This is a genomic window from Corynebacterium endometrii, from assembly GCF_004795735.1.
GTDB lineage: Bacteria > Actinomycetota > Actinomycetes > Mycobacteriales > Mycobacteriaceae > Corynebacterium > Corynebacterium endometrii.
Map to the genome: position 1 here is coordinate 1,148,120 of NZ_CP039247.1, position 57,671 is coordinate 1,205,790.

42 protein-coding genes, 1 tRNA gene, 3 rRNA genes and 4 pseudogenes (2 of these 50 running past the window's edge) are annotated in these 57,671 nt (G+C 56.8%); 34 read left to right on the forward strand and 16 right to left on the reverse strand.

Annotated elements, in window-relative coordinates; translation table 11 throughout:
• From CENDO_RS05160 to CENDO_RS05175, 4 genes are all read left to right on the forward strand, one after another.
• On the forward strand, positions 1–1,980 hold the 3' portion of the coding sequence (locus CENDO_RS05160) for an ATP-dependent DNA helicase RecG (protein ID WP_136141083.1). 111 nt of this gene lie to the left of the window's left edge; the window shows 1,980 of its 2,091 coding nt (coding positions 112–2,091); the start codon falls outside the window, past its left edge; its stop codon occupies positions 1,978–1,980.
• An 82-nt stretch (positions 1,981–2,062) separates the two neighbouring features.
• Positions 2,063–2,629, forward strand: coding sequence for a 16S rRNA (guanine(966)-N(2))-methyltransferase RsmD (rsmD, locus tag CENDO_RS05165; protein ID WP_136141084.1), 567 nt, complete (start codon positions 2,063–2,065; stop codon positions 2,627–2,629).
• Between the two features lie 20 nt (positions 2,630–2,649).
• Entirely contained in the window at positions 2,650–3,126 is a 477-nt protein-coding gene (gene coaD, locus CENDO_RS05170; RefSeq protein WP_136141085.1) for a pantetheine-phosphate adenylyltransferase, read from the forward strand.
• On the forward strand, positions 3,123–3,863 hold the full coding sequence (locus CENDO_RS05175) for a sulfite exporter TauE/SafE family protein (protein WP_136141086.1): 741 nt from the start codon (positions 3,123–3,125) through the stop codon (positions 3,861–3,863). The genes coaD and CENDO_RS05175 overlap by 4 nt, the downstream gene beginning before the upstream one ends.
• 89 nt (positions 3,864–3,952) lie before the next feature.
• On the opposite strand, the gene CENDO_RS05180 is transcribed toward CENDO_RS05175, so the two are convergent.
• The 6 genes and pseudogenes from CENDO_RS05180 to CENDO_RS05205 all read right to left on the reverse strand — a co-directional run.
• Positions 3,953–4,723 carry an amino acid ABC transporter ATP-binding protein gene (locus tag CENDO_RS05180; RefSeq protein WP_136141087.1) on the reverse strand — a complete coding sequence of 257 codons (771 nt, stop codon included), beginning with the start codon at positions 4,721–4,723 and terminating at the stop codon, positions 3,953–3,955.
• Positions 4,713–5,648 (reverse strand): amino acid ABC transporter permease, encoded by a 936-nt coding sequence (locus tag CENDO_RS05185; RefSeq protein WP_136141088.1) that lies wholly within the window; start codon positions 5,646–5,648, stop codon positions 4,713–4,715. The genes CENDO_RS05180 and CENDO_RS05185 overlap by 11 nt, the downstream gene beginning before the upstream one ends.
• Positions 5,648–6,529: an ABC transporter substrate-binding protein gene (locus CENDO_RS05190; protein WP_136141089.1), complete on the reverse strand. Its 882-nt coding sequence runs from the start codon at positions 6,527–6,529 to the stop codon at positions 5,648–5,650. Before CENDO_RS05190 ends, CENDO_RS05185 begins: the two co-directional genes overlap by 1 nt.
• A gap of 3 nt (positions 6,530–6,532) precedes the next feature.
• The gene (locus CENDO_RS05195) at positions 6,533–7,378 is read right to left on the reverse strand and encodes a DUF368 domain-containing protein (protein WP_136141090.1); all 846 of its coding nucleotides are present in this window, start codon (positions 7,376–7,378) and stop codon (positions 6,533–6,535) included.
• Between the two features lie 446 nt (positions 7,379–7,824).
• Complete coding sequence (locus CENDO_RS05200) at positions 7,825–8,133, reverse strand: hypothetical protein (protein WP_136141091.1); 309 nt, start codon at positions 8,131–8,133, stop codon at positions 7,825–7,827.
• Positions 8,134–8,418: 285 nt separating this feature from the next.
• Positions 8,419–9,039, reverse strand: a pseudogene (locus CENDO_RS05205) (IS3 family transposase); the annotation flags it as partial.
• A 58-nt stretch (positions 9,040–9,097) separates the two neighbouring features.
• Between CENDO_RS05205 and CENDO_RS11290 the strand changes: the two are divergent.
• Positions 9,098–9,790, forward strand: a pseudogene (locus CENDO_RS11290) (transposase); the annotation flags it as partial.
• A 290-nt stretch (positions 9,791–10,080) separates the two neighbouring features.
• On the opposite strand, the pseudogene CENDO_RS05220 reads toward CENDO_RS11290, so the two are convergent.
• Together CENDO_RS05220 and CENDO_RS05230 are read right to left on the reverse strand one after the other, a co-directional pair.
• Positions 10,081–10,392, reverse strand: a pseudogene (locus CENDO_RS05220) (integrase core domain-containing protein); the annotation flags it as partial.
• A gap of 195 nt (positions 10,393–10,587) precedes the next feature.
• The gene (locus CENDO_RS05230) at positions 10,588–10,785 is read right to left on the reverse strand and encodes a transposase (protein ID WP_136141095.1); all 198 of its coding nucleotides are present in this window, start codon (positions 10,783–10,785) and stop codon (positions 10,588–10,590) included.
• 63 nt (positions 10,786–10,848) lie between these two features.
• Here CENDO_RS05230 and CENDO_RS05235 point away from each other — a divergent pair.
• Positions 10,849–11,601, forward strand: a pseudogene (locus tag CENDO_RS05235) (IS3 family transposase); the annotation flags it as partial.
• A 141-nt stretch (positions 11,602–11,742) separates the two neighbouring features.
• Here CENDO_RS05235 and CENDO_RS05240 read toward each other — a convergent pair.
• Positions 11,743–11,819 (reverse strand) — tRNA-Leu (locus CENDO_RS05240).
• Between the two features lie 103 nt (positions 11,820–11,922).
• Here CENDO_RS05240 and polA point away from each other — a divergent pair.
• Positions 11,923–14,568 carry a DNA polymerase I gene (gene polA / locus CENDO_RS05245; protein WP_136141096.1) on the forward strand — a complete coding sequence of 882 codons (2,646 nt, stop codon included), beginning with the start codon at positions 11,923–11,925 and terminating at the stop codon, positions 14,566–14,568.
• 87 nt (positions 14,569–14,655) lie between these two features.
• Here the strand turns inward: polA and CENDO_RS05250 are convergent, their stop codons facing one another.
• Both CENDO_RS05250 and CENDO_RS05255 read right to left on the reverse strand, forming a co-directional pair.
• Positions 14,656–15,141, reverse strand: coding sequence for an RDD family protein (locus tag CENDO_RS05250; protein ID WP_136141097.1), 486 nt, complete (start codon positions 15,139–15,141; stop codon positions 14,656–14,658).
• 11 nt (positions 15,142–15,152) lie between these two features.
• Positions 15,153–15,932: a class I SAM-dependent methyltransferase gene (locus CENDO_RS05255; protein WP_136141098.1), complete on the reverse strand. Its 780-nt coding sequence runs from the start codon at positions 15,930–15,932 to the stop codon at positions 15,153–15,155.
• Positions 15,933–16,179: 247 nt separating this feature from the next.
• Here CENDO_RS05255 and rpsA point away from each other — a divergent pair, with 247 nt between their 5' ends.
• The 4 genes from rpsA to coaE all read left to right on the forward strand — a co-directional run bounded on the left by rpsA (position 16,180) and on the right by coaE (position 21,773).
• A complete protein-coding gene (gene rpsA, locus CENDO_RS05260) occupies positions 16,180–17,640 on the forward strand; it encodes a 30S ribosomal protein S1 (RefSeq protein WP_136141099.1) in 1,461 nt (486 codons plus the stop codon).
• Positions 17,641–18,093: 453 nt separating this feature from the next.
• Positions 18,094–20,178 (forward strand): glucose PTS transporter subunit IIA, encoded by a 2,085-nt coding sequence (locus CENDO_RS05265; RefSeq protein ID WP_136141100.1) that lies wholly within the window; start codon positions 18,094–18,096, stop codon positions 20,176–20,178.
• Between the two features lie 123 nt (positions 20,179–20,301).
• Positions 20,302–21,132, forward strand: coding sequence for a PRD domain-containing protein (locus tag CENDO_RS05270; RefSeq protein WP_136141101.1), 831 nt, complete (start codon positions 20,302–20,304; stop codon positions 21,130–21,132).
• 47 nt (positions 21,133–21,179) lie between these two features.
• A complete protein-coding gene (coaE, locus tag CENDO_RS05275; RefSeq protein WP_136141102.1) occupies positions 21,180–21,773 on the forward strand; it encodes a dephospho-CoA kinase in 594 nt (197 codons plus the stop codon).
• 63 nt (positions 21,774–21,836) lie between these two features.
• Here the strand turns inward: coaE and CENDO_RS05280 are convergent, their stop codons facing one another.
• Positions 21,837–23,207, reverse strand: coding sequence for a glycoside hydrolase family 183 protein (locus CENDO_RS05280; RefSeq protein ID WP_136141103.1), 1,371 nt, complete (start codon positions 23,205–23,207; stop codon positions 21,837–21,839).
• 87 nt (positions 23,208–23,294) lie between these two features.
• On the opposite strand from CENDO_RS05280, the gene uvrB reads away from it, so the two are divergent.
• Entirely contained in the window at positions 23,295–25,397 is a 2,103-nt protein-coding gene (gene uvrB / locus CENDO_RS05285; RefSeq protein WP_136141104.1) for an excinuclease ABC subunit UvrB, read from the forward strand.
• Positions 25,398–25,564: 167 nt separating this feature from the next.
• Positions 25,565–26,005, forward strand: coding sequence for a universal stress protein (locus CENDO_RS05290; RefSeq protein ID WP_136142157.1), 441 nt, complete (start codon positions 25,565–25,567; stop codon positions 26,003–26,005).
• 115 nt (positions 26,006–26,120) lie between these two features.
• Here the strand turns inward: CENDO_RS05290 and CENDO_RS05295 are convergent, their stop codons facing one another.
• The 4 genes from CENDO_RS05295 to CENDO_RS05310 all read right to left on the reverse strand — a co-directional run bounded on the left by CENDO_RS05295 (position 26,121) and on the right by CENDO_RS05310 (position 31,329).
• Positions 26,121–27,185 carry an App1 family protein phosphatidate phosphatase gene (locus CENDO_RS05295; protein WP_136141105.1) on the reverse strand — a complete coding sequence of 355 codons (1,065 nt, stop codon included), beginning with the start codon at positions 27,183–27,185 and terminating at the stop codon, positions 26,121–26,123.
• Positions 27,186–27,195: 10 nt separating this feature from the next.
• Positions 27,196–29,448 carry a HelD family protein gene (locus CENDO_RS05300; protein WP_487249633.1) on the reverse strand — a complete coding sequence of 751 codons (2,253 nt, stop codon included), beginning with the start codon at positions 29,446–29,448 and terminating at the stop codon, positions 27,196–27,198.
• Positions 29,449–29,566: 118 nt separating this feature from the next.
• Complete coding sequence (locus CENDO_RS05305; RefSeq protein WP_136141106.1) at positions 29,567–30,598, reverse strand: DoxX family protein; 1,032 nt, start codon at positions 30,596–30,598, stop codon at positions 29,567–29,569.
• A gap of 128 nt (positions 30,599–30,726) precedes the next feature.
• Entirely contained in the window at positions 30,727–31,329 is a 603-nt protein-coding gene (locus CENDO_RS05310) for an MBL fold metallo-hydrolase (RefSeq protein ID WP_136141107.1), read from the reverse strand.
• A gap of 86 nt (positions 31,330–31,415) precedes the next feature.
• On the opposite strand from CENDO_RS05310, the gene uvrA reads away from it, so the two are divergent.
• From uvrA to rrf, 21 genes are all read left to right on the forward strand, one after another.
• On the forward strand, positions 31,416–34,256 hold the full coding sequence (uvrA, locus tag CENDO_RS05315; protein WP_136141108.1) for an excinuclease ABC subunit UvrA: 2,841 nt from the start codon (positions 31,416–31,418) through the stop codon (positions 34,254–34,256).
• Between the two features lie 351 nt (positions 34,257–34,607).
• Complete coding sequence (gene infC / locus CENDO_RS05320; RefSeq protein ID WP_136141109.1) at positions 34,608–35,129, forward strand: translation initiation factor IF-3; 522 nt, start codon at positions 34,608–34,610, stop codon at positions 35,127–35,129.
• Between the two features lie 37 nt (positions 35,130–35,166).
• Positions 35,167–35,361 carry a 50S ribosomal protein L35 gene (gene rpmI, locus CENDO_RS05325; RefSeq protein WP_136141110.1) on the forward strand — a complete coding sequence of 65 codons (195 nt, stop codon included), beginning with the start codon at positions 35,167–35,169 and terminating at the stop codon, positions 35,359–35,361.
• A 53-nt stretch (positions 35,362–35,414) separates the two neighbouring features.
• Entirely contained in the window at positions 35,415–35,798 is a 384-nt protein-coding gene (rplT, locus tag CENDO_RS05330) for a 50S ribosomal protein L20 (protein WP_005323264.1), read from the forward strand.
• Between the two features lie 119 nt (positions 35,799–35,917).
• Positions 35,918–36,724 (forward strand): TrmH family RNA methyltransferase, encoded by an 807-nt coding sequence (locus CENDO_RS05335; protein WP_136141111.1) that lies wholly within the window; start codon positions 35,918–35,920, stop codon positions 36,722–36,724.
• Between the two features lie 74 nt (positions 36,725–36,798).
• Positions 36,799–37,893 carry a phenylalanine--tRNA ligase subunit alpha gene (gene pheS, locus CENDO_RS05340; RefSeq protein WP_210726576.1) on the forward strand — a complete coding sequence of 365 codons (1,095 nt, stop codon included), beginning with the start codon at positions 36,799–36,801 and terminating at the stop codon, positions 37,891–37,893.
• Positions 37,894–37,929: 36 nt separating this feature from the next.
• A complete protein-coding gene (pheT, locus tag CENDO_RS05345; RefSeq protein WP_136141113.1) occupies positions 37,930–40,437 on the forward strand; it encodes a phenylalanine--tRNA ligase subunit beta in 2,508 nt (835 codons plus the stop codon).
• Between the two features lie 165 nt (positions 40,438–40,602).
• Positions 40,603–41,073, forward strand: coding sequence for a hypothetical protein (locus CENDO_RS05350; protein WP_136141114.1), 471 nt, complete (start codon positions 40,603–40,605; stop codon positions 41,071–41,073).
• Between the two features lie 81 nt (positions 41,074–41,154).
• On the forward strand, positions 41,155–42,198 hold the full coding sequence (gene argC, locus CENDO_RS05355) for an N-acetyl-gamma-glutamyl-phosphate reductase (protein ID WP_136141115.1): 1,044 nt from the start codon (positions 41,155–41,157) through the stop codon (positions 42,196–42,198).
• A 52-nt stretch (positions 42,199–42,250) separates the two neighbouring features.
• On the forward strand, positions 42,251–43,411 hold the full coding sequence (argJ, locus tag CENDO_RS05360) for a bifunctional glutamate N-acetyltransferase/amino-acid acetyltransferase ArgJ (protein ID WP_136141116.1): 1,161 nt from the start codon (positions 42,251–42,253) through the stop codon (positions 43,409–43,411).
• Between the two features lie 51 nt (positions 43,412–43,462).
• Complete coding sequence (argB, locus tag CENDO_RS05365; RefSeq protein WP_136141117.1) at positions 43,463–44,407, forward strand: acetylglutamate kinase; 945 nt, start codon at positions 43,463–43,465, stop codon at positions 44,405–44,407.
• A complete protein-coding gene (locus CENDO_RS05370; protein WP_136141118.1) occupies positions 44,404–45,582 on the forward strand; it encodes an acetylornithine transaminase in 1,179 nt (392 codons plus the stop codon). Before argB ends, CENDO_RS05370 begins: the two co-directional genes overlap by 4 nt.
• Positions 45,583–45,612: 30 nt before the next feature.
• Positions 45,613–46,563 (forward strand): ornithine carbamoyltransferase, encoded by a 951-nt coding sequence (gene argF / locus CENDO_RS05375; protein ID WP_136141119.1) that lies wholly within the window; start codon positions 45,613–45,615, stop codon positions 46,561–46,563.
• Positions 46,564–47,052 (forward strand): arginine repressor, encoded by a 489-nt coding sequence (locus CENDO_RS05380; RefSeq protein ID WP_136141120.1) that lies wholly within the window; start codon positions 46,564–46,566, stop codon positions 47,050–47,052.
• 178 nt (positions 47,053–47,230) lie between these two features.
• The gene (locus CENDO_RS05385) at positions 47,231–48,451 is read left to right on the forward strand and encodes an argininosuccinate synthase (protein WP_136141121.1); all 1,221 of its coding nucleotides are present in this window, start codon (positions 47,231–47,233) and stop codon (positions 48,449–48,451) included.
• Positions 48,452–48,454: 3 nt separating this feature from the next.
• Positions 48,455–49,885, forward strand: a complete 1,431-nt coding sequence (gene argH, locus CENDO_RS05390; protein ID WP_136141122.1) for an argininosuccinate lyase — start codon at positions 48,455–48,457, stop codon at positions 49,883–49,885.
• Positions 49,886–50,221: 336 nt separating this feature from the next.
• Positions 50,222–50,410: a Trm112 family protein gene (locus CENDO_RS05395; RefSeq protein WP_136141123.1), complete on the forward strand. Its 189-nt coding sequence runs from the start codon at positions 50,222–50,224 to the stop codon at positions 50,408–50,410.
• A 69-nt stretch (positions 50,411–50,479) separates the two neighbouring features.
• The gene (gene tyrS / locus CENDO_RS05400) at positions 50,480–51,751 is read left to right on the forward strand and encodes a tyrosine--tRNA ligase (protein ID WP_136141124.1); all 1,272 of its coding nucleotides are present in this window, start codon (positions 50,480–50,482) and stop codon (positions 51,749–51,751) included.
• Between the two features lie 652 nt (positions 51,752–52,403).
• Positions 52,404–53,925 (forward strand): 16S ribosomal RNA (locus CENDO_RS05405).
• Between the two features lie 462 nt (positions 53,926–54,387).
• Positions 54,388–57,457 (forward strand): 23S ribosomal RNA (locus CENDO_RS05410).
• A 112-nt stretch (positions 57,458–57,569) separates the two neighbouring features.
• Positions 57,570–57,671 (forward strand): 5S ribosomal RNA (gene rrf, locus CENDO_RS05415); it runs 16 nt beyond the window's last position.
• The 16S, 23S and 5S rRNA genes sit together here, the layout of an rRNA operon.

A 57,671-nucleotide genomic window follows, 5' to 3' on the forward strand; every position in this document is an offset into this window, starting at 1 on the left:
TTTCCGCGCGATTACGTCCGCCATGGCCGCGACGTTGGCTGGGGTGGTGCCCAAGAAGGCGATATCGTCACCATCACCGCGACCATAGTTAATGCCTCGGTCAGGCCAATCAAACAGGGGCAAATGCTGACGGTCTACCTAGACCAGGGCATCAGCGCAAGCTTTTTCCGGGCGAAATGGCAGATAGGTCAGCTCAAACCCGGTGTGCGTGTAATGATGAGCGGCAAACTCAAATACTTTCGCGGGCAGCCTCAATTAAGCCACCCTGATTACATGGTGCTTGATACACCCGGTGCAGAAAGCAAGGCATCCACCGGTTCTCTGCGGAATTTGTCAAAGTTTGGTGACATCTACGAGTTACTGACGGATAGGGACTGGATCCCAATTTACCCAGCGACCGCCAAGGTTACGTCCTGGATGATTATGGGGGCTATTCACCAGGTATTAGCGCAGATGCCGGAGGTGGAAGAACCCATCCCGGGAGTCATGCCTTTGGTGGCACCCTTGACGTTTGATGCGGCGCTGCGCCAAATACATGAACCCGGACCGGACGGGCCCCACGGCGCTATAAGCCGCATGAAATATAACGAGGCCTTGGAGATAGGTCTGGTGATGGCTCTTCGCAAGCGCGATACTCTCCACCACAAGGCCCCGCCGCTCAAGCCGGATGAGACCGGTTACGTCCAGCAGTTGTTGCAGGACCTACCGTTTGACCTGACGGCGGGCCAGCGACGGGTGATGGGAGAAATCAGTTTAGACCTGGCTGACTCCGTGCCCATGTCACGCCTGCTGCAAGGCGAGGTGGGCTCGGGCAAAACCATGGTGGCCGTTGCGGCCATGCTCCAGGCTGTGGATGCGGGCAAACAGGCTGCTATTTTGGCTCCTACTGAGGTTTTGGCCTCTCAGCACGCAACTTCGATTGCGCGGTTGGTACCAGCTGGGGTCAACGTGGTGCTCCTGACCGGCTCTATGAAGACCGCAGAGAAACGGCAGGCCTTGCTGGACATTATTTCTGGTGAGGCCCATATCATTATCGGAACCCATGCCATCATTCAGGAAAGCGTTGAGTTTTTCGACTTGGGATTCGTGGTGGTAGACGAGCAGCATCGCTTCGGGGTAGAGCAGCGCGAATCCTTGCGAGCAAAGGCCCGTGAAGGTTTTATCCCTCACGTGTTGGTGATGACCGCCACCCCCATTCCACGCACGATTGCCATGACCGTTTTCGGGGATTTGGCCGTTTCAACCTTAAAGGAACTACCCGGTGGCCGAAAGCCGATTCAATCTGCGGTAGTCCCAGAGTTCAAACCGGATTGGGTGACTAGGGCTCTGGCCCGCATCGTAGAAGAAGTTGCCAAGGGCCATCAAGCTTTCATCGTGTGCCCTCGCATCGACGGCGAGGGCGGGGTCTTGGATATGGAGGAAAAGCTGAGTCGCGGGCCACTGCGCGGCTTATCCGTAGGAATCCTGCATGGACGCATGCAGGATAAGGACGAGGTGATGGCGGAGTTCGCCGCGGGCCGGTTCGATGTGCTCATCGCGACTACGGTGATCGAAGTGGGCGTTGATGTCCCCAACGCTACGGTTATGCTCATACGCGAGGCCGAGTCTTTCGGCGTGAGCCAGCTGCACCAGCTGCGCGGCCGAGTGGGCCGTGGCGGCCTGCCTTCAGTATGCCTATTCCACACGCTTGCCGAGCCGGGGCATCCTAGCGTGGAGTACCTGCACAAAATCGCGGCGACGAACTCTGGCTTTGAACTGGCGGAATTGGACCTGCAACAGCGGCACGAGGGTGACATTTTAGGCGTGAATCAATCAGGATCGAGGCGCAGCCTCAAGCTCCTCGATTTGCGTAAGGACCAGGACATTATTGCTCTTGCCCATTCGGACGCGCAGGAATTGGTGGAGGCTGACGCGGAATCCGCGGCGGCCTTGATCACCGGGCTGACGGACGAAGAGCAACAGTTCCTGGATAAGAACTAGCGTGCGCTAGTGTGTTAAACAATCAGGAGCAAACCCAGTTTAAGTGCTGCCTTAGGCTAAAACGCTTGGAGAAGGAGAGTATATGACCAGGATTATTGCCGGAGAGGCGCGCGGCCGAACCATTAAGGTTCCCGCTGAAGGCACCCGCCCTACCGCAGACCGTGCTCGTGAAGGCTTGTTTTCTTCTCTCGCCGTTCGTTGGGGGTTTGCGGATGTCCGATGCCTGGACTTGTTTGCGGGCTCGGGCGCGCTGGGGCTCGAAGCCGCAAGTCGCGGTGCCGAGGAAGTGGTCCTAGTGGAAAACAATCCAGCGGCATGCAAAGTCATCCAGCACAACATGGGGGTGGTTAAGCACCCACAGGTTACCCTGCGTGAGTCTAGCGCCAAGTCCTACCTGCAGGGCGCACCGAGGGGTTACTTCGATATGGTGCTCGCCGACCCACCGTACGAGTTCGACGAAATCGCTGAACTCGTAGAGCTCATCGAGCCCGTGCTAGCCGACGATGCAATAGTGGTCATCGAACGCCACACCGACTCCCCGCAGACCGAATGGCCTGAGGGGTTTCAAGCCACTGGCCAGAAGCTGAAGAAGCGCACTTTCGGGATAGCACGCTTCGATATGGCCATTTTTCGACGCGAATCCGAGTAGATCGGAGTAAGGTAGCCGCCGTGACTAAAGCAGTATGCCCCGGATCCTTCGATCCCGTAACCAACGGACACCTTGACATCTTCAATCGTGCAGCAGAGCTCTTCGATGATCTCACCGTCTTGGTTACCGGAAACCCAAGCAAGAAAACCTCCGGGCTGTTTAGCATTGAAGAACGCGTTGAGCTCATTCGGGAAGTCGTAGACCCTTCCATCAAAGTGGACTGGTGGGGTGGCCTCCTAGTTGATTACACCACCGCACACGGGGTAAGTACCCTGGTCAAGGGCCTGCGCTCTTCTTTGGATTACGAATACGAGTTACCTATGGCGCAGATCAATAGGCGCCTATCCGGCGTTGACACAGTTTTCCTGCTTACCGATGAAAAGTTTGGCTACATTTCTTCCAGCCTATGCAAGGAGGTAGCCAGCTACGGGGGCGATGTATCTGGCCTGCTCCCAGACCCGGTAGCTAAGGCTGTAGTGGAGCGGTACAAGAAATGATTATGGCGCTAGCCGTTCTAGTAGTCATTGCCATTGGCGCTTGCACCCAACGGATCTCGGGAATGGGATTGGGGCTGCTTGGCGGTCCGGTGCTGATGATCATGTTGGGCCCGGTAGAGGGCATTATGGTCGTCAACGTCCTCGCTGTCATCAACGCGGCCGCAACAACGATGACCGTTCGCGACCATGTGGATTGGAAGAAATTCGCCCAGATTGCGCCAGTGATGATCTTCGGCTCCATCCCAGCGGCGTTCCTGCTTTCCTCCATGGATGCCGCGCCCGTCATGGTTCTGGCCGGTGGGGCTATCTTAGTCGCTCTAGCGCTGGTGACTTTCGGTAGAAAGTTTGTGCCTCCCATGGAAGGCACGGGACCGGCGATTTCAGCCGGTATCCTGGGAGGTTTTACCAACACTCTGGCCGGGGTGGCAGGGCCGGTCATCACCGTCTACGCCCAGGCCGCGCGCTGGCCACACCAGGTCTACGCGGCAACGCTGCAACCCATCTTCATGGTGGGTGGCATAATCTCGGTTCTAACCAAGCTTTTCGTGGGTGCCGGGCAATTTAGCAATGTCTCGTGGCTTATCTGGCCCGCCGGCATCATCGGTATGGCGATCGGCATCCCATTGGGTGTATATCTTTCGAAGCGTATTCCTCGCAATATCGCGCACAAGATGGCGCTCATCGTCGCTGCCTTCGGCGCGGCCTACGCAATGCTGCGTGGAATAGTCCAGCTATGATTTAGCTCGAATACCTTAAGATAGGGCAGTGGCCCCTCGGGAAAAGAGATCCTGAGGGGCCACTTGCGATGCAGAATAGGCTGCAGTTGCTACAGCAGGGAGGATAAGAATTCCTGCGTGCGTTTTTCACGGGGATTATCCAACACCTCTGCGGGGCTGCCGGATTCAACAACCCGTCCGCCATCCATGAAGAAGACCTTGTCCGCTACCTCACGTGCAAAACCCATCTCGTGGGTGACTACCAGCATGGTCATTCCGTCGTCGGCAAGCTCACGCATTACGCGAAGCACTTCTCCAACCAGCTCAGGGTCCAGCGCTGACGTAGGCTCATCGAAGAGCATCAACTTGGGGTCCATCGCCACGGCGCGCGCGATTGCGACGCGTTGCTGCTGACCGCCGGAGAGCTGCACTGGGTACGCATCCGCTTTATGGGCCAAGCCCACCTTCTCGAGGAGTTCGAAAGCGCGCTGCTTCGCCTGATCCGCCGGAATCTTCTTCACGTGTACCGGCGCCTCGATGATGTTCTCCAGCACGGTCTTGTGGCTAAACAGGTTGAAGGATTGGAAGACCATGCCGATATCGGAACGCTGCGCGGCCGCTTGCTTCTCAGAAATCTCGTAGAGGATTCCATCGCGCTCACGGTAACCAATCAAGTCGCCATCGATGTACAAACGGCCGGCTGTAATTTTCTCTAGGTGGTTGCAGCAGCGGAGGAAAGTTGATTTGCCAGAACCGGATGGCCCTATCAGACACGCAACTTCACCCTGGGCTACCTCAATGTCAATGCCCTTGAGCACGTCGAGGCGTCCAAAGGACTTGTAGACCTGTTGGGCCTGAATCATAGGCTTTTTAGCGTCCATTTTTCTTAACCTCCGGAATGACGTTGATGTTGTGGGGAAGGTTGCCTTCGGCATCTGCAAGGGTGGCAAGCTGCCGGGAAGTCAGCTCGCGGGTGGCACCGCGGTCGAAGTACTTCTCGAGGTAGTGCTGTCCGATCATCAAAATGGAAGTTACTACTAGGTACCACGTGGCCGCGACGAGGAGGAGGGGAATCGGCTCGAAGAGGGCCGCAGAAATATCAGTGGAACGGCCAAAGAGCTCATTGGTGTAAGGAATTGCCACGACCAAAGATGAGGTCTTGAGCAGCGAGATGAACTCATTGCCGGTCGGTGGAACGATGATGCGCATAGCCTGCGGCATCACGGTACGGCGCATGGTTTGCCACCAGCTCATGCCCAATGCCTTGGCGGCCTCCTGCTGGCCCTCCGGGACTGCGGAAATGCCGGAACGGACAATCTCAGCCATGTAGGCGGCCTCGTTGAGGCCAAGGCCTAAGACAGCGAGCATGAAGGTGTTGGTGAGCACCTTTTCTAGGGATATCTCCGTAAAGCCTAAGTTGATTGACTGGTAGATTGCAGAAAGCAGGCCCCAGAATACGAGCTGAACGTAGATGGGCGTGCCGCGGAAGATCCACAGGAAAACCCAGGAGATACCGCGAAGCACAGGGTTAGGGGTCATGCGCATTACCGCGATTAATGCGCCGCCAACAACGCCGATAAACATTGCCAAGATGGTGATGGCCAGGGTATGAAGCGCGGCGATGGCGATTCGGGTGTCAAATAGGTACTGGAAGTACGTTCCCCACCCAAAGGCCTCGTTCTGAGCCGAGCTAATAATGAACCATAACGCGAGGGCCAGTACAACGACTGCAAAGACCCAACGCCATGGGTGGCGCAACGGGCGCGCCTCGATCTTCTCCGGGACCTCCGGGTTCTTGGTGGTCATTAAATAGGCCTTTCGTTAATCATTGCTTCTTCTACCAGTCCGTCAGTGATTCCCCATTGCTCGAGAATTTCCTGGTAGTAGCCCTCATCGATGAGATACTGCAGGGCAGCGGCCGCCGCGGGGCCGAGATTTGAATCCTTAGGCACAGCCATGCCGTACGGTGCCGCATCGAAGATTTCTCCAACTAATTCCATCTCGCCATTGGAGCGCTCAACGGCCCAAGCGGTGACGGGGGAGTCAGCCGATAAAGCCTGTGCGCGCCCCATCAGCAGGGCTAGCGCGGCGTTATCGGAGGTGTCATAGGACAAAACGGTGAGGTCACCGCCGCATGCTTCTTCCTTGGGGCGAACGTCGTCCGTGTCTGAGATGGTGGTGCGCTGTACCGCAACGGTCAACCCGCAAGGATTACTAGGGTCTACCTCAATGTCAGATTCGGTGCGTTTGGCCCATTGGATTCCGGCATAGAGGTAGTTGACGAAGTCAAAATTCGCGCGGCGTTCCTCGTTATCGGTAAAACCCGAAGCACCCATATCTAGTTGTCCTGACTGTACAGCCGGGAGGATCATTGAGAAGTCCTGCTCGACGGCCTTGAACTCCAACCCCATGACGGAGGCCATGGCGTGGGCCAAATCCATTTCCACGCCGATTATGTTTCCCTGATGGTCTTTCAACTGAAAGGGAGCAAAAGGTGGATTTGTGCCGACTGTTAGCACACCATCCTCGTCGTTGACCATCGCGGCGATCTCAGGCACAGCTTCCGGTGCGATTTGCTGCCAGCCTTCAGGGGTAGATTCCTCCACGTTGGTTACGCAGCCGCTTAGCATCGCCGTGGTGCTTAGCGCTGCTATTGCGCTAACGCGGGCTTTCCTGGCTTTCTTCATGGATTAAGTGGTCACTTTCTCTTCCTGGGCAGGTTCGTAGGAGTGTGCCTTGCGGTAATCGACGTAGATAAACACGCCGACTATCGCCACGCCGATTACAAACATGCCTACGATTGCGCCGATGCTCGCATCCTGACTTTCTCCCAGGGGCCATAGGGAACGCAGGGAGCCAAGCATAAAGCCGGCCATCGCTGCTAGCGTTACGTTGCGGTGGGTGTCCAAAAGCCAGTTGAGGACTTTGACAAAAGCCGCGAGTCCGCACAGCGCTCCGGCAGCGAAGACCACTATGACCGTAAGATCGCGGTCCGAAACTGCGCCGATGATTGGCTCGTATAGGCCCATGGTAAGCAGGATTAGTGAACCGGAAATCCCCGGCAGGATAAGAGCACACACGGCAATTGCAGCCGCGCCGAAGACGATAGGTAGCGATGGGTCCTGCACTGGTCCGGATTGCAGGCCAGTAACGATGAAGATCGCTACCGCCGCAATAAGGAACGACAGGATGTTCGCGGGCTTGGCACGGTCTTTGGCGCTTATCATCATCACCGGGACGATGATGGATATCGTGACCATTCCCATGAATAGGGCACTGGAGAGTGAGACATGGTTCTCCACGAAGTTACTGAGAACGGTGGACAGGCCGAAGACGGCTGCGAACATGCCTACCGCAACGGTGGCTAGGAAGCCCCATTCCACCTCTTTGAACTTGAGCTTGAAGAGGCTGTTGGCGTTGTGGAGGGCCCGTTCGTAGATGCCAACGATGAGGGCCACCGTGCCACCGGAAATTCCTGGGACCAACTCCGCTGAACCAATGAGAGCACCGCGAAGTGCGTTTAAAACGATCTGCATAGAGTGAATCTAACCTGAATTGATTGTTGACAAAGAGAGCGACGTACCTGCATGGAGGTTAATGTGCTGTTCGCGGATTCCAGTGAAGGACTAGTTTGCTTACCCTGCTCGGAACGGCGCTTTCGTTATGCATAATTTACACGAGGCGGCAATAGTATGAAGGCGGGGCGTTCAACTTCTATTGCGAGCTGTCATCAACTCTACATGTACAAATGGCGCGTTTTCCAATCAAAAGGCCCCGGTGGCTTATGGGATGCACTTCGGGAATGTATACGCGAAGACTGGGATTATGCATTGGGTTGTGTGCTCGCCCACTCGCGGAGCAATAGGACTTGTTGATCACTGCAAGCCGCTAGCGGCCCGCGGTTATGGAAAAAGCCACCCGCGGGAGCGGATGGCCTCGATGGCGTAGAGCCGCGAAAATATTGCTCGCGGGTGTTAAGTGCCTACTTAAGCGGAAGGAGTTTGGCGATTTCGCCGTAGATGCCGCCTACGACAATGAGTGCGCCTAGCCCGATGGCAGCATCTAGCAGCACGGCCAGGAAGCGGTTGAAGTGAACATTGTCAGTTGCGTCCTCCGTTGTGCTGCTGAGGAACTCGATGTATGAGGAGCTTTCCAGATCGATTCCCTTCTCGCCCTTGGCTGAAGACTGCGTGCCCGTTCCGGATGGGGCCGGGGCTTCCTGTGCGTAAGCGGTTGCTGGTGCCAGGGCTACTGCGGTAGCGGTCAAGGCGGCTACGACTTTACGGCGCATTAAAAATCTCCTGTTGTACGTGAACGTGCTTCTGCGGGATATGGTACACCCGAAATATACGAGTAAACCCGCTAGTTCTGGGAAGAACCTAGCGGGTTTGTTAGTGCCCCTGGTGAGGCTCGAACTCAGATCTACAAGCGCCTGTTAACCCTCTGAACTGCGCGTTAACCGGGACTCTGTACCGAGTTATGGCATTTCTATGGCGTTTTCTACAAGGGTGTTCTCTAGGTCTATGGCTGACATTTCAGCGGATGAAGCGTCCTGGGTTTCGTTCCGCTTCTTTTACTACCCCATACTGACGGGCTGGGTGAGATAGTACTCGATTTCTACTTCCTGCGGGGTGGCGTAGTCCAATGCTTGATGAAGTCGCTTAGTGTTCCACCAATGCACCCACCGCAAGGTCGCCAATTCAACTTCTCCGACCGACGTCCACGGGCCCTGGGCATGAATCAGTTCAGCTTTGTAGAGACCGTTGACTGTTTCGGCTAGTGCATTGTCGTAAGAATCTCCTACCGTTCCCACACTCGGGCGGATTTTTGACTCAGCTAGCGCAGTGGAATACTTCAGTGACACATACTGGCTGCCCCGATCGCTGTGGTGAATTAGCTGGTTTCCATGGATTCGTCCTGCAGTCGTTAACGCATGCTCCAAAGCCTCCATCGGCAGCGCGTCGGTGCGCATCGTCGAGCGTGTAGCGACACCAACAATTTTTCGGCTAAATACATCCACGACAAACGCGGTATAGGCGAATCCTGACAGGGTGCGAACGTAGGTAATGTCGGCAACCCAAAGCCTGCCCGGCGCTTGTGCACGGAAGTTTCGGCGCACAAGGTCCGGGCGATGATCCGGTGCCTTTGAGTTAATCGTTGTCACAGGGGTTCGTCCACGTCGGCGGGACCTGACCCCTTGATGGTGGACACGCTGAAACCAGCATTTCGCTGGGGAAGTGAGGTACCTTTCTACTATGCCACGCAAGACCTACACCGAGCAGTTCAAGCGTGACGCAGTCTCGTTGTACGAGTCGACCCCCGGAGCCACGCTCAACGCCATTGCCTCCGACCTCGGGGTCAACCGCAACTCTCTGCGCACCTGGCTCGACGCCTTCGGCACCGGCACCAAAACCAACGCCAACGGTGAAAAAGTCGCCAGCCCCATCGCCGCAACCAACAGCGAACGCACCCCTGCTGAAGGACTCTCCGATGCCGAGCGCATCCGCGTGCTGGAACGCGAGAACGCCAAGCTCCGGGAAGAACGAGAGAACCTGCGCAAGGCGGCCAAATATTTCGCTTAAAGAGACGAACTGGTGAACCGCTTCCGATTCGTTGACGACCACCGAGGCCTCTATCAGGTCAAGCGGTTATGTGAGGTCCTAAAGATCAACCGGTCCTCGTACTACACATGGAAATCTGCTGCTCCCCGTCGTCGGCGACGCTTCGTCGCCGATGCGGTGCTGGGAGCGAGGATCAAGGCCGTGTTCACGGCCGAGAACGGCTGCTACGGGGCGAAACGCGTGACTGCGGCCATCAACGCCAGCGACGATAACTCCGTCAGCGGCGTTGCTGCGCAGCGGGTCAATCACAAGCGCACGGCCCGGTTGATGCGGCAGATGGGTCTGTTCGGCTACACGAAAAGACGCCGGGTGAAGACCACCGTGTCATAGCGTGGGGAGTGCCCCACTCGCGTAACGTACGAGTTATCTGTTAGTCGATTTTTTTACCCTTAGATAGGTACTTGTCCACATAGTTGAAAATACCCCAAGAGACCAAGCCAATTGCGAGCAAAGTGAGTACCGCCAACATATCTTCTCCATCCTGTCGTTAGAGGTTTTAGGTCTGTCACGAAACATAACATACTTTCGAGGATTCAGCCGCGTTGGTAGTGAATTTCACCCCTTACGAGGCCGAAATCATCCGTTAGCTCGCGATACTCATTCATTCCGCGCCTACCTTAATTCGGACGGTATTGGAAGTGGGGTTGCCCGCAAATCGTGGACACGTAGTTAAGCGGCTTTAGTATTGGCCGCGGTAGTTGGGGTCTTTTTTGGGTGGTCTGGTTTTCGAAGGTAACGGGTGGGATCATCCCGATGGCCGAGTGTCGGCGCCGCCGGTTGTAGACCACTTCAATCCAATAGGCCACCGCCTTGCATGCCTGGTCCCTGGTGACCCACGTTGACCGGTCATAGAACTCGGTCTTGAGCGTGGACCAAAACGACTGGATCATCGCGTTATCAAAGCACACCCCTGTACGGCCCACAGATTGGGAAATCCTAAACCGGCCTGGGTTGGTGAGAGGGCATGATTTAACGCAGGAGGAACATTATGGCTATCAGCCCCTACGACCATGAGACCCGTCAGCGGGCGGTGCGCTTGTACTTCGAAGAGCTCGCTGACGGCGCTTCATCCAAGGCAGCTGCACTACGCGCTGTCGAAGCTGTCATCGGCATCAAAACATCCACTATCGGCAACTGGGCTGGGCCTTGTCACGCATGGCCTTCGTGCGCGCACGCTTTCCGGTGCCGTACTTCTTGACCCAAGAATGAAGCGAGGCACGGTTGATACCGAGCTCTGTTGATGCCGCGATCAGCGAGAGGTCCTCATTGCTTTCATAGAGGGCCACAGCATCGCGTTTGAACTGTTCGGAGTACCTGGACATGGTGGTAGATTACCTTTCTTCCCAGCCCGGCTGGGATGGATATCAGGTGTCCACCAAAAAGGGGTCAGGTCCGTTCACTCCACCAATTACGGTGTCTATGGTGTTCGTAAGATGTGGCACGCACTTCGACGAGAAGGCATCGATATTGGCCGTGAACAAACAGCTCGGCTAATGCGACTAGCTGGACTTTCTGGCAAAGGAAAAGGAAAATCTCCGATCACCACCGGCAAACCCAACAGTCCGGATCTAAGGCCAGACTTGGTATGTCGTGATTTCAAGGCGAGCGCACCGTGCCGGTTGTGGGTGGCAGACATTACGTATGTACGTACCCAGAAAGGGTTCGTGTACACCGCGTTTGTTACTGACGTATTCTTCAGGCGCATTGTTGGGTGGGCATTGTCGGATTCCATGCGCACCGAAGCCTTGCCGTTGCAGGCATTGAATCAAGCGATTGTGTGCGCGAAGGAAACCACCGGGCTGTTTCACCATTCTGATCATGGTTCACAGTACGTCAGTATCGTCTACAACGAGAGGCTTGCTGAGTATGGAATTGCTGCTTCTACTGGAACCGTTGGTGATTCCTATGACAATGCTTTGGCGGAGAATGTCAATGGCTCGTACAAGAATGAGCTGATTCACACTCGAAAGTGGTCTGATGTTGTTGAAGTGGAACTCGCGACGTTTGAATGGGTGAATTGGTGGAATGAGACCAGGCTCCATCAAGGACTTGAGTACCGCACACCGAGAGAGGTTGAGTCAGAGTTTTGGAAGAACAACCCAGCCCAAGAAATAATAAAAATTAAGGCAGATGCCTAGGAACAAAACCCGGGGCACTTCACCTCCCCAGCGACACACTGAAGAGACACGCTTTTGATTACTTAACCCGAATGCGTCCCTCGAAGCATAAGAAACGGTCCTTCACCTGCATTTCTGCCGGTAAAGGACCATTTTTTCTTGTGGTGCCCCTGGTGAGACTCGAACTCACACTGGACGGGTTTTGAATCCGTTGCCTCTGCCAATTGGGCTACAGGGGCGCTGGAGAAAGATATTAGCGCACAGGCCTTCTAAAAACTAATCGGCACCCTAAACCACCCCAGGAGCACACACTATGTCTACTTTTGCTTACACTTGGAAACCGTGACTTCTACTAAACCTCGCTTGCTGCTTATTGACGGACATTCCATGGCTTTCCGCGCTTTCTATGCACTACCTGCGGAAAACTTCTCGACATCGGGTGGTCAACACACTAACGCGGTGTATGGCTTCCTATCCATGCTGTCTAACATCGTGGCTGAAGAGAAGCCAGACTCCATTGCGGTTGCCTTCGATGTGGGGCGCAAGACCTTCCGCACGGAGATGTTCCCTGAATACAAAGCCCAGCGTGAGGCGGCGCCGGAAGAGTTTAGGGGGCAGGTAGACCTGGTTTGCGAGGTATTAACCACCCTGGGAATCACCACGCTCTCTCGTGAGAATTTCGAGGCCGATGACATTTTGGCCACGCTGGCCACGCAGGCCACGGACTATGAGACTCTCATCGTCACAGGCGACCGTGACTACTTGCAGCTGGTCAATGATTCCACGACGGTGCTGTATCCAATGAAGGGCGTATCAACGCTTCACCGTTTTACCCCTGAGGCTGTGGAAGAAAAGTACGGATTGACTCCGGAGCAGTATCCCGATTTTGCGGCATTGCGTGGCGATCCATCGGACAACCTTCCCAACATTCCCGGCGTTGGCGAAAAGACCGCTACCAAATGGATTCAGCAATACGGGACCCTGCAGGCGCTTTTGGATAACGCGGACGAAGTCAAGGGCAAGGTCGGTGAGAAGCTTCGCGCCCGGATCGAGCAGGTGAAACTCAACCGCGAGCTGACCCAGATGATTCGTGACATGGATCTTGAGGTGGGGCCGGATGATCTGGCCTTCAAGGGGGCAGCCGTTGCCGAGGTAGCCGAGCAGTTCGATTCCCTAGAGTTTGGCGGGAACCTGCGGGAGCGAGTATTGGCTGCCATCCCCAATGATGGCGGTTCGGTGGACAATGAGGTTGCTACTGAGGAAGCTCAAGTGTCTGTGGATTCCCTGGATGACACATCGTTGGCAGAGTGGCTCGAAGGCAAAAGCGGGGTAGCGGTCTATATCCAGGGTGATGGGCGGCCCGCGCGCGGTGATGCTCGCGCTATAGCGTTGGTGGATTCGGATCGCAGTGGAATTCAAATCGAACTGAGTGAAATCTCAGCAGAGGACGATAAGGTTCTGGCGGAGTGGTTATCCTCTGATGTTCCGAAGTATTTCCATGAGGCCAAGGCCGCCTTCCATATGCTCGCCGGTCGCGGCATTGAACTGCGAGGCATCGCGCATGACACCGCTATTGCCGCCTACCTGTTGCGACCGGGCCAGCGCACCTATGAACTCGGGGACGTCTACCAGCGTCACCTGAAGAAGTCTTTGGGGCAGGCCGGGGACCAGCTGACGCTCCTGGAGGATAATTCCCTGGTCGATCAGGCCGCCGCGATTGCCGAACTTGCAGTCCGCCTTACTAAGGAACTCCAGGCAATCGATTCTTATGAGCTGTATACGGACATGGAATTGCCGCTGGTCACCATCTTGGCCAAGATGGAAGCCACGGGCATCTCGGTTGACGTGGATACTCTGGAAGTACAGCTTGAGGCCTTTATTTCGCAGGTTGATGAGCAGCAGGCCGCGGCCCGTGAAATTGCGGGGGACAACTCACTCAATTTGAACTCCCCGAAGCAGCTCCAGACGGTTTTGTTCGACACCCTCGATCTGCCTAAGACCAAGAAGACTAAGACCGGTTATTCCACCGCGGCTAAGGAAATCGAGCAACTGGCGGTTAACCACCCTCATCCATTCCTCGACCACTTGTTGGCGCACCGCGAGTACCAGAAGATGAAGACCACCTTGGAGGGCTTGATCAAAACCGTCCAGCCGGACGGCCGTATCCATACCACCTTTAACCAGACGGTTGCGTCCACCGGTCGCCTATCATCCACGGAGCCGAATCTGCAGAATATCCCGGTTCGCACGGAGGCCGGCCGCAGGATCCGGTCTGCGTTCAAAGTGGGGGAGGGCTTTGCAACCTTAGTGACCGCGGATTACTCCCAGATCGAGATGCGCGTGATGGCCCACCTGTCCCAAGATCCAGGCCTGATCGAGGCTTACCGCAACGGTGAGGACCTCCATAACTACGTGGGCTCTAAGGTCTTTGAGGTTCCGGTAAATGAGGTAACCCCGGAGCTGCGGCGCCGGGTTAAGGCCATGTCTTATGGTTTGGTCTACGGCCTTTCGGCGTTTGGTCTTGGCCAGCAACTGGGAATCCCCGCCGGTGAGGCTAAGGGGATCATGGAAGCCTACTTTGACCGCTTCGGTGGGGTGAAGCGCTACCTGGATACTGTGGTCGATAAGGCCCGCAAGGACGGTTACACCTCAACGGTATTCGGCCGGCGCCGCTACCTTCCGGAGCTAAATTCCGATAATCGCGTGGCCCGTGAAAACGCGGAGCGGGCTGCGCTTAACGCTCCTATCCAGGGCACCGCCGCGGACATCATCAAGGTTGCGATGATTCGCGTGGATAAGGCGATGGAAGGCCTCGAGTCCCGCGTGCTGCTGCAGGTCCACGATGAACTGGTGGTGGAGGTAGCCCCTGGCGAAGAAGCTCAGGTGAAAGAGATTGTCGAGCGGGAAATGGATTCAGCCATTGAGCTCAACGTGCCGCTGGAGGTATCGGCCGGTTCCGGTAAGGATTGGGACGCCGCCGCCCACTAACCGTGTTGGCACCCCGGGGCCTCCGCAGGTGGTGAAGCTGACGGCAAACGCTGTTATGGGAACGCAAAGGTCAAAAGTGAGAGGGGGTTAGCTTTTGGGAACCTTCCTCCACGGATTCTGGCGCTGGCCGTTGAGGAGGACCGGTTCCACAAAGGCGCCGGCGAAGGAGTCGAATAGCGATCGCCCTTGCAGCAGGGTGCTTAGCCCCACGATGATGAGCACTATCTCGCCGGCGTATGCGAGGGCGTCGATATTAATTGCGCTTAAGCCTCCTAATAAAAGGTAGGAATTGCGCAGGGCTACCCGCCCTAGCGAAGGCCGGGCGTGGATGACCTCGAGGCGGAGGGAATACTTTCCCAGGGACGATGCCCACTTGTGCTCCACAACGAGCCGGTAGAGGAACATGCCTATGGTGAATCCGAGCACCGGCACTGCCGCGTTGGTGGACCAGTTAATGTCGAGACCAATTAGTTCGAGTATCCACAGAATCAACATGACTATGGCGGCTACGGCGAAGCCGTCGATATACCACGCAACGGTCCGCAGGCCCGTTAACTTTGCTCTTTCAACCATGGTCAACCACCTTATAGCAATCGCTCAATATCGTTGCTCCTTCTAGTGCAGCAGAATATCGCCGTGCCGGGGAAAACCTCCCCGCGCTTCGGGGACCATTGGCCCCAGGTGCGCTCGAGGTCCGCTGGCCACTCGGGTTCGATTAGATTATCGATGATGAAATTGCCACGGACCTGCAACGCACGGATCCAGTCACCCATCGTACGGTGAAACTCGGCGTAGCTAATTCGGCCTTCATCGTCGTGTTCCATGTAGGCGCGATCGAAATAACTGACCTCCGCCGTGAGGCTTTCGGGATCGTCTGGGAAAATCCACCGCATAGGATGATTGACGGAGAAGACGAAGCGGCCGCCAGGGATGATGACGCGGGAGACCTCGGCCAAAGCCGCGTCGAGGTCCGCGATGAAGGGAAAAGCACCAAAGGCGGAAAACGCTATATCGAACGAGCCGTCCTTAAAAGGTAGACGGAGGGCATCCGCTTGCACGAGGGGAAGGGGGTTTCCATCTTCATTGGAAGCGGCCCGCCGAAGCATGGCCGCTGAAATATCGCAGCCCACGGCAAGTTCGGCACGCCCCGAAACCCATCGGGTGCAAGAAGCGGAACCGCACCCGATCTCCACAACACGCTTGCCGTCCAACTCGCCTAGTAGGCGCGCGTCTTCCTCGCTGAGCATTTCGGGGCACCAGTAGAAATCGGCCAAGTATTCGGGGTGCGCGGCGTGGTAGCGGGCCGCATCCTGGTCCCAGAACGCGCGATTGGCGTCCGAGATGAGGCGGTGTAAATCAGGCATGAGGAATATTTCTCTCTTTTCTTCGCTCTCGGATTGCCCTCTAAGCTGGGAATATGTATGCTTGGGAAGGCGTGTCTGTGCCTGTCCGGACTAACTTGCTGCAATAGGAGAGCATCTTAGCCGGTCGGGTGGGATCGAAATCCATTCTAGACGTGAGCCGTTCACGCAGCTCACACCGGATTTTCGAGAGACATGTAACTGTCCATTTACGACCTCCTATTTTCTTTTTTCGGAGCATTTTTAACATATGTCTTCTAACATCCCACAGGTAGCAATTAACGATATTGGTACCGCTGAGGACTTCCTCGCAGCTGTTGACGCAACCATCAAGTACTTCAACGATGGTGACATCGTCGAGGGCACCGTGGTCAAGGTTGACCACGACGAGGTTCTGCTCGACATTGGATACAAGACCGAAGGTGTCATTCCATCCCGCGAGCTTTCCATCAAGCATGACGTTGACCCTGATGAGGTAGTCGAGGTTGGCGATCAGATCGACGCTCTTGTTCTTACCAAGGAGGACAAGGAAGGCCGTCTGATCCTTTCCAAGAAGCGTGCGCAGTACGAGCGTGCATGGGGCGCCATCGAGGAGCTTCAGGCAAAGGAAGAGCCTGTTACCGGTACCGTTATCGAGGTTGTCAAGGGTGGTCTCATCCTGGACATCGGTCTGCGTGGCTTCCTGCCTGCTTCCCTCGTTGAGATGCGTCGCGTCCGTGACCTGGAGCCATACATTGGCCAGGAGCTGGAGGCAAAGATCATCGAGCTCGACAAGCAGCGTAACAACGTTGTTCTGTCCCGCCGTGCATTCCTCGAGCAGACCCAGTCTGAGGTTCGCTCTGAGTTCCTGCACCAGCTGCAGAAGGGTCAGGTCCGCAAGGGCGTTGTATCCTCCATCGTCAACTTCGGTGCATTCGTGGACCTTGGTGGCGTAGACGGCCTGGTTCACGTCTCCGAGCTGTCCTGGAAGCACATCGATCACCCATCTGAGGTTGTCACCGTTGGCGACGAGGTAACCGTAGAGGTTCTGGACGTGGATCTGGACCGCGAGCGCGTTTCCCTGTCCCTGAAGGCCACCCAGGAAGATCCATGGCGCGTATTCGCACGCACCCACGCTGTGGGCCAGATCGTGCCTGGCAAGGTCACCAAGCTCGTCCCATTCGGCGCATTTGTTCGCGTCGAGGAGGGCATCGAGGGCCTGGTTCACATCTCCGAGTTGGCTCAGCGCCACGTCGAGGTTCCAGACCAGGTTGTCAACGTTGGCGAAGAGGTAATGGTCAAGGTCATCGATATCGACCTCGAGCGTCGCCGTATCTCCCTGTCTGTTAAGCAGGCCGACGAGGACTACACCGAAGAGTTCGATCCATCCAAGTACGGCATGGCTGACTCCTACGATGAGCAGGGTAACTACGTCTTCCCTGAGGGCTTCGACGCAGAGACCAACGAGTGGCTCGAGGGCTACGATGAGCAGCGTCAGGAGTGGGAGGCACGCTACGCTGAGTCCGAGCGTCGCTTCAACCTGCACACCGCTCAGATCGAGCGCCACCGCGCTGCGGCCGCTGAGGCTGCAGAGTCCGGCGAGTCTTCCTCCAACTACTCCTCCGAGTCCAACGATGCAGCTCCGGCATCCGAGGGTTCGGCAGAGTCCGCAGGCTCCCTGGCTTCCGACGAGCAGCTCGCTGCCCTGCGCGACAAGCTGGCAGGCAACTAATTCTCAGCCCCGCTTAGCCGCGGTTAGGCAGTGAATATAAGGGGTCTGGCCTCGCCGAAAGGCGAAGGTCAGGCCCCTTTTCGATGTTTTAAACCAATGGGGTTTGTCTCGGTCCGGCGTTGTGGCCTGAGCGCTCAATAAACCTTGTGCCCGCATCGATGCCCGCGGTTGCTTCTGCCCGAGGGACCGGTTGAACGCTCGGGGTTTGGTTATGTGATGGCCCTTGCCTGAAAACTCTTGTGTGACCGGTCATGGGGGAGTAACGTTAGTAGACGATATAACCAGCTGGGCCTCGAAGGCCCAGCCATCAGGGTTGTTACTCTCTTACTTGAGGCAAGACCTGAGGGGTTCGCTTTGTCGGCCCCTCAGGTCTTTATTCGTTTTCACACTAGGGAGAAGGGCCTCGGCCCAGCGACTTTAGATGGCGACTAGATACCCGCGAAGGAGTGAGACATGTCAACGCAAACGCAGCAAACCGCCGAGGAAATCTTGGCCGGGATTGGCGGTGCTGACAACATCACCTCATTTACCCATTGTGCAACTCGCCTACGCTTCGAGCTGAAAGACGTAAGCAAGGTGGACAAGGCAGGCCTCGAGTCCATAAAGAAAGTTATGGGCGCCGTCCCTCAGGGTGGGCGCAATTATCAGGTCGTCATCGGCGGCGACGTGGCATCCGTCTACGATGACATCAACGCGCTGCCCGCGATGAAAAACGCTGGCGTCAAAAGCAACGAAGACGTCAAGGCCGAGGCCCGCGCTAAGTCGAAGGGCAAGCTGCCGTGGCTGGACACCTTCTTTGAATACCTCTCAGATTCGTTCCGCCCAATCCTGGGCGTCCTGTTGGGCGCATCACTCATCATTGCATTTACTGCGGTGATGGAGGCCGTGGGGGTTGTTGACACCCGTGACCCTAACAAAGCGGCCACGTGGGTGTTCATCGACGCTATGTGGCGCTCCGTATTCTTCTTCCTGCCGGTAATGGTGGCCTACAACGCCGGTAAGAAACTGCGCATCGATCCGTGGGTTCCTGGCGCCATCATGCTGGCCCTGATGACCCCAGAGTTTACCGGTCTTAAGGAAAACACAGGTGCCGTATGTAGCACCAATTCCTTCGGCTCGGAGCTTTGCTCCATCGAGCTATGGGGGATCAACATGCAGTTGCCTGATTACGGCGGCAACGTCTTCGTTCCGCTCATCATGGCGGCCGTGGCTGCACTCTTCTACAAGGGATTCCAGAGGATTATCCCGTCTGCGGTCCATATGGTTTTCGTGCCATTTTTGACCCTCGTGTTCATGATTCCTATCACCGCATTCATCATTGGCCCATTCGGCGTGTGGATGGGCTCCATTATCGGTGTCGGGCTGGCGTGGCTGAATTCCAATGCGCCGTTCATCTTCGCCATCATCATTCCAATGCTCTACCCGTTCCTCGTACCGCTGGGCCTGCACTGGCCGCTCAATGCCTTGATGCTGGTCAATATCCAAACCTTAGGTTATGACTTCATCCAAGGACCTATGGGTGCTTGGAATTTTGCCTGCTTCGGCGCCACCGCCGGTGTCCTGTTCCTGTCCCTGCGTGATCGCGATCCGGAGATGCGCCAGACCTCTGCCTCGGCCCTGGCAGCCGGCTTGTTCGGCGGTATCTCTGAGCCTTCGCTTTACGGCATCCACCTTCGCTTTAAGAAGATTTACCCCCGCATGCTTGTGGGATGCTTCGCCGGTGGCCTCACTATCGCGGTTTTGGGCACGGCGTCCGAGGGCGTCCAGACCTCTGCATTCGTCTTCACCTCTCTGCTGACCATCCCAGTCTTTAGCCCGGTTGTGACCTACGCCATCGCGATCGCCGTGGCGTTCTTCGTGGCGATGGGCCTAATCATCTTCTTCGATTACCGAACCGAGGAAGAAAAGGAACAAGCTCGTGCGCGCGCCCGAGAATTCGCGGCTCAGAATTCGGATTCCCGCGCTGAAGCCGAGTCCGCGCAGCCAGCTCCCACCAGCGGCAACGATGCCGCACGGCCCGCAGCGGCGGTTGCCACTGGAGCCACTGCAGTGGCCACCGCTACAAAGCCGCGGACGGACTTGGATACGGAGCTCTTGGTGGCACCAATTAGCGGAACGGCTGTGGAACTCAAGCAAGTCGATGACGCTGCTTTCTCCTCCGGCGCACTGGGCGAGGGCGTGGGAATCGTTCCGAGCGAATCCATCGTGGTTTCCCCGGTAGCCGGCGTGATCGCCACGGCAATGAAATCCGGCCATGCATACGGCATCAAAACCGATGACGGTGTGGAAGTACTGGTCCACATCGGCATCAACACGGTCAAGATGAAGGGCGAGGGCTTCGATATGGCCGTCGCCAAGGGGGATCGCGTAGAGGTTGGCCAGCCGCTGGCCACCGTTGACTTCAACAAGGTCAAGGATGCCGGCTATGACAGCACGGTCATCATGACAGTGACCAATACGCGCAAATTCACCAGCGTTGAATGCACCTACACCGGTGAGGTTCAAGCCGGAGATCGCGTAATCAGCATTACCAAGTAAGCACGCACGCTTAGCGCGTGTTGCCGCAAGCACCTGGCCCGCTCTACTAGACCATGAATGCCTAGGGGAGCGGGCCGCTAGCGTAACGCGTCAGTTACTTTTTATGGCGTAAAGTACGCACTAATGAAAATTCTTCGCGTATTCAACAACAACGTGGTCCTAGCCCGGGATGGCCGGCGTGAGGTCATTGTCACCGGCCGGGGCGTGGGCTTTAAGGCTCAGCAGGGCCAGGACGTCGACCCATCCCGGGTAGCCAAGGTGTTCGTCGCTGAGGATGGCCGCGACCCAGATCACTCTGCTGAAATGCTGGCCAACGTCCCCGGCTTCTACATCCGGTTGGTCATCGATGCTATGAGAGCGGCGGAGCTGCCGGAAGACAGCGCGAACAAACTGACTTTGGTTGTTGCTATCGCCGACCATATTTCCATGGCCGTGCGCCGCCAGGCCGAAGGTATTAGCATCGCCTATCCGCTGATGGCGGAAGTCCGTCACCTGTACGCGCAGGACTATCGCATTGCGCGAAGGCTGCTGGAAGCCATCAATGCGGGGTTGAAGGAACCGTTGGCCGAGGAGGAGTCCGTAGCTTTGACTCTTCACTTGGTCAATGCGGGTTTTACCTCGGGGGACTTGTCCTATACGTACCAGATGACCGGCCTAATTCAGCAGATGCTTGACGTGATTGGTCAGCACTACGGATGTGAGCTGCCTTCTGAGGACGTATCAGTGGCCCGTTTTATCACGCACCTGCGCTACCTGTTTGTGCGCATTCAGAAGCATAAGCAGCTCTCCGAGGAACACTCCGCCGTGGGTGACGCAATCCTGCACGCCTATCCTGAGGCGGCGGTGTGCGCACAGCGTTTAAGCAGCATTATTGAACTGCGGCTAGACGAGCCGCTGACTAAGGATGAGGAAGCGTACCTCACCATGCACGTGGCGCGGCTAGCCCCACGGTGAAGCCAAGGCTAGGCCGCGTTCGCGGGCAGGCTAGTACTCTGGTGGGCATGAAACTTATTGGTCTTACGGGCGGCATCGGCAGCGGCAAGTCAACGGTTGCCGCGCTTATGGCTGCGCAAGGATTTACCATCATCGATGCAGATCGCATCGCCCGCGATATCGTCGAACCGGGGATGCCCGCTTTGGCCGAGCTCGCCCGGGCCTTCGGCGAAGACATCCTGAACGAGGACGGCACGCTCAACCGGGGTCTGCTGGCGCAGCGCGCTTTTAGCGATGAAAAGCGCACTCAACTGCTCAACGGGATCATGCATCCGCGTATTGATGAAGAAACTCAGCGACGGTTCGAGTCAGCCCGCGCCAATGGGGAACAAGTAGTTATCTACGATATGCCGCTGCTGGTAGACAAGGGCCTGCATGAAGGCATGGACCAGACGGTAGTGGTGGATGTCGATGTGGAAACCCGCGTCAAGCGCCTTGTCGAACATCGCGGACTAGATGAGGAGGATGCTCGCCGCCGCATAGCGGCGCAAATCGATGATGATGCGCGCCTGGCGGTCGCTGACATCATCATTGACAATAACGGCTCGCTGGAAGACCTGAAGCCACAGGTGAAGTCACTGGTCGACAAGCTGCGAAGGTAACGGCGCTGAACTCCTGGACTTCGGCGCTAATGCCTCGACTGATACCATCTGGTGCGGTGAGAACTAGTTAGTCCCTCCTTCGTCGGAGGGGAATTCAGCCACCTTTACTATCTCTTCAATTACTATCCCGTCATCGGTGAGGTTGTGTTCAACCACGCGGTCTAGGTCGGATCGCATCAGCATGACGTTGTAGCCAGAGTATGCCGTTGCCACGTAATAGAGGTGTTGATCGTCCTGGTTCGGCAGCAGGAATCCGCCGTAGAGGTCTGGCACGGTCTCTTGACTTATCAGCAGGGACGGTTCAGACCATGGGCCGGTGAGCGTCTCCGAGGTTCGTAGAACAAGTCCTTGGCCTCGAAGCCGGTACAGCGCGACGTATTCGTTCAGGTAGGAGGAGTACGCAACGGATAACTCTGAGACGGGGGCGTTAATGACCGGCTCTGCCTGGCTCGCATCGTTGACCCAGGCGTGACCGTTCCAGAACTCAAACGCGGACTCCCTTGGGAAGTCAGTCTTGAGTGCGCGGCCAAGAACCGCGGGCCCGGAGCGGCCGTTGCGAGTGCTGAAACGATAGACGTAGCGGCTATCTTTTACGTCTTCGACATACGCGGACATCTGCAGGTTCTCATTGCCCGGGCGATACTCAGCCCCCTCCGGCAGAGTGATTCCTGTGGAGGAATTGGGGCGGATGGATTCCTCGACGCGCTCCCATGTGACCCCGTCATCGGTAGAGCGCATAGTGGCGGCATAGTTGGTGGACCATTCCCCCGGTTCGCCCCAGTGGCGGACGGACATGTAGTCCATATAGTGCACGCCGTCCACCACGATAGCGGTGGTGGGGATGGCGGTTACCTCTGTGCGCGATTCGTTAGGGGCATGGCGGGCTTCGATAAACTGCCTCGCCGTGCCGGATGGGGTGTATCCGTTGCCGGTTAGGGCGGTGCGCACGTTGAGGCCATCCCCGTAGTTGAGGTCATCGGTGCGCAAGATGACGTTCGAGCGCCAACCTCCATTACCCGAGCATGAAAAAGTATCCCCGAATACTAAGTTGGTGCTACGGATACCGCTGGCGTCTTCCGATTCGTAGGCGAAACCCAGATCGGTTGCGGTCACACCCCACTTTTTATCCGTGCGGTCAGGGGAGCCAGGGCCGGTAAGCAGCTGCAGGAACTGGGTGGGGCTCTCAGGCGTGGACTTGTATTTGACGATTCCCTTCTGCGTCACGGTGGCCGGGGCGATAGGTTCCGTGGCCGAAGAACGCGCGTAAGTCTTGCTCGAACCAGAGCTGCCCAGTTGGATAGCTTGGGGATGTGCTGGGGGCTTCTGCCAGTCCAAGCCCTGGCACTGCTGGATCTGGGCGCTAGCCGTGACTGCCGTCGGCGCGCTGAGCACGGCAAGGGCGGATACAAGTCCAAGGAGGCGGCATCGTTTCATGCGCCTTATCATATGCAGATGTGCGCCGGATTTACCATAAACGTTGCATTATCGCGGTTAGTCTTTGGGACACGTAGACTGGCAGGCATGGCTTTCGCTGCTGAACATCCCGTCCTTGCCGTATCCGAACACCGCCCTGTGGGCGAAATTGAGCGTCGCTCAAAAGAATTCGAGGTCATTAGTGAATATGAGCCTTCCGGTGACCAGCCCGCGGCGATTAAGGAACTAGATGAACGCCTGAGCCGCGGTGAACGCGACGTGGTGCTCATGGGTGCTACAGGCACAGGCAAATCCGCCACGGCGGCCTGGTTGATTGAAAAACAGCAGCGGCCAACGCTCATCATGGCTCCAAATAAAACCCTGGCCGCGCAGCTGGCCAATGAGCTGCGCCAGCTGCTACCCAACAACGCGGTCGAGTACTTCGTTTCCTACTACGATTACTACCAACCTGAGGCGTACATTGCCCAGACGGACACCTACATTGAAAAGGATTCGTCAATCAATGAGGACGTGGAGCGCCTGCGCCACTCGGCTACCTCGGCGCTGCTCTCACGCCGCGACGTTGTGGTGGTTTCCTCAGTGTCATGCATTTATGGCCTCGGCACCCCGCAGTCCTACCTCGATCGTTCGGTAGTGCTAGGCGTTGACGATGAAGTCGATCGTGACCGATTCCTGCGCCTCCTCGTCGATATCCAGTATGAACGCAATGACGTGGGGTTTACCCGCGGAACGTTCCGAGTCAAAGGGGATACGGTCGATATCATTCCGGCTTATGAGGAACGCGCGGTGCGTATTGAGTTTTTCGGCGACGATATCGATGCGCTGTATTACATCCATCCGCTTACCGGCGATGTATTGGAGCGGGTGGACGAGGTACGCATCTTCCCAGCCACCCACTACGTAGCGGGGCCCGAGCGAATGGAAAAGGCGATCGCGGCCATCAAGGAAGAACTTGGAGAGCGCCTCGAGGAGCTCGAAAATCGAGGAAAGCTGCTGGAGGCGCAACGGCTTCGCATGCGCACTGAGTACGACCTAGAAATGATCGAGCAGGTTGGTTTTTGTTCGGGCATTGAGAACTATTCGCGCCACATCGACGGTCGCCCGGCGGGCTCGGCGCCGGCAACCCTCATGGATTACTTCCCAGAAGATTTTCTCACCATCATCGACGAGTCCCACGTTACGGTGCCGCAAATTGGCGGAATGTTCGAGGGAGATATGTCCCGTAAGCGCAATCTGGTGGAATTCGGCTTTCGTCTGCCTTCGGCGGTGGATAACCGTCCGCTGACGTTTGAGGAGTTTGAAAGCCGCGTGGGCCAGACCGTCTACATGTCCGCGACGCCGGGCAATTACGAACTTACTGCGGCCGCGGGTGAGTATGTAGAGCAGGTCATCCGCCCGACCGGACTCGTGGACCCGCAAGTTACGGTCCGGCCAACCCAGGGCCAGATTGACGACCTGATCGATGAGATCCGCAAGCGCACCGCCAAACAGGAGCGCGTCTTGGTGACCACCTTAACCAAACGCATGGCAGAGGATCTCACGGATTATCTCCTGGAGCATGGCGTCAAGGTGAGGTATCTGCATTCCGATATTGATACCCTGCAGCGCGTGGAGCTGCTACGCCAGCTGCGTCTTGGCGAGTATGACGTCCTGGTGGGCATCAACCTGTTGCGTGAGGGCCTCGACCTGCCGGAGGTTTCCTTGGTAGCCATTTTGGATGCGGATAAGGAGGGCTTCCTGCGCTCCACCACGTCCCTCATCCAGACCATTGGCCGTGCGGCGCGAAACGTCTCGGGTGAGGTCATTATGTACGCGGATAAGATCACCGAGTCCATGCAGTACGCAATAGAAGAGACGGAGCGTCGCCGCGAAAAACAGATTGCGTACAACAAGGAACACGGGATCGATCCGCAGCCGCTGCGCAAAAAGATCGCAGACATTCTTGATCAAGTCTATGAAAACAACGGAGAGGAGGCGCCCGAGGCCGGGGCGGCCGATCCATCGGCAATGGTATCCAAACCGGACGTCTCCGCCATGGCTTCGGATGAGGTACAAGCGCTCATCGATGACCTCTCCGCCCAGATGGGGGCGGCGGCGCGAGAGCTCAAGTTCGAATTGGCGGGCCGGCTTCGTGATGAGATTATGGACCTCAAGAAGGAGCTAAGGGGTCTTAAAGAAGCGGGAATTTAATCTCTACCGAGCGGGGTCGGTGCAAGCCCACACTGGGCCGATGGCTCCGGAGGTTCGTTCCGTCAGAGGCAACGGGCGGTGTAACTGAACGTTCGCGGCGTTAGATTGTTAGACTGATAAGCGGTATTAATTCTTTAGGGGGCTAAAAGCCCCCAGGAAAGGTCATGATGAGCGATTACAACAAGATCGTAGTGGGTACTGACGGTTCCAAGTCCTCCATGCTTGCGGTGGAGCGCGCTGCCAAGATTGCAGCGGCGTTTGACGCAACCCTCATCATCGGTTGTGCTTACTACGAGTCCGAGGAAGAGGCTACCAAGACCCTGCGCCAGGACTCTGTGACGATCCTTGGCGATAAGAAGGCGCAGGCAAACCTCGAGGCTGGCAAGGCTCACGCGGAATCCTTCGGCGCGACGAAGATTGAGACCGCCGTAAGCCCCGGCACCCCCGTTCAGGCGCTGATGGCAATCGTCAACGCCAACAACGCTGACCTGCTCATCGTTGGTAACCGTGGCATCAATTCCCTCACCGGCCGCCTGCTCGGATCCGTTCCCGCCGATGTGGCCCGCCAGTCCGAGTGCGATGTGATGATCGTTCACACCGTAAACTAATTTGCCAACAAGGGCCCTCCCAGCTGGCAGAAAGTAAAGGGCGGATAAGCTTTTTCAAAGCTTATCCGCCCTTTACTCATGCCTCGGCTTGAACCTGCGGCGCAGGCGTGTAGGTCTAATCGCCGCAGTTAAAGTCGTGTGAGGTGCGCTTATCCTCTTCAACGCGCTCGAAGGGCTTCTCACGGTAGGCCTTCAACAGCTTGTGGCCGTCTTCGCCTTGAATCATGGGCACTTCAGTCCGGGCGCCGGAGTCAGTTTCCGATAGCGGGGTAGCGGTACCGTGAGCCAAGAGATGCTCCTGGGCTGACAGGTTACGGATAGCTACGCCGGCTACACGGTTTGGATGCTCATAGACCAAATCCGAGTAGGTGGTTGGATCGTGTTGACCGTCATCGCCAACCAGTACCCACTGAATTTCCGGGAAATCGATAATAAGATTTCTTAACTGGACCTTCTTGTGCTCAGCGCCGGAGCGGAAGAGCTTAGTCTGGGTTGGGCCCCAGTCGGTTAACAGCATCGGCGCCTTGGGAAAGCCGTGCTTCTCCATGAAAGCGGTCAGCGTGTCATAGGTATTCCATGCGCCGGTGGAGAGATAGAACGTTGGCGCGTTTGGGTGTTCGGCAAGCAGTTCCTTGTAGAAATCAGCCATACCCTCGACCGGCTTGCGCTTATCGGTGCGCTTGAACCAAGAGTTATAAGCCGCGATCAAGGCGCGCGGCAGCCAAGTGACCATCGTGGTGTCATCAATATCGCTGATAAGGCCGATGCGAGCCTCATCATCGACGATGAGTACCTCCGCGGTAGCGGGCTCTGCGCCCTCCGCGTAGATAGTGACTTCATGCCAGCCCGGCTCCAGCCCATGGTCGTGGACCAGGAGGTCAACGTAGCCATTGTCGTTGGTGTGCCCGGTAACCGTGGCGTCTCCTACGGTGGCCTTTACCTCGAGTCCGCCCACCTGGATGGTGAAGAACTGGCGGTAACCGCGCTGCGCCCAGTTGTCTTCGCGATCTTCGCTCTCTGGTTTTTCCATGAGCACGCGGCCCAACACGTGTGCGCGCTTGGAGGTTCCGTATCCCGCGTATCCCTTTACAGCCGGAACCCAACCCTTTTGAGAGGAGCGCTTGACGCCCACGGTGTTAATGGTCTTTTCAACTTTGCGTGCGATATCTGCAATTGCCATAGATTCAAGCTTACTGAACTCCGCCGAAACTAGCTTGGTGAGGTTTACCCGGAAGCTTGCGCGGGAATTCGCCCACTATCTCAAGGGTTTGTGTGGCGCGGGTAATCGCGACGTACAGGTCCTGGAGGCCTTGGGGCGAGGCATCAACAATACGCTGAGGATCGACCACGGTGACGTGGTCAAACTCCAGGCCCTTGATTTCGTGGACGTTGGTGGAATCGATCACCGCATGCAAACGACCGTGGTCATCAGTCCAGCTTCCGGGGGTTACATGCTCGGCTTCGGCGCTTTTTAGAGAGGTAAAGGTTACTTCCTGGCCAGGACGCACCGCAGTTGACGGTGTAGCGAGAGGGTTGATCTGGTGCAGCACCTCGTTGGCGAGGGCTGTGATGGGTTCTGGCGTGCGGTAATTGACGGTCAAAGTGTGGTGGCGGAAGCGCTGTCCCACGAATGGCTCAAGGCAGTCCTCCCAACTATCCACCCCGGCTGGCGAGCCGGTCTGGGCGGTATCCCCAACAATGGTCATCCAACGGGATGGCGAGCGGCGAAACACCATGCGCCATTCCATGGGGGTTAGCTCCTGCGCTTCATCGATGATCACGTGACCATAGGCCCATTGGTGGTCGGCTTGGGCTCGCTCGGCGGTGGTCAGGTTTGAGCGTACCTGCTGGCGGCGGGCGAGGGTCTCGGCGTCGATGACGTCATGCGCGGAGAGGATCTCCGCATCGAACATGTCATCGTCATTGTCCGTGCTATCCGAGGAGGCCAGAATGTCCAGCGCATCCTCAGCTTCGGCGACCTGGGCCTTCCACTCGGCTTCTTCCTTTTCGCGGAGGGTCTCTGGATCTGGGAGGCTGACGAGAACGGCGAGCTCGTCCAGCAGGGCGGCGTCGGACGGAGCCCAGGCGTCACCGTCCTCGCGGTACAGCGCGGCCAAAGTTTCATCATCGTAGCCTTTGGCCGCTACGGCGATTCGGTCGCGGCTGCTGAGCAAATCGCTGAGGATTTGGAGCGGATGTAGCTCGGGGAAATACTCGTCGATCAGATTTATTACCGGCGCAGATTCGGCCAAGTCGTCATGCAACTGGTCGATGTCCGCGCGCGATAACAAGTTCTGCCCACCAAGAGGATCGGCGCCGATGCGGTCCGCCATCTGATGCGCGAGGGTCTCGATGAGCTGTTCCGCGAAGATGCTCCGCGCCTCATTGTGCGGGCGGCGGGAGCGACGGGCCCTCGTGCGCGCCTTCTTGACCATCTCCGGGGTGACGTCCAACTGCAGCCCCTCCACCTCGATGCGGTGGGGCTCCTTGGGTAGCGTTTGATAGGCCTTGACCGCTTCACGCAGAATCTCGACCATGGCTTCGGAGCCCTTAACTTCGCGCACCAACAGGTCTTCCTTCGTGGTGCCTTCCACGCCGGGGAAGAGGCTGCCGATGGTGGATAGGACCACGCCCGTTTCGCCGAGCTCCGGCAGTACCCGGGAGATGTACTCAAGGAAAGTGCTGTTTGGCCCAATAATCAATACGCCGGAGGTAGCCAGCCGCTCACGGTGGGTGTAGAGAAGGTAAGCCACGCGGTGCAGGGCCACGGCGGTCTTGCCGGTGCCCGGGCCTCCCTCGACTACCATCACGCCGCGGGTTTCATCACGAATGATTTCATCCTGCTCGCGCTGGATGGTTTGCACGATAGAGGCCATGTGCCCGGTGCGCGCGGCCTGCAGCGCCTCGTAGAGAGCGGATTCACTAGCGACGGAGGTTATCTGCTCGGCGCCGCCCCCGCTACCGTCCAGAACTTCATCGTTAATGCCCGTGACGGTGCGGCCTTTGGTCCTGATATGTCGGCGTAGGGTAACCCCCTCTGGCTGCGCCGTGGTGGCCAAATAGAACGGGCGGGCCATGGGTGCGCGCCAGTCCAGCAGGAGCGTCCGGTAGTCATCATCGCGATCATCGAGCCCCATTCGGCCGATGTACCTGCGGTCTAGACCGTCCTTAGTTGGGTTATCTCCCGCCGCGTCAATATCAATGCGGCCGAATACTAGGCCCAATTGTGCAAGATTAAGCTTGTCAAGCTTGGATTGCAGGCCATGGTATTCCGTTTCGCGCCGCACCAATGCGTCCGGGTCCGGATTGGCTGGATCGACATCTGCCATGACCTGGTTCAGGCGTTCATTGGAGCGCTCAACCTCTGCATCCAGGCGGTCGAAAAGGCCGTCGACATACTGTTGTTCCAGCGCAATCTCATTGCTCAGCTGCTGGTCATCCACGATGTGGGCACAACTCCTTGAAAAAAGGCTAACGGGAAAACGAATCAACGGTCCAGCATACTAGCCGGACCGTTGAATTTTGCCTTTGTGCACGCCCGCGGGCGTTTGCAGAAAAGTATTAGTTAATCTGCTTGCCAACCTTCTTGATGGCCTTAGCTAGGCGCTTGTCGGCCTGCGCCTGAGCCTTGTCTGCACGCTTAGTGGCCTTTTTGATGGAGCGCTTAGTGCTCTTGGTGTCAATCTTTGCGAGCTTCTTATCCGCAGCCTTGCGCGCCTTGGCGGCCTTTTTGACTACGTTCTTGCGTGCAACCTTGGAATTCTTTTCAGCCGCCTTCAACCACGCGGAATTCTCAGCATTCTTCACGGCGTCACCGGTGGCCTTCCTGGCCTGATCCGCGTAGGACTTGGCGGAATCCAGCAGATCCTTGCCTGCACCCTGCCAGTCATCCTTGTTGTCATCGACGAAGGACTTAGCCTTGTCGGTGGCGGTGGCGGCGGCAGTGGTAGCGGCGGCTAGCACACCGGCGCCAGCCTTTTCCCAGTCACCCTTATTGTCCTCGACGTAAGCCTTGGCCTTTTCGGTGTTCTCGGCGAACCAGTCGCTAGCCTTGCCGCCAAATTCGGTGGCACGATCGGCGGCCTCTTCGTACATCTTCTGGGACTCGGACTTGGTTGGAAGGGCCTTCTGGATCTTCTTGTTTGCAACCTTGCCCGCGTGCTGGGTTCGCCACAGCAGGGAAGGCTTGCCGGCGGTGTCCTGGGTGGTGATGAACAGGCCACCCAGCAAAGCGGTAGAAGTCAGGAAGCTGGAACGCTTCTGGGACTTGGTGGCCTCATCGTTGGCCTCCCAGAACGCGTCGCGGCCAACCATAGTTGGAATGGTAGTAGCAGCCAGAACCGCAGCAGAGGTGCGAGGTGCCTTGCCTAGGGCCAGCAGGGAACCGGCGCCAACCTTAGCGGCGGCCAGGCCCTGGGTAACCGTCTCTGGGTCTTTAGGCACGAAAGAAGCGTACTGCGCTGGGAGGACCTTGCGCAGGCGGGTGAGCACGGTCTCAGTGCCCGAAACATGCTCAGAGGTATTGCGGAAGGTATCCACACCATCGTAGATGAATACGGAAGCCAGCATTGGGCGGGCAATCTTGCGGATCATAAAAATCGTGCTCCTTGGTTATGAGTACTGTTTGTCGCTGTACCAGTGTACGCGGGATTGAAAAATAGTGACTGATAGACGGAAATTAAAAGCCAAAGAAAAAGACGCGGGTGCCCGTTTAACCCCCGCTACCAGCGGCGGTCCCACCATTCGCCGAGCTTAGGGCGTTCTTCTCCTAGGGTGGTGGATTCACCGTGCCCTGGACGGACCACGGCCTCATCGGGGTAGATATCAAAAACGCGTTCCGTTACATCCTTATAGAGGCGAACAAAGTCACCCTCGGAGTTGGTTTTACCCACTCCGCCAGGGAAGAGGGAATCCCCAACGAAAAGGTTGGTAGTTCCATCGACCTGTGCCACTAGGGCGGCGCCGCCTGGGGTGTGGCCGCGCAGAATCACTACGGGGAAGGTGTGACCGTTCCACTCGATGGTGTCGCCGTGATCGAGCTCCACGTCGGCGGGGGCTGGGATGGCCGGCGCGTCGAGGAACGGGACGTAGTGCGTGGCGCCGGTTGACTCCAAAACTTCCTCAAGCGCTCGCACGTGATCCCAATGCCGGTGGGTGGTAAGCACTGCCGTGATGCGTACGCCCGCGTCCTCGGCGAGTTTGAGGATCGCCGGCGCGTCATCGGCGGCATCGATCAGTAGACCCTCGCCGCCGGATGCAAGCAGGTAAACATTGTTGTCCATATCGGAAACGGAAATATGGTGCAGTGAAAGTGTGTTAGTCATGGTGTCTACCCTACGGGTATCCTCGTTCGTTGGGCAGAAATCTTCTTAAGCTTTAATCAACTATTTCCGGAAGGGAAGTTATCACTATGGCAGACCGTTTGGTGGTCCGCGGCGCACGCGAGCACAATCTCAGGGGCGTGGATATCGACCTGCCGCGCGATAAAATGGTGGTTTTTACTGGCCTTTCGGGTTCCGGCAAATCATCCCTTGCCTTTGACACCATCTTCGCAGAAGGGCAGCGGCGGTACGTTGAATCCTTGAGCTCTTATGCGCGAATGTTCCTAGGACAAATGGATAAGCCGGACGTTGATTTCATAGACGGTCTATCGCCTGCGGTGTCCATCGACCAGAAATCCACGAACCATAACCCGCGATCCACCGTGGGCACGATCACGGAGATTTACGACTATCTGCGCCTGTTGTTCTCCCGGGCCGGAACGCCACACTGCCCAACGTGCGATGCGGTCATTTCCCGTCAAACGCCGCAACAGATTGTAGATACGATTCTAGGCCTTGAGGAACGCTTGAAGTTCCAGGTGCTGGCTCCCGTCGTGCGCAAGCGCAAGGGGGAATTCGTCGATTTATTCGCTGATCTGTCCGCACAGGGCTATTCCCGCGTTCGGGTCGACGGGGAGGTCTACTCTTTGTCTGACGTCCCTAAGCTTAAGAAGCAGGTCAAGCATGACATTGACGTAGTGGTTGACCGCCTGCAGGTTAAGGCGTCCGCCAAGCAACGCCTGACCGATTCCGTTGAGACCGCCCTCCGCTTGGCCGACGGCCTCGTCACCATCGATTTCGTCGACAATGAAGAGCTGACCCATACCTATTCCGAGAAGGCGGCGTGCCCCAATGGGCACCATTTGAGCGTAGAGGAATACGAACCCCGGGCCTTTTCCTTCAACTCGCCATTCGGCGCTTGCCCGGCCTGCGATGGCCTGGGGACCAAGTTGGAAATCGACGAAGACCTGCTCATCCCGGATTGGGATGCCCCGGCGGTCGAGGCCGTTCAGCCCTGGGCTAGCTCTCCCAACAGCCGTTACTTCGTAAAGTTGGTCGAGGCCCTAGGCAAGACCATGGGCTTTGATCCTAAGGCGCCCCTGTCCTCGCTGACCAAGGAGCAGCAGGACGCGTTGATTCACGGTTCGGATGAAGTGGTCAACGTCCGTTACAAGAACCGTTACGGCCGTCAGCGTTCCTGGTCCGCGCCCTTCGAGGGCGCCGTGGGCTTTATTCAGCGGAAGATCGAGACCACGGATTCTGAGTGGGCCAAGGACCGCATGATGCAATACACCCGCGAGGTAGCGTGCCCCACATGCAAGGGCAGCCGCCTCAAGCCGGAAATCTTGGCCGTGCGCCTCGAGTCGGGGGAGTTTGGCGAAAAGTCCATCGCGGGTCTGACCGAACTGTCCATTGAGGATGCATCCGGTTTCTTAAACTCCCTTATCTTGGGTAAGCGTGAGGAGATCATCGCGGGAGCGGTGTTAAAGGAAATTCAAGCCCGCTTGCGCTTCCTGATCGACGTGGGGCTTACCTATCTCACGCTAAATCGCGGGGCTTCGACCCTATCCGGCGGTGAGGCGCAGCGTATCCGGCTCGCAACCCAAATCGGCTCCGGTTTGGCGGGGGTTCTCTACGTTCTCGATGAACCGTCCATTGGATTGCACCAACGTGATAACCAACGCCTCATTGCCACCTTGAAGCGCCTGCGCGATATCGGTAACACCCTGATTGTGGTCGAGCACGATGAGGACACGATTCGCGAGGCCGATTGGTTGGTTGATATCGGGCCACGCGCCGGCGAATTTGGCGGCAACGTGGTTTACCAGGGCGCGCCCGAGGGGATCATCGAGTGTGAGGAATCCCTGACCGGGCAGTATCTCTCAGGCGCCAAGGTCCTGGGCGTGCCCGAACAGCGCCGAGCTATAGACCCGGAGCGCACGCTGAAGGTTGTAGGCGCCCGTGAAAATAACCTCAAGGGCGTGGACGTGGAACTTCCGCTGGGCGTAATCACCTGTGTCACCGGCGTGTCCGGCTCCGGTAAGTCAACCGTGGTCAATCAGATTCTGGCCAAGACCCTGGCCAATAAGCTCAATAAGGCCCGCCAGGTTCCAGGTCGCGCGACGCGTGTCGAGGGCGTGGAACATTTAGACAAGCTCGTGCAGGTAGACCAAAGCCCAATCGGACGCACGCCGCGTTCCAACCCGGCGACGTATACGGGTGTTTTTGACAAGATCCGTACTCTTTTCGCGGAGACGCAGGAAGCTAAAGTACGCGGTTACAAGCCGGGCCGATTCTCCTTCAACGTCAAGGGCGGCCGGTGTGAGGCGTGTCAGGGTGATGGCACGTTGAAGATCGAAATGAATTTCCTTCCGGACGTTTATGTTCCGTGCGAGGTATGTAATGGCGCCCGCTACAACCGCGAAACCCTCGAGGTTCTCTACAAGGGCAAAAACATTGCGGAAGTTCTAGATATGCCCATCTCCGAGGCCGCCACGTTTTTCGAGCCCATTACCTCCATCCACCGTTACCTCAACACGCTCGTCGAGGTGGGCTTGGGCTACGTGCGCCTAGGGCAATCCGCAACCACGCTTTCGGGCGGTGAGGCACAGCGAGTCAAGCTTGCCTCCGAATTGCAGAAGCGCTCCAACGGGCGAACGGTATACATCCTCGATGAGCCCACCACCGGGCTTCACTTTGAGGACATCCGCAAACTCATGCTGGTGATTCAGGGGCTGGCCGATAAGGGCAACTCCGTCATCATTATCGAGCACAACCTTGACGTGATTAAGGCTGCAGACTGGATTGTGGACATGGGACCCGAGGGGGGCTCTGGGGGCGGCACCGTAGTTGCGCAGGGCACGCCGGAGGATGTTGCCAAGGTGGACGGCTCATACACCGGTCAATTCCTTAAAGAGGTACTGGTTTAAGCGTGACCGCCGCCCGCTTTACGCGCTGTGGAAACGCATGCGGCCGCTAGCGCGTTAAGTGGGCAGGCATAGGGCAAAAGTGTCACGATTTTGAACATGGGGTGTTAGGTGTTAGTCTGTTTCTTACTACCGCCCGTTGCGCCTTTCCAGGGGACGCGGGTTACAAGCGGAGTTTCTCCCACCCCAAGCCGTTGAGAACTATCTCAACAGGATACGGGTAAAAGGTAATCGGCATCCAATTTATGTGCTGATAACTTTTTAGAGAGCTCCCGGCTACCCAAAAGGGTAACCGGGCTTTTCGTTTGTGAGCTCGGTAGGCACACCATTTTCCCTTCGACTTAGGAGACTCACATCAGCGCTGAAGCTCGCATCAATGAGCGCATCCGTGTACCAGAAGTTCGTCTTGTTGGCCCCGGTGGCGAACAGGTCGGCATTGTTCGCATTGATGACGCTCGTAAGCTCGCTTACGAGGCGGACCTCGACCTAGTAGAGGTGGCACCAAACGCCAAGCCGCCCGTAGCCAAGATCATGGATTACGGCAAGTTCAAATATGAACAGGCCCAGAAAGCTCGCGAATCCCGCAAGAACCAGCAGCAGACCGTGGTCAAGGAACAGAAGTTCCGCCCTAAGATCGATGATCATGATTATGAGACCAAGAAGGGCAACGTGGTGCGCTTCCTGGAAAAGGGTTCCAAGGTCAAGGTGACCATCATGTTCCGTGGTCGTGAGCAGTCACGTCCAGAACTCGGCTTCCGCCTCTTGGAGCGTCTCGCAGAAGACGTTGCAGAGTACGGCGTAGTTGAATCCCGTCCTAAGCAGGATGGCCGCAACATGACCATGGTGTTGGGACCATCCCGCAAGGGCAAGAAGTAGACCACACTCCACTGTAGGATTAAAGGACTTTATTCTCATGAAGCAGAAGACCCACAAGGGCACCGCAAAGCGTATCAAGGTGACCGGTTCCGGCAAGCTGCGCCGTGAGCAGGCTGGCCGCCGCCACCTGCTGGAGGGCAAGCCTTCCCGCCGCACCCGTCGTCTGAAGGGCACCGAGGCTGTCGCTCCTGCAGACACCAAGCGCGTTAAGCGTCTGCTCGGCCGCTCCTAATTAGCGCCGAATTCAACCCACATACCTACAACTAGATTTAAGGAAGTATTACCGTGGCACGAGTAAAGCGTTCGGTTAATGCAAAGAAGAAGCGCCGCGCGATTCTGAAGTCCGCTAAGGGTTACCGCGGCCAGCGCTCCCGCCTCTACCGCAAGGCTAAGGAGCAGTGGCTGCACTCCATGACTTACGCGTACCGCGATCGCCGCGCACGCAAGTCTGAGTTCCGCAAGCTCTGGATCCAGCGCATCAACGCTGCAGCCCGCATGAATGACATCACCTACAACCGTCTCATCCACGGACTCCGCCTGGCTGAGATTGAGGTAGACCGCAAGATCCTCGCGGAGCTGGCTGTCAATGACTTCGAGGCATTCTCCGCTCTGTGTGAGGCCGCTAAGGCCGCACTGCCAGAGGACGTCAATGCTCCTAAGGCTGCTTAATCAGGCTTATAACTAAGCTGTTTCTGAGGCCCTGCACCCGATACTACTGGGGTGCAGGGCCTTTAGCATGCTCTGGATCCGATATGGGGTTGGCGGTCTCAGCCGGTAGGATAAACCCCATGCACCTAGATTTCGAGCAGCCCTTCACGGAACGCACTCCACGAATAGTTAACGCAGCTAAGCTTCACCGTTCCTCCGCGCGCAAGAAGGCGCAGGCGTTTATCATCGAGGGCGAGAATGCGGTAGACGCGGCCGTGTCCACCGGAGCCGCTCGCGACCTATTCGTCACCGAAAGGGCGGCGGAGCGTTTCGCAGACATCGTCACCGCGGCCGGCTACATGGACGTCTACGTTCACCCCATCACGGAGAAGGCCGCGCGGCATCTATCCGATACACAGACTACGACCGGGATCTTCGCCGTGTGCGAACCGGTGCTGTGGAAAGCCGGCAAGATTTTGGCGAGTAAGCCACGCTTAGTTTCTGTCCCCGTTCTCACCTCCGAGCCGGGTAACGCCGGGACCCTGATCAGAACCTCCGATGCCATGGGCGCGGATGGCGTTATTTTCGCCGGGGAGACCGTGGATCCCCTGGGCTGCAAAGTGGCCCGGGCCTCGGCGGGCTCATTGTTTCACGTGCCCGTGGCTCGCGAGCCCAATATTAAGGACGTGCTGGGGCAGTTGCGTGCGGCCAAGCTGCAGGTGTTCGCCACCGCGGCGGATGGGGAAGCTGATCTCGCGGAGGTAGATCTCACCCAGCCGACTGCGTGGCTGTTTGGAAATGAGGCGCACGGCCTTGGTGAGGAACTCCTCGGAGAGGCGGACGTGCGGGTTCGGATACCTATCCTTGGCCGGGCTGAATCTTTGAATCTGGCTACCGCGGCGAGCATCTGCCTCTACGAATCCGCCAAAGCTTTATATCGGCGCTAGAGCGGCCCGCGCGTGCTGCGTCCCACCCAGTGGGAGCGGGGGAGTCGGTGCGTGAAACTGCCCTTGCAAGGGGTATGATTACCGGCGTTAGTTTTCGCGCAAGTAGAAGGTACTTTAGGCACGTGTCAGATACCCCTCAGATCGAATTGACCGAAGAAGCGTTGAGCGCCGCCGCCGATGAGGCGATTGGCGCCTTCGATGCCGCGTCCAACCTTGAGGAACTCGCAGCTGCTCGGCGTGAGCACCTGGGTGACCAGGGTTATATCCCGCAGGCCCGCATGTCCCTAGGAAAGATTCCTAAGGATCAGCGCAAGGAAGCGGGACGCAACGTTAACATGGCGCGCGGAAAGGTAGAGAAGCGCTTTGCGCAGGTCAAGGAAGTCCTTGAGCAGCAGGCGCGTGAGGCACAGCTGGCCGCAGAGACGGTAGACGTCACCGTCCCTACCACCCGCACTCAGACCGGTGCGTTGCACCCGATCACCGCGCTGTCTGAGCGCATCGCCGATATTTTCGTGGGCATGGGCTGGGAAATTGCCGATGGTCCCGAGGTAGAGGCGGAATACTTCAACTTCGACGCCTTGAATTTCAAGCCGGATCATCCCGCGCGTACTCTGCAGGATACCTTCCACGTCTCCGTTGAGGGTTCCAAGCAGGTTTTGCGCACTCACACCTCCCCAGTCCAGATGCGTTCCATGCTCGAGCGCGATGTACCGCTTTACATCGCCTGCCCAGGCCGCGTATTCCGCACCGATGAGCTCGATGCAACCCACACCCCGGTCTTCCACCAGGTCGAAGGGTTGGCGGTAGATAAGGGGCTCACGATGGCACATTTGCGCGGCACCCTGGATCACCTTGCAAAGACCTTGTTTGGGCCAGAAACCAAAACCCGCATGCGCACCAACTACTTCCCGTTTACGGAGCCCTCCGCAGAGGTGGACGTGTGGTTCCCCAACAAGAAGGGCGGCGCCGGCTGGATCGAGTGGGGCGGCTGCGGCATGGTGAATCCCAACGTTCTTCGAGCTGCGGGCATCGATCCTAAGGAATACACGGGATTCGCATTTGGCATGGGACTTGAGCGCACCCTCCAGTTCCGCAACGGTCTCACCGACATGCGGGACATGGTCGAGGGCGATGTTCGTTTCACCCTGCCGTTCGGAATCCAGGCATAAGTTACCCGGAGATTTAGGAAGAGAGATTTAGATACGATGCTTATTTCCCAGAATTGGGTAACCCGCCTGCTAGAGAAGAACAATCCCGGCTGGAGCGTCTCGCCTGAGGAACTCGATGCGGGTTACGTGCGTGTTGGCTTCGAGACGGAGGGGTATGAGTCTCTTCCGGAGGTGAAGGGCCCGCTGGTCATCGGACAGGTGGCTGAGATTGAAGAACTGACCCAGTTTAAAAAGCCTATCCGCTACTGCCAGGTAAACGTTGGTGACGCCAATGGCACCGGCGAACTGCAGGGCATTATTTGCGGCGCGCGCAATTTCAAATTGCACGATTATGTGGTGGTTTCGCTACCTGGCGCGGAACTTCCTGGTGGATTCAAGATCGCCGCACGCGAGACGTATGACCACATCTCCAACGGAATGATGTGTTCCGCAGCTGAGCTTGGCATTGCCGATAAGTCTGAGGGCATCATCACCCTTGATGAGTCCTTCGCCGACCACGTGGGTAAGGACGCGCGACCGTTCATCGGCCTAGAGGACACGGTCTTTGACGTAAACATCACACCTGATCGCGGTTACGCGCTCTCCGCCCGCGGATTGACCCGCGAGTTGGCGTCCGCCTTCAACCTGGAGTACGTGGATCTAGCCGAGGATACGTCCGTGTCTGGCATCGATGTCTCCCGCGTGCCCGCACCATCCGGTGAATTAATAGATGTTGATTTGCGTGAAGAAACCAAGGTAATGCGCTTTGGCCTGCGCAAGGTCACCGGCATTGATCCAGAAGCCGCTAGCCCCTTCTGGCTGCAGCGCGAGTTGATGCTGTCCGGTCAGCGCCCGGTGAACGCGGCCACCGATGTGACCAACTACGTCATGCTGCTGCTGGGGCAGCCGATGCACGCTTTCGACGCAAACCTCGTGTCCGGCAACTTGGTTGTCCGCAATGCTGAGGCCGGGGAGAAATTCGAAACCTTGGATCACGTGAATCGTGAGCTCAACGGAGAAGACGTGGTCATCTGCGATGACAATGGCATCCAGTCTTTGGCTGGCGTCATGGGCGGAACCACCACTGAGATCAGCGATTCCACCACCGACGTCTACTTCGAGGCGGCAACCTGGGACCCGATCACCGTTGCCCGAACCTCCCGCCGCCATAAGCTCTCCTCTGAGGCATCCCGCCGATTCGAGCGAGGCGTGGATCCAGCCGTGGTCGAGGTGGCGCTGGATTACGCATGTGCGCTTCTCGTTGAGATTGCTGGCGGCACCATCGAACCGGGACGGACCATCAAGGGCGAGGTACCGGCCGTTGACGCGATTGAAATGCCGGCATCGATGCCTTCAACGTACGCCGGTGTGGATTACCCGCGAGAGACGGTATTGAACCGCCTCCGCGAGGTAGGTTGTGCGTTGGAGGAAAAGGGCGATGAACTCGTTGTCACCCCCGCGACCTGGCGCACCGATATTTCAATGGACGTGGATCTGGTTGAAGAAGTCTTGCGCCTCGAGGGCCTTGAGGACATACCTACCATTTTGCCAACCCCTAAGGGCGGCCGCGGCCTGACCCCTGCACAGAAGCGTCGCCGAGCAATTGGTCATGGACTGGCATACGCCGGCTACGCCGAGGTGCTTCCGAGCCCGTTCATCGCCAACGATACTTTTGACGTGTGGGGCCTCGATGAGGCCGACGAGCGCCGGAAGACGGTTGAGGTGCAAAACCCTCTCGAGGCGGATAAGGCCATCCTTGCCTCAACCCTGTTGCCTGACATGCTGGTGGCTCTGGGGCGCAATGTCGCCCGCGGCCGCACTGACCTCGCTCTGTACGGACTCCAGCAGGTGTCCTTCAAGAGGTCTGATGCATCCCCGATGCCTTCGGTTGAGACCCGCCCTGAGCAGTCCGTCGTAGATGAGCTGGTTGCGTCGCTGCCGTACCAGCCGCTCCACGTGGCTACGGTCGCTACCGGCGCCATTGAGCACGCTGGACCATGGGGCGATGGCCGCGCTTATACCTACGCGGACGCAATCGAGTCAGCGCGATTGGTAGCCCGGGCTTCCGGCGTTGATGTAACAGTTGAAAGCGCTGAGAACCTTCCTTGGCACCCGGGCCGCTGCGCGGCTATCAAGGTAGGCGAGACAGTGGTGGGTTATGCGGGTGAGCTTCATCCTCAGATCCTCGAGGCGCTTAATCTGCCTGCTCGCACCTGCGCGATGGAACTGTGCGTCACGGATCTGCCCTTGGACGAGGCGTTCCCAGCGCCCGTTTTGTCCGCCTTCCCGGCGCTCCACCAAGACATTGCACTGGTGGTGGACGAGTCCACGCCTGCCGAAGCCGTGCGCCAGGTTGTTGAGGAAGCCGCAGGCGACCTGCTCGAAAGCGTCGAACTATTCGACATCTTCCGCGGTGAGCAGCTGGGTGAGGGCAAGAAGTCCCTAGCCTTTAAGCTGGTCTTCCGTGCCGGCGATCGTACTCTGACCGACGATGAGGTCAATGAACATCGTTTGGCAGCGGCCAAACTGGCCAAGGCTAAGCTGGGCGCGGAGATGCGCGCTTAAGCACTAGCTAAACACTTCATCATGGGGGCGTTGACTGCAAAAGGTCGGCGCTCCCATTTGTTATGTCCGCATCCCGCGGCGTAACACGGCTCACAATAGTTTCGATAATCAAAGTGAAGGCAATTGCCATTCAGTCATAGCAATTCAGAATGTGAGGTGCATGAAGTGTTTGATGTCAAGAAGATAATCATCGCAACCACGGCGGCCATTACAGTTGGCCTTGGCGGCGCTGCAACGGCGCAAGCGCAGGAGTACGGGCCAATCACTGGCTGGTCAAACGCCGCAGGAACAGTCAAGTGCGATCACCTGACGGTAGATGGGAAGCACTACATCCGCTGCGTGTCACCTGAAGCGGTAAAGGTGATGCCTGAATGCAGCCCGCCACAGGAGCTGGTCCCATCATTTAGCCTGGAGAACGGCCGTTCCTTCGCCAGCTGCTGGAATCAGGGTTTGGTTGCACAATCCCACCCGGTGCGGGTCGCGTGGCAACTTTTCCAGAAGGGGGATATCTGGATTTTGCCAACCGCGAGCCAGGGATTTCATTTCTTTAGCCTTCGTGGATACCACGGCTATGCAGGCCCAGATGCGGTGGATACTGCCGCGGGTTTAGGTAAATTGTCGTCGCGACTGTTCTGAGTCAGAGCCCGCGAACGGGGTTGCGCCACGCCGGATTAATGCATAATTTACATCCGGATGCATATTTGTTACTATTCCTGCATGACTATCAGTGTAGCTATCGCAGGTGCCACCGGGTACGCCGGTGGCGAAATTTTGCGCCTTCTTCTGTCGCACCCGCTCTACCTTTCGGGTGAACTGAAAATCGGCGCGTTGACCGGCCATTCCAATACCGGCCAAAAGGTAGGGGAGCTCATGTCTCATGTGACCCCGTTAGCTGATCGCGTCATCGAAGACACCACGCCAGAAGTCCTGGCTGGCCATGACATTGTCTTCTTGGGCCTGCCTCACGGCCTTTCAGCAGAAATTGGTAAAGCTTTAGGGGACAACACCACGGTCATTGACTGTGCGGCTGATTTCCGCTTAAAGAACGCCGAGGACTGGCAGGATTTCTACGGCACAGAGCATGCCGGCACTTGGCCATACGGCATTCCAGAGCTGCCTGGCCACCGCCAGGAATTGGCCAAGTCCAACCGGGTTGCGGTACCAGGTTGTTTCCCAACCACTATTACGTTGGGTGCACTGCCAGCAGTAGCAGCGGGCCTCATCGAACCAGACTTGACGGCTATCGCCGTCACGGGAGTATCGGGAGCGGGTAAGAAAGCCTCGGTCGCGCTGTTGGGCGCTGAAACCATGGGCAACGTGCGTGCCTATAACCCTGGCGGACGCCATCGCCACACGCCAGAGATTATTCAAAACCTGTCAGAAGTAACCGATGAACAGGTATCGGTTTCGTTCACTCCCGTGTTGGCGCCGCTGTCCCGCGGCATTCTGGCAACGATTACCGCGCCACTCAAAGCAGGCGTCGACCAAGCACAAGCTACGCAGGTTTATCAAGACTTCTATGCCGATGAAAAGTTCTGCCACGTGCTGCCTGTTGGTCAGCAGCCGGAAACCCACAACGTGACCGGTTCGAACATGGTCCATATTCAGGTTCACGTCGATGAACGCGCCGGCAAGCTGATCATGACGGCAGCGCTGGACAACCTCACCAAAGGCACCGCTGGCGCCGCAGTTCAATGCATGAACATCACTCTTGGCATCGATGAGTCCATGGGCTTGCCGCAGGTCGGACTGGCACCATAAGTATTTTTTGATTCACACGACATATTCCCACGACCCAAGGAGAATCTCCACAATGAGCACCACCGGAGTAACCGCCCCGCAAGGCTTTACTGCTGCGGCAACCACCGCCGGAATTAAGCCTTCGGGCAAGCCTGACATGGCTCTTGTCGTCAACGAAGGTCCACGTTTCGATGCGGCAGCAGTGTTTACGCGAAACCGTGTGGTTGCGTCTCCAGTGAAGTTCACGCGGGATAGCTCCGCGGACGGCCAATTGAAGGCCGTGCTGTATAACTCGGGCAATGCGAATGCCTGCAACGGCCAGCAAGGCGATGCGGACGTTGAACAGGCGGTGTCAAAGGCAGCACAATTGCTGGGCCTTCAGACAAACGATTTTGGAGTGTGTTCCACTGGCCTGATCGGCGAATTGCTGCCGATGGACAACGTGCTGGCCGGCATCGATCAGTTGGCTCAGGGCTTGGGCGATAATGGCCAGGCCGCGGCTGAGGCGATCATGACCACCGATACCGTCGCTAAGGAATCGGTAGCTACCGGCAACGGCTTTACCGTGGGTGGAATGGGCAAGGGCGTTGGCATGATGGCGCCGTCGCTGGCGACGATGCTGGTGTGCATTACGACTGATGCCATTGCTAGCCATGATGCCCTTTATAAGGCGCTGGTTGCCGCGTCGAACGTAACCTTTAATACCTTGGACATCGATGGTTCGACATCGACCAATGACACCGTCATCGTGATGGCGTCGGGCGCATCCGGCGTAGAACCATCCCAGGACGAACTCAACGCAGCTGTCCTTGAGATCTGCACGGATATTGCCAATCAGATGCAGGCTGACGCAGAGGGTGTGACTAAAAGAGTCACCATCACCGTCAAGGGCACGGACAGCGACGAAGATGCCCTCAATGCGGCACGTACCGTGGGTCGCGACAATCTGTTCAAGTGCGCGATGTTTGGCTCTGATCCCAACTGGGGTCGCGTGCTAGCGGCCGTGGGCATGGCCGATGCTGCAATGGATCCCGAAAAGATTGCCGTGCAATTCAACGGCCAGGCGGTGTGCGTCGATTCCACCGGGGCGCAGGGGGCCCGCGATGTGGACCTATCGGGCGCAGACATTGACGTCCTCATTGACCTTGGTACCGGAGGCCCAGGCACGGCTATGGTGCGCACCACCGATTTGTCCCATGCCTACGTAGAAATCAACTCCGCCTACAGCAGCTAGATTCTTCTAGAGTGCCGCGACTCCAGTTTCCCCGTAAGGAGCTTAGAGAATATGACCTTCAATCTTGGTGATATCACAAACCATGATCGAGCCACCGTGCTTGCCGAGGCCTTGCCCTGGCTGAAGCACTACCGTGACAAAATTGTGGTGGTCAAGTACGGCGGCAACGCCATGGTCGATGAGAAACTCAAGGAAGCCTTCGCGGCCGACATGGTGTTTTTGCGAACCGTTGGCTGCAAACCCGTCGTGGTTCATGGCGGCGGACCGCAGATCAACGAGATGCTCTCCAGGCTGGGGATCGAGGGCGAGTTCAAGGGAGGCTTCCGCGTCACTACGCCCGAGGTCATGGACGTTGTACGCATGGTGCTTTTTGGGCAAGTGGGCCGCGGGCTGGTCAACTTGATTAACTCCCATGGCCCCTATGCCGTAGGTACTTCGGGTGAAGATGCCGGGCTGTTTACCGCCACCAAGCGATACGTGGAGCTCGATGGGAAACCAACGGATATTGGCTTAGTCGGAAATATCACAAACGTTAATCCTGAAGCGGTCATGGACATCATCGAGGCTGGCCGCATTCCGGTAGTCTCCACCATTGCGCCGGGCAGCAACGGCGAGGTCTACAACATCAATGCGGATACCGCCGCCGGGGCACTTGCCGAGGCAATCGGCGCGGAGCGATTAGTAATGCTCACCAATGTCGAGGGCCTCTACACAAACTGGCCAAACAAGGACTCATTGGTCTCCAAGATTGTCCCTAACGAGCTTGAAGCGGTGATGCCAAGCCTGGACTCGGGGATGATTCCAAAAATGGAATCCGCGTTATCCGCTGTCCGAGGCGGCGTGAACGCCGCACACATCATCGATGGCCGGATTGCCCATTCAGTGATCCTCGAGCTGTTGACCATGGGGGGCATCGGCACGATGGTGCTGCCCGATGACTACGACCAGGCCAATTATCCCGAGGGGACCGTCTTTAGGAAGGACGAAGAGCAATGAACATTATTCAGAAGTGGGACGAGGCAATCCTCAACACGTACGGCACTCCACCCGTAGCGCTGGTTTCGGGCCAGGGAGCCCGGCTAACAGACGAGGAGGGCAATGAGTACATCGATATGCTCGCCGGCATTGCGGTCAACTCTTTGGGCACCGCTCACCCGGCGATAGTAGAGGCTGTGACCGAACAGATTCAAAGGTTGGGCCACGTTTCCAATCTATTCGGCTCTCAACCCGTCGTGGACGCTGCGGTCAAATTGAGGGCCCGCGTAGGCGATGAGTCCGCGAGGGTGTTCTTCTGCAATTCGGGCGCGGAGGCTAACGAGGCGGCCTTCAAGCTTGCACGCTTGACCGGAAAGCATAGGGTGCTCGCTGCCCACCACGGTTTTCACGGCAGGACCATGGGATCATTGGCCTTGACGGGCCAGCCTTCTAAACGCAAGGCCTTTGAACCGCTACCTACAGGGGTTGAGTTTTATCCGTACGGCGATACCTCCTACCTGAGGGAATTGGTCGAGCAAAACCCCGGGGACACCGCGGCTATTATCCTCGAACCAATCCAGGGTGAGACCGGTGTGATTCCAGCGCCCCACGGTTTCCTCAAGGCGGTTCGTGACCTATGCGATGAGCACGACCTGCTTTTCATTGCCGACGAGGTGCAAACCGGAGTGGGACGCACCGGAAAATTCTTTGGATATCAGGCGGAAGACGTTCTGCCTGACGTTATAACCATGGCCAAGGGGTTAGGCGGAGGACTGCCGATTGGGGCGTGCATTGCCCGAGGCAAGGCCGCTGGACTGTTCACCCCGGGTAGCCACGGCACCACCTTTGGTGGCAACCCGGTGGCGACCGCGGCGGCTAATGCCGTCCTCGACACCGTGGATGGGGCGTTTATTGAAAACGTCAGCGCTAAGGGGGCTTTGCTTGCGGACAAGGTTAGCCAACTCCCGCAGGTCGCTGAGGTGCGTGGTCGTGGCCTTATGCTCGGAGTGGTGCTGAAGGAGCCCATTGCTAAGGCGGCCGTATCCGCGGGTCTGAAGCGCGGCCTGATTCTAAATGCGCCGTCAGAATCGGTAATTCGCCTTACACCCCCGCTTGTCATCAAAGAAGAGGATATCGTTGAGGCAGTAGACCGCCTCGGTGACGTGCTTAATAGTCTCTCGTCGGTGAAGCTTTAAGTTGCGAAGACAAGGAGATGATTGGAAACCATGACTAACACATTGCGGCACTTTTTAGCCGATGATGACGTGACGCCAGCTGAGCAGGCCGAAATCCTTAACCTGGCTATTCAACTGAAGAAAGAACCGCTTTCGGCACGGCCGCTTGAGGGCGGCAAGTCAGTGGCGGTCCTCTTCGATAAAACATCGACCCGGACCCGGTTCTCCTTCGCCGCCGCTATCGCCCATATGGGTGGCAATGCGATCGTGGTTGATTCTGGTGCATCGCAGATGGGTAAGGGGGAGACCTACCAGGACACCGGGGCGGTTTTATCCCGCATGACTGAAGCGATTGTATGGCGAACCTACGCGCACCAAAACCTCGTAGACATGGCTGAGACCGCCACGGTTCCAATTGTTAATGCCTTGTCAGACGATTTGCATCCATGCCAGATTCTCGCCGACCTTCAAACCTGTGCCGAGGAGTTTGGTGGGGTGGAAGCGCTCAGGGGGAAGAAGGCTGTCTACTTGGGTGATGCCGCCAACAATATGGCCAATTCGTATCTGATTGGCTTTGCGACCGCAGGTATGGATATAACGGTAATCGGACCCGAGGGCTTCTTGCCCGAGCAAAAGTTCATTGACCGTGCGCGTACTCGAGCGCAAGAAACAGGAGCTTCGGTTACTGTGTCCAGCGACCCGGCGGAGGCTGCCGGGGCCGATGTCATCATCACAGACACATGGGTTTCCATGGGACAGGAAAATGACGGCAAGGATCGCCGCACGCCGTTTCTTGCTTACCAAGTCAATCAGGAACTTATGGCTCGGGCAGTTAAGGATGCCATTTTCTTGCACTGCCTGCCGGCATATCGCGGCAATGAAGTGACCACCGAGGTTATTGACGGACCTCAGTCCCGGGTATTTGATGAAGCGGAAAACCGCCTTCACGCTCAGAAAGCCTTACTGGTGTGGCTGTTGGAAGGACAAGAAAGGGCCAATTAGATGACCGTTCCGAGCACTCGAAATGCGCGCCAGGCCAAAATTCTCGAAATTTTGGACAAGACTCGTGTCACTAGTCAGGTTCAGCTATCGGATTTGCTGCTTGATGAGGGGATTGACATCACTCAGGCAACGCTCTCTCGCGATCTGGATGAGCTAGGGGCGAAAAAGGTCAAGCGCGACGGTGGACGTTCGTTCTATGTAGTGGGCGATGACCTGGAGCATTTCGATGATCAGGTCAACGGCCCCCGGGAGAAGCTTCGCCGGATGATTGATGAGTTGGTTGTCTCGTCCGATCATTCCGGCAATATCGCCATGCTGCGCACGCCAGCGGGTGCAGCCCAGTACCTGGCCAGCTTTATCGATCGGGTCGGCTTGCCGGATGTAGTGGGCTGCATCGCAGGCGATGACACCATATTCGTCCTGGCACGCGAACCGCTTCAGGGCAGAGAGCTGGCCGAGCGTCTTACCGGCCGCGAGGCGGGTAAGTAGCGACTCACGCCCAACCGCATATATCCGATTCCGGTTATAAAATAGTAGCGCGAGGCTATCCGTCCATTCCATGCATAGGTGTTGTGCTTTGCATGTGATGTATATTATGATAGCTAATGTATATTTTTCGTGGAGTTGTTCCTCCGCGTAACGTCCATTCCACAAGGAGAACATTCTGATGACCGCACGCGTTGTGCTTGCTTACTCCGGCGGACTTGATACCTCCGTCGCCATTCCTTACCTCGCCAAAATGACCGGCGGCGATGTTGTTGCCGTCTCCCTCGACCTTGGTCAGGGCGGCGAGGACATGGAGTCCGTACGCCAGCGCGCATTGGACTGCGGCGCCGTTGAGTCTATTGTCATCGACGCCAAGGATGAGTTCGCTGAGGAGTACTGCCTGCCAACCATTCAGGCCAATGGCATGTACATGAAGCAGTACCCGCTGGTATCCGCAATCTCACGCCCGCTCATCACTAAGCACCTCGTTAAAGCGGCCCAAGAGCATGGTGGTACGCACGTGTCCCATGGTTGCACCGGTAAGGGCAACGACCAGGTGCGTTTCGAGGTGTCCTTCCGCGCCTTGGACCCATCGCTGGAGATTATCGCCCCAGCTCGTGATTATGCGTGGACCCGCGACAAGGCCATTGCCTTCGCGGAGGAGATCAACCTGCCTATTGAGCAGTCAGCATCCTCACCATTTTCGATTGACCAAAACGTATGGGGCCGTGCGGTTGAGACCGGATTCCTAGAGGATCTGTGGAACCCGCCCACAAAGGACCTCTACGCCTACACCGAGGATCCTGCGCTGGGTAATGCGCCGGATGAGGTGGTCATCTCCTTCGAGAAGGGCAAGCCGGTGGCGATCGATGGCAAGCAAGTTACGGTCCTTCAGGCCATCGAGGAACTTAACCGCCGTGCCGGTGCGCAGGGCATCGGTCGACTCGACATGGTCGAGGACCGCCTCGTGGGCATCAAGTCCCGCGAGGTGTACGAGGCGCCCGGTGCTGTGACGCTTATCAAGGCGCATGAGGCACTCGAGGACGTCACCGTCGAGCGCGAGCTGGCCCGTTACAAGCGCCTTATCGACGCTCGCTGGTCAGAGGAGGTCTACGACGGTCTCTGGTACGGCCCGCTGAAGAACTCGCTGGACGCGTTCATCGCCTCCACCCAGGAGCACGTCACTGGCGATATCCGCGTCGTGCTGCATGCGGGTCAGGTCACAGTTAATGGCCGCCGTTCCTCCGAATCCCTGTACGATTTCAACCTTGCCACCTACGACACTGGCGATACCTTCGACCAGACCTCCGCCAAGGGCTTTGTCCAGCTTCACGGCCTGTCTGCGCAGATTTCTAACCAGCGCGGCCGCGACGGTGGCTTCCCAACCGGAGCTGAGAAGTAGATTATGCAGCAGCACAAAACCAATGAGGGAGCCCTGTGGGGCGGCCGCTTCTCCGGCGGCCCTTCTGAGGCGATGTTCGCTCTAAGTGTCTCCACGCACTTTGACTGGGTGCTTGCGCCCTATGACGTCCTAGCATCCAAGGCCCACGCCAAGGTGCTGCACAAGGCTGGATTGCTGTCCGACGCGGACCTTTCCACCATGCTCTCCGGCTTGGACGAGTTGGGGGAGAAGGTAGCCTCGGGCGAATTTCGCCCATTGCCTTCCGACGAAGACGTTCATGGGGCGATGGAACGCGGCTTAATCGATATCGTCGGCCCAGAGGTCGGCGGCCGCCTTCGCGCTGGTCGTTCCCGTAACGATCAAGTTGCCACCCTGTTTCGCATGTGGGTGCGCGACGCGGTGCGAGACGTGGCCATCCAGGTTACCGAGTTGGTCGATGCTCTCGCCTCCAAGGCGAAGGAGCATCCGGACGCAATCATGCCGGGAAAGACCCATTTCCAGGCGGCCCAGCCAATTCTGCTCGCGCACTCCCTCCTCGCCCATGCACAGCCACTGTTGCGCGATGTGGATCGCCTCAAGGACTTGGATAAGCGCTTAGCGGTAAGCCCGTACGGTTCCGGCGCCTTGGCTGGTTCCTCACTCCAGCTGGATCCCGAGGCTATTGCCGAGGAACTTGGATTCGATTCTGCCGTGGAAAACTCCCTCGACGGCACCTCCAGCCGCGACTTCGCCTCCGAGACGGCCTTCGTCCTGGCGCAGATTGCGGTTGACATGTCACGCCTTGCGGAGGAGATCATCGCATGGTCCACCCCAGAGTTTGGCTACGTCATTCTCCATGACGCTTGGTCTACGGGGTCCTCCATCATGCCGCAGAAGAAGAATCCTGACGTTGCTGAGCTCACCCGTGGCAAGACCGGACGCCTTATCGGAAACCTTGCCGGCTTGTTGGCTACGCTTAAAGCCCAGCCGCTGGCTTACAACCGCGATCTGCAGGAAGACAAAGAGCCCATCGTCGATTCAGTTGCGCAGCTCAACCTGCTCCTGCCTGCAATGACGGGGCTCGTCTCGACACTGACGTTTAATGAGGAACGCATGCGTGAGTTAGCTCCGCAGGGTTACACCTTGGCCACCGACCTGGCCGAGTGGATGGTCCGCGAAGGAGTTCCTTTCCGCGAGGCGCATGAGGCCTCGGGGGCCTGCGTTCGCATTGCCGAGGGCCGCGGCGTGGACCTCGTAGACCTCACCGACGAGGAACTGGCCAGCGTCGATTCTCGCTTGACGCCAGCCGTCCGCGACGTGCTTACCATCGACGGCGCGGTAGCCTCCCGCGCCACCAAGGGCGGCACCGCAGGCGTGCGGGTTCAGGAACAGCTCGCTAGGGTCGTTGAACTCTCTCGCGAATACAACGAGTGGGGGCACCACCGCTTGTTCTAGACCCTTACTAAACTAAAACTCCCAATTAGACTACTTTGCCTTCCCGAAACGGGAGGTTCTAGTCCCTAATTGGGAGTTCTTTTACATTTGCCGGACTATGTTTCATTCCAAAGCCTGCAGATATATCGGATTTGCAAGTGCGGTAGTAGGCAAAACGTGGGGCTTTGAGTGAGGCGGATAGCGTCCAGATACTAAGGGGTATCAGCGTATTTCGCTTACCGATCGATAGCGTTTAATGCCTAGGAACGGTACGCAGCTTTAGATTTTTGATAGGCCTCCCGACTGCCGAGGCCCAATGTGCGACAGTGATGGTGCGATGGGGTAGTATTTTGCACCATGAGTCTAGATCCGCAGCTGCTAGAAATACTCGTTTGCCCGCAGGACAAGGGACCATTGGAGTATCTCGAAGGCGAGAATGTTTTGGTTAACGAGCGGCTGGGTATCGCCTATCCCATTGAGGATGGTATTCCCGTAATGCTTGAAGGCGAGGCGTATCTGTGGCCGCCCAAAGATAGTGGGGAATAAGCGGCGATTGCTGCTTCGTAGGCATATACAAAACACTCATCTCACCTGTTTTTACATCAAAGGATTAACATGACTTCGAACATCATCGATGAGCTATCGTGGCGTGGCTTGATTAACCAGTCCACTGACCTGGAGGCGCTTCGCGAAGAGTGCCAGCAGCCGATCACGCTGTACTGCGGTTTTGACCCGACCGGTGATTCCTTGCACGCTGGCCACTTGGTCCCGCTTATTATGCTGCGCCGTTTCCAGCAGTTTGGGCACCGACCCCTGACCCTAGCCGGCGGCGCCACCGGGTTTATCGGGGACCCCCGCGACGTTGGTGAGCGTTCCATGCTGACCCAGGAGGTACTGCAGCACAATCTTGAGTCGATTAAAAAGCAACTTCGGAAGTTTGTCGACTTTGAGGGCGCGGGCAACAATGACGCCGTGATGGTCAATAACGCAGATTGGACCATGAAAATCTCGGTGATTGACTTTCTGCGTGATGTGGGAAAGAACTTCTCCCTCAACACCATGCTTGACCGCGACACCGTAAAACGCCGCCTCGAATCTGACGGAATCTCCTACACCGAGTTTTCCTACATGCTGCTTCAGGCAAACGACTATGTGCAGCTCCATAATGACTTTGACTGCGTACTGCAGATCGGCGGCGGGGATCAATGGGGCAACATCGTTTCGGGCGTTGACCTGAATCGCCGAGTAAATGGCGCGAAGGTACACGGTCTCACCGTTCCGCTGGTAACCGACGCATCCGGGCAGAAGTTCGGTAAGTCCACCGGTGGAGGAAAACTATGGTTGGATCCCGAAAAGACTTCCGCTTACTCGTGGTACCAGTACTTCCTCAACGCGGGGGATAGCGTTGTCATTGACTACTTGCGTTGGTTTACTTTCCTCACTCAGGAGGAGATTGCCGAATACGAACAGGCCGTCAAGGAAGAACCCTTCAAGCGGGCGGCACAGCGTCGCCTCGCTCAGGAGCTGACCACCCTGGTGCACGGGGAAGAGGCCACTAGGTCAGTGGAGCTTGCAGCGCAAGCTTTGTTCGGCCGCGCAGAGCTGGAAGAACTCGACGAAACGACGCTCGCCGGTGCACTGGCTGAGACTACCGTCGCCGAAATTACTGGCGACGCCCCTCGCACGATCGTCGACTTGCTGGTAGCTACGGGTCTGGCTGCTTCGAAGGGCGCCGCCCGCCGCACGATTAAGGAAGGCGGTGCGTATGCCAACAACAAGCGAATCGAGACAGAGGAATGGCAACCAGGGACGGAAGATCTCCTCCATGGGTCCTGGATAGTTCTTCGTCGAGGTAAGAAGAACTTCGCCGGCGCGAAATTTATTTAACAACCGGCTCTACGAATCCCGTCACGTCATTCGGCACAAGCTATGCCGTAAGCGTGACGGGATTTTTGCTACATGAGCTGGCGATTTGTAAGTGTTTCGGTAGAGGTGTAACTTAATCCAGGCAGCCGCGAGGGAGTCAACAAAAAGACAAACAAGCGGGGCTGGAAAAGTTCGAAATTGACTTTTCAAAAAGTTAATGTAAGATGAATATTCCAGCTGTCAAGCGCGGAGAAGCTTCAGAATAACAATGCTTCGAAGCCTTGTGCCAATGATGTTTGAGAACTCAATAGTGTGCCAATGTACTTAATTTTTTCTGCAATGGTTTGTGTTGTGGTTGGTTTGTTTGTGCTGGCTGGGCTTGTGTGGTCTGGTTGGTTGGTGTGTGCCGGGTGGCGTGTTTCGATATGTGCGTCACTGTAAATAATGAATATTGTTTATCGGCTATCACTTGGATGAATCGCTGCAATCTTCGATTGCACGGCCAAGCCTGCTGTGACCCCGTCGGGTAGGGGGTTTGGTTGATTTTTCTTTAGTTATAGTAATTTTGGTCAGCTTTTCAATGAGCGTGAGCTTGTTGAATAAGTTTGTCTTTATTTTTTGTTAGGTATTGGGCTTTTCACGGCCTTTAGTCTTTATTTTTCTTATAGAGATTTTTGTGGAGAGTTTGATCCTGGCTCAGGACGAACGCTGGCGGCGTGCTTAACACATGCAAGTCGAACGGAAAGGCTTCTAGCTTGCTAGAGGTACTCGAGTGGCGAACGGGTGAGTAACACGTGGGTGATCTGCCCCTAACTTCGGGATAAGCTTGGGAAACTGGGTCTAATACCGGATAGGACCATGCTTTAGTGTGTGTGGTGGAAAGTTTTTTCGGTTAGGGATGAGCCCGCGGCCTATCAGCTTGTTGGTGGGGTAATGGCCTACCAAGGCGTCGACGGGTAGCCGGCCTGAGAGGGTGTACGGCCACATTGGGACTGAGATACGGCCCAGACTCCTACGGGAGGCAGCAGTGGGGAATATTGCACAATGGGCGGAAGCCTGATGCAGCGACGCCGCGTGGGGGATGACGGCCTTCGGGTTGTAAACTCCTTTCGCCAGGGACGAAGCGTTATGTGACGGTACCTGGATAAGAAGCACCGGCTAACTACGTGCCAGCAGCCGCGGTAATACGTAGGGTGCGAGCGTTGTCCGGAATTACTGGGCGTAAAGAGCTCGTAGGTGGTTTGTCGCGTCGTCTGTGAAATTCCGGGGCTTAACTCCGGGCGTGCAGGCGATACGGGCATAACTTGAGTGCTGTAGGGGAGACTGGAATTCCTGGTGTAGCGGTGAAATGCGCAGATATCAGGAGGAACACCGATGGCGAAGGCAGGTCTCTGGGCAGTAACTGACGCTGAGGAGCGAAAGCATGGGTAGCGAACAGGATTAGATACCCTGGTAGTCCATGCCGTAAACGGTGGGCGCTAGGTGTAGGGGGCTTCCACGTCTTCTGTGCCGTAGCTAACGCATTAAGCGCCCCGCCTGGGGAGTACGGCCGCAAGGCTAAAACTCAAAGGAATTGACGGGGGCCCGCACAAGCGGCGGAGCATGTGGATTAATTCGATGCAACGCGAAGAACCTTACCTGGGCTTGACATATACAGGACTGGTGCAGAGATGTATCTTCCCTTGTGGTCTGTATACAGGTGGTGCATGGTTGTCGTCAGCTCGTGTCGTGAGATGTTGGGTTAAGTCCCGCAACGAGCGCAACCCTTGTCTTATGTTGCCAGCACGTTATGGTGGGGACTCATGAGAGACTGCCGGGGTTAACTCGGAGGAAGGTGGGGATGACGTCAAATCATCATGCCCCTTATGTCCAGGGCTTCACACATGCTACAATGGTCGGTACAACGCGTTGCGACATCGTGAGGTGGAGCTAATCGCTGAAAGCCGGCCTTAGTTCGGATTGGGGTCTGCAACTCGACCCCATGAAGTCGGAGTCGCTAGTAATCGCAGATCAGCAACGCTGCGGTGAATACGTTCCCGGGCCTTGTACACACCGCCCGTCACGTCATGAAAGTTGGTAACACCCGAAGCCAGTGGCTCAAACTCGTTAGGGAGCTGTCGAAGGTGGGATCGGCGATTGGGACGAAGTCGTAACAAGGTAGCCGTACCGGAAGGTGCGGCTGGATCACCTCCTTTCTAAGGAGCATTTATTTTTTGCCTGCAGTTGCAGGTCCCGCACAGTGATGTGTGGGTGCGTATTGAGTAGGCGAGTGTTCTACTGTGCGCTTTATTTTTTTAATCGGGTGGAGACACACCACACGATGAACATGTCAATGGTTATGCGGCATGAAGTGTTGTGGAAAAGATTGTTGTGGGTATGTTGGTGCATTGTTGGGTGTCTGGGGCATTATTGTTCCTGGTTTAACCCCGCTAGAGTGATGCTGCAGATAGCACGTGTGTGTTGTGTGTGGTTGATGGTTGGTGGGGGTGTTGTGTGAGAACTGTATAGTGGACGCGAGCATCCATCACGCTGATGCATTGTTGTGTGTTGGTGTGGTGAGTGTATATTTCTTTATTCTTTTTGTGTTTTGTGTAGTTCACCGTGCATTACATGGTCTTCTTTCGCTTTTTGTGTAGGGGTTGTGTGGTGTGCGTTGTGTGTTCGTTATGAAGGGCGCATGGTGGATGCCTTGGCATGCTAAGCCGATGAAGGACGTGAAAGGCTGCGTTAAGCCTCGGGGAGTTGTCAATTAAGCGTTGATCCGAGGATGTCCGAATGGGGAAACCTACTTGTCGTTATGGGCAGGTACCTGCAAGTGAATTCATAGCTTGTGTGGGGGTAACGCGGGGAAGTGAAACATCTCAGTACCCGTAGGAAGAGAAAATAATAATGATTCTGCTAGTAGTGGCGAACGAACGTGGATGAGGCTAAACCGTGTGTGTGTGATACTTGACAGGGGTTGCGCATGCGGTGTTGTGGGCCTAGGCGTATCACAGCTGTTGATGTGGTGCCATATTGGATGATTGTTAGTTGAAGTGGTTTGGAATGACCCGCCGGAGAAGGTGAGAGCCCTGTAGGTGAAGGTGATTATCGTGTGGTTGTCTAGTTGCCCGAGTAGCAGCGGGCTCGTGGAATCTGCTGTGAATCTGCCGGGACCACCCGGTAAGCCTAAATACTTAGCGTGACCGATAGTGGATAGTACCGTGAGGGAATGGTGAAAAGTACCCCGGGAGGGGAGTGAAATAGTTCCTGAAACCATGTGCTTACAATCCGTCAGAGACCGTGAGTGTGGTTGATGGCGTGCCTTTTGAAGAATGAGCCTGCGAGTCAGCGGCATGTCGCGAGGTTAACCCGTGTGGGGTAGCCGTAGGGAAACCGAATCCTAATAAGGGTGTATGTAGTGGCATGTCCTGGACCCGAAGCGGGGTGATCTACCCATGGCCAGTGTGAAGCGATGGTAAGACGTCGTGGAGGCGCGAACCCACGTAGGTTGAAAACTGCGGGGATGAGCTGTGGGTAGGGGTGAAAGGCCAATCAAACTCCGTGATAGCTGGTTCTCCCCGAAATGCATTTAGGTGCAGCGTCGTATTAGCTTGTTGGAGGTAGAGCTACTGGTTGATTGAGCGGGACTACAATCTTAGCAATGTCAGCCAAACTCCGAATGCCAGCAATGTGGTGTACGGCAGTGAGACTGTGGGGGATAAGCTTCATAGTCGAAAGGGAAACAGCCCAGATCGCCGGTTAAGGCCCCTAAGGGTGTGCTAAGTGGAAAAGGATGTGGGATCGCGAAGACAGCCAGGAGGTTGGCTTAGAAGCAGCCATCCTTGAAAGAGTGCGTAATAGCTCACTGGTCGAGTGGTTCCGCGCCGACAATGTAGTGGGGCTCAAGCACACCGCCGAAGCCGCGGCAATATTTTTATATTGGGTAGGGGAGCGTCGTGTACTGCGTTGAAGCGTTACCGTAAGGCGGCGTGGAGTGTATACGAGTGAGAATGCAGGCATGAGTAACGAATTGAACAGTGAGAATCTGTTCCGCCGGATGACTAAGGGTTCCTGGGTCAAGTTCGTCTTCCCAGGGTGAGTCGGGACCTAAGGCGAGGCCGACAGGCGTAGTCGATGGACAACCAGTTGATATTCTGGTACCCGTAAACACGCGCCCATGGTAAAGCAGTGATACTAACCACCCACAATGTTTCCCGCCTTACTCTTTGAGTAGGTGGGTTACTGCGTGCGTGGGGCCTAAACTGTGGTCCAAGCGATGGGGTGACACAGGAGGGTAGCCAAGCCACTTATTGGATTGTTGGTGTAAGCGTGTAGCCGATGGTGTAGGCAAATCCGCACCTGGTAGGTCAGACGTGACGCATAGCCCTAAACAGGGTGAAGTTGGTGATCCCATGCTGTCGAGAAAAGCCTCTAGCGATGTGTGTTTATGGCCCGTACCCCAAACCGACACAGGTAGTCAGGTTGAAAATACTAAGGCGTTCGGGTGAACTGTGGTTAAGGAACTCGGCAAAATGCCCCCGTAACTTCGGGAGAAGGGGGACCACACGAGGTGACAACCCATGCGGTTGAAAGCGTTGTGTGGTCGCAGAGAATAGAGGGAAGCGACTGTTTATCAAAAACACAGGTCCATGCGAAGACGTTAAGTTGATGTATATGGACTGACGCCTGCCCGGTGCTGGAAGGTTAAGAGGACCGGTTAGAAACCTTTGGTTTCGAAGCTGAGAATTTAAGCCCCAGTAAACGGCGGTGGTAACTATAACCATCCTAAGGTAGCGAAATTCCTTGTCGGGTAAGTTCCGACCTGCACGAATGGCGTAACGACTTCCCTGCTGTCTCAACCACAGGCCCGGTGAAATTGCACTACGAGTAAAGATGCTCGTTACGCGCGGCAGGACGAAAAGACCCCGGGACCTTCACTATAGCTTGGTATTGGTATTCGGTTCGGTTTGTGTAGGATAGGTGGGAGACTATGAAACCGTCACGCCAGTGATGGCGGAGTCGTTGTTGAAATACCACTCTGATCGGATTGGATACCTTAACCTTGGCCCATGATCTGGGTTGGGGACAGTGCCTGGTGGGTAGTTTAACTGGGGCGGTTGCCTCCCAAAAAGTAACGGAGGCGCCCAAAGGTTCCCTCAGCCTGGTTGGCAATCAGGTGGTGAGTGTAAGTGCACAAGGGAGCTTGACTGTGAGAGAGACATCTCGAGCAGGGACGAAAGTCGGGACTAGTGATCCGGCACCAACTTGTGGATGTGGTGTCGCTCAACGGATAAAAGGTACCCCGGGGATAACAGGCTGATCTTCCCCAAGAGTCCATATCGACGGGATGGTTTGGCACCTCGATGTCGGCTCGTCGCATCCTGGGGCTGGAGTAGGTCCCAAGGGTTGGGCTGTTCGCCCATTAAAGCGGCACGCGAGCTGGGTTCAGAACGTCGTGAGACAGTTCGGTCTCTATCCGCCGCGCGCGTTGAAACTTGAAAAAGGCTGTCCCTAGTACGAGAGGACCGGGACGGACGTACCTCTAGTGTGCCAGTTGTTCCGCCAGGAGCACCGCTGGTTGGCTACGTACGGAAGGGATAACCGCTGAAAGCATCTAAGCGGGAAGCCTGTTTTAAGATGAGGTTTCATTCGAGGTCCCCTAAAGACTATGGGGTTGATAGGCCAGACATGGAAGCATCGCAAGATGTGAAGTCTACTGGTACTAATAGACCAAAACAAACACCAAAAAGACAACACAAACACCAAAACAAGAAACACACGCACGCCGTGCACGCGTCCACTATGCAGTATCTGACACAACACCAGGCCAGCACACACACATGTGCCCCGGTGACTTGTCGGTGGTCAATAGCGGCAGGGAAACGCCCGGACCCATTCCGAACCCGGAAGCTAAGCCTGCCCGCGCTGATGGTACTGCAACCGGGAGGTTGTGGGAGAG

Bases quoted from the DNA above. Each gene is read 5' to 3' on its own strand.
- CENDO_RS05185 (WP_136141088.1), bottom strand. From the start codon at position 5,648: ATGACCACCAAGAACCCGGAGGTCCCGGAGAAGATCGAGGCGCGCCCG.
- CENDO_RS05195 (WP_136141090.1), bottom strand. From the start codon at position 7,378: ATGCAGATCGTTTTAAACGCACTTCGCGGTGCTCTCATTGGTTCAGCG.
- CENDO_RS05305 (WP_136141106.1), bottom strand. From the start codon at position 30,598: ATGATCCGCAAGATTGCCCGCCCAATGCTGGCTTCCGTATTCATCTAC.
- CENDO_RS05395 (WP_136141123.1), top strand. From the start codon at position 50,222: ATGAGTCTAGATCCGCAGCTGCTAGAAATACTCGTTTGCCCGCAGGAC.
- argH (WP_136141122.1), top strand. From the start codon at position 48,455: ATGCAGCAGCACAAAACCAATGAGGGAGCCCTGTGGGGCGGCCGCTTC.
- CENDO_RS05250 (WP_136141097.1), bottom strand. From the start codon at position 15,141: ATGGTTGAAAGAGCAAAGTTAACGGGCCTGCGGACCGTTGCGTGGTAT.
- CENDO_RS05230 (WP_136141095.1), bottom strand. From the start codon at position 10,785: ATGTCCAGGTACTCCGAACAGTTCAAACGCGATGCTGTGGCCCTCTAT.
- rsmD (WP_136141084.1), top strand. From the start codon at position 2,063: ATGACCAGGATTATTGCCGGAGAGGCGCGCGGCCGAACCATTAAGGTT.
- argC (WP_136141115.1), top strand. From the start codon at position 41,155: ATGACTATCAGTGTAGCTATCGCAGGTGCCACCGGGTACGCCGGTGGC.
- pheT (WP_136141113.1), top strand. From the start codon at position 37,930: ATGCTTATTTCCCAGAATTGGGTAACCCGCCTGCTAGAGAAGAACAAT.
- CENDO_RS05200 (WP_136141091.1), bottom strand. From the start codon at position 8,133: ATGCGCCGTAAAGTCGTAGCCGCCTTGACCGCTACCGCAGTAGCCCTG.
- CENDO_RS05385 (WP_136141121.1), top strand. From the start codon at position 47,231: ATGACCGCACGCGTTGTGCTTGCTTACTCCGGCGGACTTGATACCTCC.
- coaE (WP_136141102.1), top strand. From the start codon at position 21,180: ATGAAACTTATTGGTCTTACGGGCGGCATCGGCAGCGGCAAGTCAACG.
- CENDO_RS05310 (WP_136141107.1), bottom strand. From the start codon at position 31,329: ATGACTAACACACTTTCACTGCACCATATTTCCGTTTCCGATATGGAC.
- rpmI (WP_136141110.1), top strand. From the start codon at position 35,167: ATGAAGCAGAAGACCCACAAGGGCACCGCAAAGCGTATCAAGGTGACC.
- argF (WP_136141119.1), top strand. From the start codon at position 45,613: ATGACTAACACATTGCGGCACTTTTTAGCCGATGATGACGTGACGCCA.
- tyrS (WP_136141124.1), top strand. From the start codon at position 50,480: ATGACTTCGAACATCATCGATGAGCTATCGTGGCGTGGCTTGATTAAC.
- CENDO_RS05190 (WP_136141089.1), bottom strand. From the start codon at position 6,529: ATGAAGAAAGCCAGGAAAGCCCGCGTTAGCGCAATAGCAGCGCTAAGC.
- CENDO_RS05255 (WP_136141098.1), bottom strand. From the start codon at position 15,932: ATGCCTGATTTACACCGCCTCATCTCGGACGCCAATCGCGCGTTCTGG.
- CENDO_RS05295 (WP_136141105.1), bottom strand. From the start codon at position 27,185: ATGGCAATTGCAGATATCGCACGCAAAGTTGAAAAGACCATTAACACC.
- argB (WP_136141117.1), top strand. From the start codon at position 43,463: ATGACCTTCAATCTTGGTGATATCACAAACCATGATCGAGCCACCGTG.
- rpsA (WP_136141099.1), top strand. From the start codon at position 16,180: ATGTCTTCTAACATCCCACAGGTAGCAATTAACGATATTGGTACCGCT.
- CENDO_RS05265 (WP_136141100.1), top strand. From the start codon at position 18,094: ATGTCAACGCAAACGCAGCAAACCGCCGAGGAAATCTTGGCCGGGATT.
- CENDO_RS05290 (WP_136142157.1), top strand. From the start codon at position 25,565: ATGAGCGATTACAACAAGATCGTAGTGGGTACTGACGGTTCCAAGTCC.
- CENDO_RS05380 (WP_136141120.1), top strand. From the start codon at position 46,564: ATGACCGTTCCGAGCACTCGAAATGCGCGCCAGGCCAAAATTCTCGAA.
- argJ (WP_136141116.1), top strand. From the start codon at position 42,251: ATGAGCACCACCGGAGTAACCGCCCCGCAAGGCTTTACTGCTGCGGCA.
- CENDO_RS05280 (WP_136141103.1), bottom strand. From the start codon at position 23,207: ATGAAACGATGCCGCCTCCTTGGACTTGTATCCGCCCTTGCCGTGCTC.
- CENDO_RS05180 (WP_136141087.1), bottom strand. From the start codon at position 4,723: ATGGACGCTAAAAAGCCTATGATTCAGGCCCAACAGGTCTACAAGTCC.
- CENDO_RS05370 (WP_136141118.1), top strand. From the start codon at position 44,404: ATGAACATTATTCAGAAGTGGGACGAGGCAATCCTCAACACGTACGGC.
- CENDO_RS05335 (WP_136141111.1), top strand. From the start codon at position 35,918: ATGCACCTAGATTTCGAGCAGCCCTTCACGGAACGCACTCCACGAATA.
- CENDO_RS05175 (WP_136141086.1), top strand. From the start codon at position 3,123: ATGATTATGGCGCTAGCCGTTCTAGTAGTCATTGCCATTGGCGCTTGC.
- pheS (WP_210726576.1), top strand. From the start codon at position 36,799: ATGATTACCGGCGTTAGTTTTCGCGCAAGTAGAAGGTACTTTAGGCAC.
- uvrA (WP_136141108.1), top strand. From the start codon at position 31,416: ATGGCAGACCGTTTGGTGGTCCGCGGCGCACGCGAGCACAATCTCAGG.
- uvrB (WP_136141104.1), top strand. From the start codon at position 23,295: ATGGCTTTCGCTGCTGAACATCCCGTCCTTGCCGTATCCGAACACCGC.
- CENDO_RS05270 (WP_136141101.1), top strand. From the start codon at position 20,302: ATGAAAATTCTTCGCGTATTCAACAACAACGTGGTCCTAGCCCGGGAT.